This is a genomic window from Enterococcus sp. DIV0436a (assembly GCF_051711605.1).
Lineage (GTDB): Bacteria > Bacillota > Bacilli > Lactobacillales > Enterococcaceae > Enterococcus_B > Enterococcus_B faecium.
The window spans coordinates 403,699-461,369 of sequence record NZ_JBIONA010000001.1; the positions used below are offsets into that span (position 1 = coordinate 403,699).

Sequence of the window (57,671 nt, forward strand, 5' to 3'; positions counted from 1 at the left end):
TTTCAATGGAAAGCGCTTTGTTCCGTTTGTTGTTATCTTATGGTCAACAATCGTGGCATTGATTCTTGCTGTGGTGTGGCCAAACGTACAGGCTGGAATCAATAATTTTGGTTTATGGATCGCAGAATCACAAGAAAGCGCACCGATTCTAGCACCGTTTTTATTTGGAACATTAGAACGTTTACTATTGCCATTTGGATTGCATCATATGCTGACGATTCCTATCAACTATACACAGCTTGGCGGATCGTATGAGATTTTATCAGGCGCACAGGCGGGGACACAAGTATTTGGGCAAGATCCGTTATGGTTGGCTTGGGCCACTGATTTAGTGAATCTTAAAGGTGCAGGGGATATGTCGCAATATGAGTTTGTGTTGCATAACTGGACGCCGGCTCGTTTCAAAGTAGGACAAATGATTGGTTCTTCAGGTATCTTGATGGGAATGGCTTTTGCGATGTATCGTAATGTCGATCCTGATAAGAAAGCAAGATATAAATCAATGTATTTTTCAGCAGCGTTGGCTGTCTTTCTAACAGGTGTAACAGAACCATTGGAGTTCATGTTTATGTTTGCTGCTGTGCCATTATATGTCATTTATTCAGTGATCCAAGGGGCTGCATTTGCGATGGCAGATATCTTGCCATTGCGGGTCCATTCATTTGGGAATATCGAATTGCTGACTCGGACACCGTTAGCTATCAAAGCGGGTTTAGGTGGAGATCTTATCAACTTCGTGTTGTGTGTGATCGCTTTTGGTGTTGTTACGTATTTCTTAGCAAATTTCTTGATCAAAAAATTCAACTTTGCTACACCGGGACGTAACGGAAATTACGACAATGACAGTGAAGAAACCGTTGTATCTAACAGCGGAACAGGAACAGCAGATCAGCAAGTGATCCAGATCATTCATTTGCTGGGAGGAAAAGAAAATATCAAAGATGTCGATGCTTGTATGACTCGGTTACGCGTAAGTGTAAATGATCGAGAAAAATTAGGAACTGAAGAAGCCTGGAAACGAGCAGGGGCGATGGGATTGATCGTCAAAGACAATGGAGTCCAAGCAGTTTATGGACCAAAAGCAGATGTCTTGAAATCAGATATCGAAGATCTGCTGCAATCAGGAGCAGAGATTCCAGAGCCAGAAATGGTTTCTACAGGAAATAGACAAGCAGATAGTAAGCAATACTTAGGTATAGAACAAGAACTAGTTTCCGCAGCTTCTGGAGAAGTGATTCCTTTATCTGAAGTAAAAGATCCGGTATTCTCACAAAAAATGATGGGTGACGGCTTTGCTGTTATTCCAACATCAAGAGAAGTTGTTGCGCCGATCGCTGGAAAAGTGACAAGTATTTTCCCAAGCAAACATGCAATTGGGCTGGAGACGAAAGATGGTATCGAAGTTTTGATCCATATGGGTATCGATACAGTCCAAATGAATCAGCCAGCTTTTGAGATTGCTGTCAAAGAAGGCCAAGAAATAGGAACAGGAACGAAATTAGCTGAGATGGATCTTGATGTGATCCAAAACGAAGAAAAAGATCCAACGATCATGATCGTATTTACAAACGATAAAGTAGAAGAAGTAGTGATCAAGCAATTAGGTACAGTGACAGCTGGTAAAGTGATCGGCTCCATTAAAATGTAAGGAGAGGTTGTGAAATCATTGTCCTGACCTGAGTATTAGAGAAACAAAACGAAAAAACAGCTCCTCGTATTTTGCCGTTTTTTGAACTAATACCGAAGGTCAGCTGATTGAACACCATTTATCGAGAGGTTGTGAAAAAGCTGTCCTGCATCAAGTAATAAGAGCGCTAGTCAGAAAATAGCTTTTCATATTTTCTAGGCTAGTGAGCTTATTACCGAGAAGCAGCAGTTTGAATACTGTTTAGTGGAGAGGTCGTGAAAAAGCTGCCCTGCACCAAGTGATAAAAACAGCCAAACAAAAAATAGCTCCTGGTCCATTGAGCTTATTACTGAGGAGTTAGCAGGAGAACACTATTTGCTGGAGAGGTTGTGACAAAAATTTTGTCACAACCCTTTTGTTTCGAAATGAAGACAAGGAGAAAACCAATGAAATTCATGACACTCAACACGCATAGCTGGCTTGAGCCAGAACCAGAGAAAAAATTGCAAGAATTAGCAGATAAGATCCTGTTAGAAGATTATGAAGTGATTGCTTTACAAGAAATCAACCAATTACTGGAATCTGAAGAAGTAGAACCTGCGAAGCTAATGAAGTTCTGTCCGGTAAAGAATCAAGTACCTATCCGTAAAGATAATTTTGCCTACCGTTTAGTTCAGCTTTTAAAGGAACACGGAAAAGAGTATTTTTGGAGTTGGGAAATGAGCCACATCGGTTATGATAAATATGAAGAAGGAAATGCACTGCTTGCGAAAAAAACATTGGAAAGTCAGGTCCTTACCGTCTCCCAATCTCAAAAGAAAGAAGATTATCAGACACGCAAGATCTTGATTGGGAAAACAAAGATAGATGATCAGGACATTTTTGTCTCGAGCTGCCACTTTTCTTGGTGGACAGATAAAAAAAGTGGCTTTTATTTTGAGTGGAAAAACTTGGAAAACTACTTTTTGGAAACTCGCGTACCACTTTTTTTCCTAGGTGATTTCAATAATCCAGTAGACTCTCAAGGTTATTATACTGTAAGAGAAAGTTGCCTTCTTCTTCAAGATTCGTATGTTGTCGCGAATGAAAAAGGAAAAGCAGCTACTGTGGAAAAGAAAATCGATGGTTGGGAACAAAATACAGAAAAATTGCGTATAGATTTTATTTTCGTCCCTGAAGGAATGCAGGTTAAAAAATATCAACGGATCTTTGATGGGATCGATAGTCCAATCATCAGTGATCACTACGGGGTGGAAATCGAATTAGATGTGAACGAATAAAAAATATAACATATAACATATAACATAAAAAAACTGATTAAAAAAAAAACTCTCCAAACGATTATACCGTTTGGAGAGTTTTTTTGATCGGATGCATTTATCCCTTTTGCCTAAGCACGTAAATGCTTGTATCTATGATAAATAAATAAACATAGCAAGGTAAACCAGCCAATCAAAGTAAGAGAAAGAATGAAATAGAAATAGATTGGCGTTTGATAATGAAGCGTGAGCTCGTTGATTCCTTTTTGCTGCTTCACGATTGGGGTCCCGATATCTGTTACTTCATAATCAGTCAATGTTTTTCCATTTTGCTGTAGCACAGTCCGATCGTAGACGATAACAGGGATATGAACAGTTTTGTCCCCAGTGTTTTTCCACTTGATTGTCAAAAGACCGCCTGGATGTGTTTTTATAAAAGTTGTTTCGTTTTCTAGTATTTCTTCGTTATACCGGTCGTATTTATTGTCTTTTGTCTCCTTATAGATTGGCAGATAGTCAGGTGTGGTTTTTTGGAAAACGAACAAGCTGGTAGACATATCTTTGCTGAAGAATGTTTTCCTTGCTTCTTCCGGCGTATCGAATAGATAAGTATGTCGACTGACAAATGTTTCATTTTCCCACTTTTCCAGATGCTGGTATAAGTTCTGGATCGTCTGTGCTGAAAAAATAAGAATGCCAAATATACTTAAAAGACGGAACCACTTTTGTTCAGACCACTGGTTCAGTGAAAGGGCAAGGTAAAGTAGAAGCAATAGCGTAAATGGCACGAAAAATCGAAATGGAAACTGGATCAAACTAATAAAAGGCACATTTTTTTCGATCAATGTCGTCCATGGAATCAAGCTAGTAGAAAGAAAAAAGAAAACAAGACTTGTGTACAACACGATTTTTTGGAATAAGGTGTTCTTTTGTTGAAAGAAAATAAAAAGCAAAAAACCTGATAATATCAATATAGGAAAGGCCTTAGGGTAATGGAGCCAATAACTGCCATCCAGATCTATCGCCTTTTGACTCATTTCTCTGTTAACAAAGGGAGGAAGAATCTTATTCCCACTGTAAACAATAGCTAATCCTGCCCAAATATTTGCTGTCAGAACAAAATAAAGCAAGACCGACTTAATCAGTTGAAGCAGTGCTTTTCCTTTTTCAGTCTGGTTAAAAAAGTAATAAAGATAAAAAGGGATATACATCAAAGCTAACATGATCGAAGACAGTAAATGGATCTGTGTCATAAGTCCCACTGAGACAGCGACTTTGATAACAGGGAACTTTTTATGAAGGACGAAATCAGCAATAGGGATCATACATAAAGGATAAAAACAAGTCCCCCAGCTAGTGAATCCTTGGTTGATAGACCAGTATTGAATAGAATACGTACTCATGAATAAAACGGCTACTGGTACACTTACCCAATTTCGAACATTGACATATCTCAGTAAAATCAGCATAGAAAATCCTGAAATAAGATAAAGAATGAAATTTGAAAGAATCTGATAATGAAACCAGCTACCTGCAAGCAACACGATCAATCCTTGTAAATAAGCGAAAAATGGGCCGTAAACGGCATTCACGATCCTGCCACTTTGCTGGAATCCATAAAGGGAAGGAAAATAATGGAAATCCCCATATTTAATTTGTTGCGCGGCATCATAGAACCGATTGTAATGGAATGGGGCATCAGCACCCAAAATTAGTTTATGTGTGAATAAATGAGGCATGAGAAATGCCAAAGCAATGAAAAAAATTGCTAAAAATGGGCCATATTTTTTCAATTGTCGAACTCCTTTGCAAACTTTAGATAAATTCATCATATATCCTATGCGAGAGGTAGGCAAGAAATTAGAAAATTCATGAAAATATTTATGAATTTTACAAGAAAAACATAAGTGAAAGTTCTAAGGAGAGAGGATGCGACATAAGTTTTGTTGCATCTCCTTGTTTTGAAACAGAATTTTTCTTAATACTCGAAACAAAGTAGCTTTTTCATGACCTCTCGGTAAACGGTGTTCAATCAGCTGCTTCTCGGTAATAAGCTCACTAGCCTAGAAAATATGAAAAGCTATTTTCTGACTAGCGCTCTTATTACTCAAAACATAACACAGTTTTCACAACCTCTTCCTTAAACGGTGTTCAAAAGCTTGCATCTGCGGTAATAAGCCCAACCCAACAAAAAATATGAGTAGCTATTTTTGGGGGCTGTACTTATTACTTGATGCAGGACAGCTTTTTCACAACCTCATCGGCTTTCATTTTCTATTTTTTTCCTGAACCCATATAATAAAAGAAAGAACAAAAAAACTTGCAAGGGAGGACACATGTGAAGCAGAGTAAGCAAAAACAGTCTCGTCGACTTTTGTTTCGTTTGTTTTTATTAATATGTATCGTCGTAGGGTTACTGATCGCTTTATATCCATTTTATGTGGATTCTTTAAATAGTTTTATTGATCAAAAACGTATCGAACAAGTACAAAAACGGACCGCAGCTGAAATTGAAGTGCAGCGAAAGAAAATGGAGGAGAAAAACCAACGATTAACTGACCAAGGATTCAATCCTGGTACTGATCCTTTCAATGAAAAGAACAGAAATGAAAGTACAACATCCAGCCAATTAGAGGAATGGCTGATCGGAAGTATCAATATACCTAAGATCCAATTAAATATTTCACTTTATGATCGGCTCAATGGTAGGATCCTTGAAAATGGAGCAGGCGTCTTGCAAGGAACCTCTTTCCCGCTTGGTGGAAATTCGACGCATTCAGTGATCTCTGCTCACAGCGGTTTACCTAATCGACGGTTATTTACCGAATTAGATCGTTTAGAAAACGGAGACACGTTTATTTTGACTGTTTTGGGGGAGAAATTGGCTTATCAAGTTAAAAATATACAAGTGGTACTGCCAGATGACACGTCTGTTCTAACGATTGCAGAAGGAGAAGACTTAGTTACCTTGCTTACATGTACGCCGTATATGATCAACACGCATCGTTTGCTAGTGACAGGACATCGGATTCCTTATAACGAATCGGTAAAAAAAGAAGAAGGAAAAGGAAATCAGGAAAGAACCATGCGGCAATGGTTTATTCTTGCAGGAACGATAATAGCTGTAGTCATACTGTTAGTGTTTATCGGACGACTAATCTATCAGTATAGATTAAGTAAAAAAGTGCTTGATTTTTCATTTATTATTAGTGATTCGTCAGGGAAACCGGTAAATGGTAGTTCATTCATTTTGAAACATAAGAAAAAAACACTTACTAGAAATGGTGTGCCGTTTTCAGTACAAAGCGACCATCATGGGAAAGTCAAGCTGGATCAATTGCCTGGTGGGACTTATCGAATCGTTTCAGCTGATGATCCTAAAGTTGCTGTTTCTTTTGGTATTAGAAAAGTAAAACAAGAGAAGATATACTTTTTTGAGGGGCGAAAACTTGTAAAAGAGCTTCAAAAAAATGGTTTTTATTTTAAAATCAATGAATAAGTAAGGAGAGAAAAAATGATCCGCACAACAACAAAATTGTCTACCAAAGAACTGGAATCTGTTCTATCGATTTGGCTGCATGCTAACTTGGATTCTCATGAATTCATTCCATCAACTTATTGGGAGAATCAAGTAGAATCTGTTAGGAAAGCTTTACCAGATGCAGTGATTTACTTAGCAGAAATAGATCAAGAAATTATTGGTTTTGCTGGGGTGATTGATCAGTTTATCGCAGGAATCTTTGTGAAAAGGGAATACCGGCAACAAAGAATCGGTACGCAACTAATGAAAAAAATAAAAGAAACCAATAAAACATTGACTTTGACAGTCTATCAAAAAAATCAATCAGCTATTCATTTCTATCTTTCACAAGGTTTTACAATTCAAACACAGCAAAAAGATGAAGCAGTAAATGAGGAGGAACTTGTGATGAAATGGAATCAAAACGCTGATTTTTGATGAACAGAATAACGAAATAATGCTCCCAGCCTAATTTTTTGCTGGGAGCATTATTTCATTTTGAAGTCACTAATTTAACTGTGTGAATATGCAGTTGATACGACCTTTGATAAACAGTGTTCAAAAGCTTGCATCTGCGGTAATAAGCCCAACCAAACAAAAAATATGAGGAGCTATTTTTATTTGGCTGTTCTTATTACTTGATGCAGAACAGCTTTTTCACAACCTCTGATTCACGGTGTTCCAAAAGTAGCTTCTTCGGAAATAAGCCGAAATTTTACAAAAATTTGAGAAGCAATTTCCGTAAATTCCTTCTTATTTCTTGAAGCTGACCACTTCTGTCACAACCTCTTTCTTAAACAGTGTTCAATCAGCTGACCCCTCGGTATTAGCTCAAAAAACGGCAAAACATGAGGAACTATTTTTCCGTTTCTTTCTCTAATACTCAGGTCAGAACGCTGATTTCACAACCTCTTGATAAACGGTGTTCAAACGGCTGCTTCTCGGTAATAAGCCCACTAGCCTAGAAAATATGAAAAGCTATTTTCTAACTAGCGTTCTTATTACTCAAAGCATAACGCAGTTTTCACAACCTCTTGATAAACGGTGTTCAATCAGCTGACCCTCGGTATTAGCTCAAAAAACGGCAAAACATGAGGAACTATTTTTCCGTTTGTTTCTCTAATACTCAGGTCAGAACGCTGATTTCACAACCTCTCTTTCACAACCTTATTTTACTCGTTTATAATTTTCATCGAAATATTTTCCGCTACGGATATCATCTGGCATTCCATCGTATGGTTCTTCGCTAATAACATCTTCATTGTCTATACCTGCATCACCCATATAAGTGATAGTAGCAAATTCAGGAACAAGTAATTTTGGATAAGTTTCATATTTTTCACGTGCTGCTTCCATTTCTGCGATATGTTCGTTTTGGAAAGTAACAGTGATTTCTGGATGTTCTTCAACCCATTTAGGGAAAAAGATCATTCCGTGAAGTTTCTTTTCATTTGGCATAAAGTCCAATGCCACGTCTGTCCCTGTTGGTTCTGTCCAAGTGATTTTGAATACGCCGTCCGTCAATTTAACGATATCAGCTTCTTGGTCTTTTACCCAACGGCCTTTGACCATTCCGCCATGGATACGGTAATCAACAGTATGGTCATTTTTGGCATACCATTCATATTCCCAACCATTGTCATACGTATAGATAAAGTGAGTTCCAATAAAATCTTCCAATTCTTTAAATTCTTTCATGTTTAAGCATCTCCTTATAAATTAAAACATGTAATAAACTACATGTTTTCGATTACTCATTTATGATAGAATGGATTTAAAGATTTGTCAAGGAGGGAAAACTGATGGCAAGAAAAAATACACTTCGATATATTTTGTTAGGGTTATTAAGTAAGAAGAAGATGACAGGATATGAATTGAATCAATCGTTCAAAAATGAAATAGGAGAATTTTGGCAAGCAAAACATAGTCAGATTTATCCTGAACTTGCAAAAATGGAAGAGCAAGGAATCATTCAGCATCAAGTAGAGATCACAGGTGAAAAATTGGAAAAGAAAGTTTATGAATTAACAGAAGAAGGGAAGGAACAATTGGCAGAGTGGATTCATACACCCACCAATGAACTACCGGTTAATCGAGACGAATTTGTTCTGAAATTGTATTTCGTCAAAGACGTGAATGATCCGGCATTAGTAGAAATTATTCAGCAGCAGCGTGACCTTCATGAAGAAAAACGACTTCATCTATTAGAGCGAAAAAAAACGATCTTTCCTACTGAAAAAGAAAAACATGAAAATTACGGACACTACCTGATTTTAGCGCATGCGATCAATCGGGAAACAGAATATGCAAATTGGCTAACAGATGTATTAGAAGAAAGTAACCGAAAAAAATAAAAAAATATCCGAACAGTGATGGAGAATTCCTTTCTATATGAAAGAAACGCAGATCACCGTTCGGATATTCTTATGTTCAAACAGGCCTTTTTTCAAGTATTTATGTAGCATCTACTTATTAAAAAGCTTGGTACTTAGGAGATTAGTGGCGTTTAGAGTTCTTTTAACAGCTGTTCGTAGTCAGCTTTTTCATCGACAGGAAGGAGCTTGTAAGTTAATTCGTCTGTCTCGTTGTCATGAATGATGTACATCTTAGCATTCTCTTCTTTGAAGTTACCGATTTGTAAAATCGTATAGCGTTCGTCGATCAATTCGATATCTTTGATTGCTTTTGAAAAAACTTTACGGACATGGTGCATTTTCTTTTGGCGGATTTCTGCCTTTTCTGCAGCTTTTGACAAAGTAAATCCGTCATCTAAATATTTTTTGATCAGTTCTACTTTTATGACTGTAGGTAAACGATATTTTCTAGGACAATTCACATCAGCTTCGATCGAACGAATGAATCCCTTTTGTTCCCAATACCTTAATTGACGTGGAGACACACCTACGATATCACTTAATTCACTGATGCCAACAACCAATTGATCATTTTCCAACAAACGTTTAAGGGAAGCCCCAACCATTTTTGTCACTCCTTTTGTCCTCTTGCTTCCCTTAATTATATCCGTATTAACTTATGTGTCAAGTAGGTTGACAAATAGCGAATTTAGGACTAAAGTATTCTAGTAGTTTCAGAAAAAATTCAGAAAGAAGGAGAAATATGAGTAACAACCAACCCGTAGATATTTACGGAAAACCATATAATCGGACACTTTTAGTTGTTGTCTTATTAATTGGTACATTTTGTACCGTTTTGAATCAGACCTTATTGACGACAGCTTTTCCTACATTGATGAAAGCTTTCGATATTTCAGCGTCTGATGTGCAATGGTTAACGACTGGTTTCTTGCTAGTCAACGGGATCATGATCCCAATAACAGCATGGCTGATCAATAAATTCAGTTCAAGAAATTTATATCTTTCTGCCATGACGATCTTTTTGATCGGAACAATTACTTGCTTTACAGCACCTAATTTTAGTACATTACTAATCGGTCGCTTGATCCAAGCTTGCGGTGTGGGAGTATCGATGCCATTATTGCAAAATATCATGCTATCTATTTTCCCGCCAGAAAAAAGAGGATCAGCAATGGGGATGTCAGGGATCGTTATTGGACTTGCTCCTGCTTTAGGCCCTACATTATCTGGTTATATCATTGATAACTACCATTGGCGTGACTTGTTTGGTATGGTACTGCCAATCGTTGTTCTTGTCTTGGTTTTAGCATTCTTCCTAATGAAAAGTGTTATTCCATTGTCAAATCCTAGCATTGATATTTTATCCGCTATTTTATCAACGATTGGATTCGGTAGTTTACTTTACGGATTTTCTAGTGTAGGAGATGACGGCTGGGGAAGCTTGAAAGTAATTGGTTTCTTAGTTGTTGGTGTGATTTTCATCGCCTTGTTCTCATGGCGTCAATTACATTTGGAACATCCATTCTTGGAACTTCGTGTATTCAAATCATCTACATTCACGATTGCAGCTGTTTTAGCTGGTGTAACAAATATGGCGATGGTAGGGGCAGAAATGGTCGTACCATTGTATATTCAAAATATTCGTGGAGAATCAGCATTCCATTCTGGCTTGATGTTGTTGCCAGGTGCATTGATTATGGGGGCTATGATGCCTGTTACGGGTGCGATTTTCGATAAATATGGCGCGAAACGTTTAGCCATCACAGGGATGTTCATTTTGACAGCCGCAACTGCACCATTTGCTTTCTTGACAAAAACGACTCCAGTTTTATATATCGTGATCCTTTATGCGATCCGTATGTTTGGGATCTCCATGGTCATGATGCCGGTAACGACTTCTGGTATGAATGCATTGCCAAATAACTTGATCAGTCACGGGACAGCGGTAAATAATACATTCCGTCAAATCGCAAGCTCGATTGGTACAGCTATTTTGATCAGTGTGTTGACGAATGTGACAAAAGCAAATATCCCAAGCAAATCTGTATTGGATAATACGCCATTAGCTTATAAAGATCAGGCAATCAATGCCACACTGTCAGGTTACCATGCCGCGTTTATCGTAGCGATCATCTTTGGGATCCTTGGCTTTATTATTGCCTTTTTATTGAAGAAAAAAGAACCTGTTCTAACGAAAGCGGGGGATAATGCATGATTATTGGAGTTTTGATTGTCAGCTTGCTTGCTTTTGCTTTAACGAACGTGTTCGCTAAAAAAACATGGCAAACCTTTTTATCTTTGATTTTCGGACTAATCTTCGTCGCTTCACTAAGTTTGATCGTCGCTAATTTGTCCAATCACTTTGGAATGGAAAAAGTAACGGAAACAAAAACAGAAAAAATTGTTTCCAGTGCTGATTCCCAAGGAGCAGATATGCTTTTGTATAAAGCTTTAGGGAATGGAAAAGAAAAAGTGTATCTTTACCGAACAAATGAAAAACAAGAAAAACCAAAAGCAACTGGTACGGATAACGAAACAAATAAAGTAGAAAAGACAGACGGCGATGCTGAAAAAGTGACGAAAACTACTTATTGGGAATACAAAAACGACATGTATAAATTCTGGTTCAATATTGCTGATAACAATCACGAGTATGACAGCCGAGTGAATACATTCAAAATCCCAGAGACATGGGTAGAATTAAGTACGGACCAAGCAGCCAAGTTAGCTGAATTAGTGAAGAAACAGCAAAGTACGATGGAAAGTGAAGCAAAAGCTTATGTTCAAGACGGTATGGTAAAAGCAATGACTGAAAATCCGCAAATGAGCAAAGCAGAGCAAGAACAACGTACGAAAGCCTTAGCTGCTGAATTCCAACAACAAGCATTCGCAAAATTAGTGAAAGAAGCAAAAGGCGAATAATATTTTGAACACCGTGTAGGAGGTTGTGAAAAAGCTGCTCTGCATCAAGCAGTAAGAACAATCAGATAAAAATAGCACTCCATATTTTTCATCTGATTGGGCTTAGTGCCGTAGATGCAAGCTTTTGAACACCGTTTAAGGAAGAGGTTGTGAGCCTGCCGTTTAACTCTGAGTCACAAGGAGCAATTTCAAAAAACAGCTTCTCATGTTTGTTGAATATTGTGACTTGTGACCGAGGAGTTGGCAGGAGAACACCGTTTATTCGAAAAAAGGAACTGCGACAAGATTTTTGTCACAGTTCCTTCTTTTTTTGCTATGTTATACTAGATGTAAAAAATAGGAGAAATAAAATGAGGGAAATTTATTCTTTTGAATCAAAAATCTATGCTTCCGAAGTCGGCAAGGGCGGGGCATATATTATTTTTCCGTATGATATAAGAAAAGAATTCGGCGCTGGAAGAGTTAAAGTCCAAGCAACTTTTGACAATGTGCCGTATGAAGGCAGTATCGTGAATATGGGTGTGAAAAATCCAGATGGTTCAGTCTGCTACATCCTTGGACTACGAAAAGATATTCGTAAAAACATCGGAAAAGAAATCGGTGATATTGTAGCAGTTACAGTGAAGCAAAAATAAAAGAGGTTGTGACAAAAGACGTGTCACAACCTCTTGATAAACGGTGCTCAAAAGCCAGTTTCTCGGTAGTAAGTCAAATTTATGTAAAAATGTGGAAACCCATGTTTACAAAATTTTTCTTACTACTCGAAACGAAGCGTCTTTATCACAACCTCTTGATAAACGGCGTTCAATCAGCTGTCCCTCGGTATTAGCTCAAAAACGGCAAAATATGAGAAGCTATTTTTCCATTTTTTCTCTCATACTCAGGTCATAACGCTGATTTCACAACCTCTTCTTTCATAATGGTTTTTCACCATCTTTATAATAAACTGGTTCTTTGATATGGAAATCTATTTTTTCCAACCAATCTAAAATCTTGTAACCTAACTCTTCTGACATCGGAAAAGAGGCGTTGATTTGTGCATTGGAGATATGGTCAACATGGATACCGGAAGTGATCGTACAACTTCCCGGAACGGCAGTTTTGATGATCACAGCTATTTTTTCGGCTAAGACATCGTCTTTATGGAACCGACCATCGTGGCTAGGGAAACGTACAGTTTGGATCTCTGTATCTTGAGAAAATGTAGTGACTGTTCCGATATGTGGTGTATCTCCGCCTGTTAAAGTAATCAATAAGTCTTTACCAATTACTTTAACAGCAGCTTGGATCGTGAAACCTAGTTTTGTTACTTCAACTATCGTTTCTTTTTCCATATTAATCACCTTGCCAACGTTTTGAATGCTCATTTACAATCCCAAATTGATCCAAAAGTTTCATTGTATGGTGATCAACAAGATCTTGGATCGTTTGAGGCTGATTATAAAAAGCAGGGATCGGTGGTATGATTTGCACACCTAGTCGTGCTAATTTAGTCAAGTTTTCCAAGTGAATGGCATTTAATGGCGTTTCACGAGGAACAATGACTAACTTTCGTTGCTCCTTCATTGTTACATCAGCAGCACGTGCAATCAGGTTGTCGCCTAAACCAACAGAGATACCTGCGACTGTTTTCATACTTGCCGGTACGATGATCATTCCATCGGTCAAAAATGATCCGCTGGCGACAGCAGCACCTAAATCTTTGTTTGAATAATGGTAATCAAACAGGCTTTCGAATTCAGTTAGTGATAAGTCGGATTCCAGCTTTAAGTTCTGTTTTGCCCATGGACTGATGATTCCGTGTGTTTCTATCATCGGATATTCTTTTAGTTTCTTCACTAGGTTGATGGCATAAATGGTGCCTGAAGCGCCACTTACACCAATCACGATTTTTTTCTTCCGTTGTGCCAATTGTTCCATTTTCCGCACTCCTTTTTATGATGTCAAAACAGTTGCAGATCATTCATTATTTCAAATATTTTTCCCAATCTTCTACTTCTTGGAATTTTGCACGTACAAAATGTTCTTTCATATCGAAAGGAACTGTACCGTCAAAGATAGTTTTTGCACTCATCCCACGGAAACGAATAGAGCCAGGATTATATTCTGGTAATTCTGATGGGTCCAATGGATGGTTCCTCATTCCTGGGATCACGATGATATCTTTATCTCCTTGGAAACGAGTGTTGAAAGTCCAAACTACATCGTTCATGTCGAAAATATCAACATCTTCATCGACTAAAATGACTGTCTTCAATTCTTTGAAGGCTGATAAAGCAAGAATAGCTGCTTGACGCTGAATACCTTCATCCGCTTCGTTTTCTTTACGGATTTGCATGATGGTCATCAATTTACCACCACCTGCAGGAGGATTGTAGACATTTACTACTTTTCCTGGAATAGCTTTATCGACCAAGGCAAGAATACTTGCTTCTGTAGGAATACCGGCCATAGATACGTGTTCTTCACTGGGACCAATCGTTGTTTGCATGATTGGATTGTCTTTTCGGTGAGTAACTGCTTTGACTTTCACTACTTGTACAGCTGGATTAGCATCCCCAGTATAGCCAGGAAATTCTGGCATTGCTTTTCCTGAGTTCGTGTTGATATCTTCTTGCATTGTTTCATTTGGCATGATTTCTGCTTCAATAATGAATTCAGCACGAGCAATACCCACTTCATCGACTGCTACACCATCAACGATTTGAATAGGTTCGTTACGCAAAGCTCCTGCACACCATAGTTCGTTGTAGCCAAGTGGAGTGGTAGGTGGTTCGAAAGTCGTACCAATGGCAATTGCTGGATCTAAACCAATATTGATAGTGATAGGCATTGGTTTATTCAATGCTTCAAATTGTTTTTGGAAGTGACCAATGTGGCGCCCACCAGGCATGATGTACATACCGATCGTATCTTTGTCTTCTAGAACCATACGATGGATCGTTACATCGCTCATTGTTTTTTCTGGATCTGATCCTAAAACTACACCCATCGTGATGTATGGACCTGCATCTTCAGGAGTATTTGTAGGTGCAGGCAAAATGTTGCGAATATCGAAGTCTGCATCGGTAGCTAGATGAACGACTTCTTGTGCTGGAGCATCTGCTTTGTCTACTTTCACAGGTTTGATTGGATTTTCTACAGCGTCTTTCAAGAAACGACCAAGTGTTCGATAATCATGGTGCAAAATTTCACCTACACGTTTACGACTAGCCATTGTTCCGATGTTCACACGTGTGCCGGGGAAACCTTTGATATTGTTGAAAGTCATAGCTGGTCCTTCTTGAGTCGGACGTTTTACTGTACCGCCAGCACCGATATAACGGTAAACACCAGATAATTCTGCTTCAGGATCGATTTCAATATCTGTTTCGTGATATTGACCTGGAAGTGTTTTTAGTTCTTCGATGACTTTTCTTAAATCATACGGTTGATCTGTCATGAGAGATTCCTCCTTAGTTGTCTTTACCTATCTATAGTAAAAGGTGAAAAAGAGGAAAACAATTCAACTTGTTCGGTAAAGTATTCTACAATGGAATGGATGCGTTTTTTTGATAATAGAATAAACTATGATATACTTATCACTAAAAGAAAGCGCATACTTAGTGTTGGAGGAAGGAAAGTGAAAAAAATGGAGGAGTCATTTCCTAAAGCAGTAAAAGTAGAAAATATAGCGAATATTTTGAAAGTTACATTTGAAAACGGAGAAGTAAAATACGTGAAATCTCATTGGACAGAAGAGATAACCGATGCCTTGCAATTTGGAAAAAAAGGAAGAGGAAAAAGAAAAAATCTTCTCGCACTTTCTCGTAATATGTGGATTGGGACTGAAGTAACGATTGAAGCAGATGGAACAGTATTCATAAATGGAAAAGACAGGTATACGCCAGAAGAGTTGTGGTACAAAGGAAAGAAAAGTATACCAGAATTATAAAAAATAATTAAAAAAAACAGCGCGAAACAAGGAACATATTACTTCCTCGTTTCTTGCTGTTTTCTACTATTTCAGCGCTCTTATGACTCAAATCTAAATGTGGTTGTCACAACCTTATTCTGCACGCAAAGCGATAGCGGCGTCTTTTTTCGCTGCCATTCGTGCAGGAAGATGACCGCCAAGCATCGTCAATATAGTAGAGACGATCACTAGAATAATCGCATGGACAGGATTTAGTTGAGCAACATTTTTTAGATCCGTCATGTTGTATAAGATGCTATTGATAGGGAACGTAGCTAGCCATGCAATAAACACACCTAATATCCCAGAAGAAATACCTAAAATACACGTTTCTGCGTCAAATACGCGAGTGATGTCTTTTTTACGTGCACCTAAAGCTTTTAGTACACCGATTTCTTTTGTCCGTTCAATCACAGATGTATAAGTAATGATACTGATCATGATCATACTTGTTACTAAAGAGATCCCTGCAAAAGCAATAAGGACATAAGTGATAGCATCCATCAATCCGCCAGTCAGTTCAGTCATCGTTCCAGCTAAATCAGTATAAATGATTTTATCTTCATCTGATTTGCCTTTATTGTAATCATCTAGATAATCCAAGATCTTTTCTTTGTCTTCAAAATTGTTCGGATAAATCATGATACTTGAAGGCAAGCTGTCTCCACCTAAATAACTAAGCAATGTTTGTTTGGCATTTTCGTCAACTTTTTCAGTAGTTAAGACATTTACATCACTGTCTCTTTGAGCTTTGACGATTTCTGATTCTTTGTTTTCGTTGACGATTTGAGTCGTTAATTGATCGCTATAAGCGATTCCTGGAGATAAGAGATTCATTGTAGAAGAAGATTTCACGCGTAGGATCCCCGAGATCTTCAATTCATCAGAAGCATTCTGATACATCGCATCATAATCTGTATTAGGGATAAAATTCCCAGTTGGAAGTTTTGTATAGTAAGTATTGTTGTTTACTAATTTGAATGTTGTACCAACGATATCATCAAAATCAAGTTTTTCGTCTTCTTTCACATCAAATCCAAGATTCTTCAATGCGTTGATATTAGTATTATTATTGCCGTCTACGATCAGCACGACATCTGTTGCTGAGGCTGGATAACTTCCGGCAAGTAAAGAATAATTGTCTTTTAAAAAGTTTTCTTTGCTAGTGTCAAGCTGTGTAGGGAAACTTGACACTCCCACACCTGTCATTGCTGACATCGTACTAGATAAAGAAAGAGATTCCGTATCAGGATTTTGATTCGAGAAGCTGACAGGCTGTACTTTGCCATTTACATCACGTAAAAGATTGATTCCTGTAGTACGGGTAAATCCGATATTATTACTTAAGTTAGGATCGATGTCTGTTACGTAATCGACGTATGTTTGATCAATCTTATTCGTGTGCTGTGCTTTATCTTCTTCGCTGACTTTTGCAGTAATCGTTTTGCTGTCTGGATAATCCGCTTTGCTTGCACCCAATCCGGCATCGTCACGAGTCTGGTTAGTCGTTACCTTAGAAATAGTAATCGGAAATTTCGCCATCGTTTCAGCTTGCGTGTTATCGATTTGTTTTTGGAATCCAGAAGAAAGGGACAGAACGATCGCGATTCCGATGATCCCAATACTGGAAGCAAAGGAGGTCAAGAAAGTACGTCCTTTTTTTGTTCGGATATTGTTGAAAGAAAGCTTCAACGCTGTCCAAAAACTCATCTTTGTTCTGCGTAAGTTAAATTGATCATCTTTTGGTCGTTCGATGTGAGGATGGGAATCTGTTAAGATCTTACCATCAGAAAATTCAATGATCCGATCTGCGTATTGATGGGCCAGTTCAGGATTATGTGTGACCATGATCACTAATTTTTCTTTCGATAACTCTTGGATCAATTCCATGATCTGGATACTTGTTTCTGTATCTAACGCTCCGGTTGGTTCATCGCACAAAAGGATATCTGGGTCATTGGCTAGTGCTCGAGCGATGGCCACTCGCTGCATTTGTCCACCAGATAGCTGATTTGGCTTTTTGTGCATATGATCTGTCAAGCCGACCCGATGCAAGGCATCTTCTGCCCGTTTTCGTTTTTCGTCTTTAGAAACACCACTTAATGTCATCCCAAGTTCAACATTTTCAATAATGCCTAAATGACCAATCAAGTTGTAACTTTGGAAAATGAACCCGATAGAATTGTTTCGGTAGGCATCCCAGTCGCTGTCCTTGAAGTCTTTAGTAGACTTTCCGTTGATCACCATATCACCGGAATCATAATTATCTAGTCCACCAATCACATTCAGCATAGTCGTTTTACCAGAACCACTAGGACCTAAAATCGCTACGAATTCTTTTTGTCTGAAAGCGACAGACACACCATCCAATGCTTTAGTGGTGGTTTCGCCGACTTTATAATATTTTTTTATATCTTTTAATTGAAGCATAATCACCCTTCTCCCGTATTGAAATATTCGGTATACTAATAAGTATATCAGAACAATGATCGTAGTATACGAAATAAATGTTAACTGAAGATGAACTGCAAGAAAAAATCTAGAAATTTTTCAAAAAACAGAGGGAGAACAATGAATCGTATTTTAATAGTAGAAGATGATCCGCAATTACAGTTGCTTTATCGTTCTGTGTTGGAACGAGCGGGCTTTTCAGTTATCACTGCACTGAATGGAGAGGATGCGCTGAAAAAACTAGAAGCGACACGTATAGAATTAATCATTGCAGATATCATGATGCCGAAAATGGATGGCTATGACTTGGTAGGATCATTACGTAACGCCAGATTCGACATGCCAGTTCTGATGATTACAGCAAAGGCTGATTTCGAGGACAAGAAACGTGGATTCAAATTAGGTGCAGATGATTATATGACAAAACCCATCGATGTGAATGAAATGATCCTGCGTGTGGAAGCATTGCTTCGACGTTCAAAAATCAATTACAGCAGTATCTTGACGATTGGGCAAACAAAATTAGAGCTGGATACTTATACAGTGTTACAAGATCAGCATTCGTTGATTCTGCCTCAAAAAGAATTTCTGCTTCTGTATAAATTACTGTCTTATCCCAACAAGATCTTCACTCGCCAGCAGTTGATGGATGATATTTGGGGATTAGATACGAATACAGAAGAACGAACGATCGATGTACATATCAAACGTTTAAGGACCCGTTTTGAAAAGACGGAAGATTTTCAAATCATGACAGTACGGGGACTAGGCTATAAGGCGGTTATTTAAAGATGAAAAAAAAGCTATTTTCACAATTATGGATCTATTTTGCTAGTATTGTCTTCATTTCGATCTTAGTGACACTGCTGTGTTTTCTCGGTTTTATTTTCTTATTGTCTCGACATTCTATCTCACCTGCTGAATCGGCTGGAAAACCAACGCTATACCCGTTATTCGTCTTTGCAGGGTTCAGTATGGTCGTGGGTACAGGAATATCGATTTTTGTTGGGCGGCGTATTCTGCATCCAATCAGTGCGCTAGGGACAAATATGAGTCTGGTAGCAACGGGAGATTTTTCGATTCGAATGGATGAACAGCAGAAAGTAGCAGAAGTACAGCAACTGTATAAAGATTTCAACGTTATGGTCCAAGAACTCAATAGTATCGAGACACTGAGGAATGACTTTGTGTCCAGTGTATCCCATGAATTCAAAACACCACTAGCAACAATCCAAGGATACGTACAATTGTTACAAGCCCCAAATCTCTCTGACGAAGAACGCCAAATATTTTTATATCGGATTATCGAAAGTATCACGCAGCTTTCACAATTAACAGAGAACATCTTAAAATTGAACAAACTGGAAAACCAGCGTATCCAACTGGAAAAAAAAGAGTACCGATTAGATGAACAAATTCGAGAAGTAATCGTTTTTTTGCAGCCTAAATGGGAGAAAGAACAGCTAGAATTGGATATCGAACTTGCTGCAGTAAATTACACAGGCAATGAAGAGTTTTTGTACCAAGTGTGGTTGAATATCATGGATAACGCCATAAAGTACAATCAAGTCAATGGACAGATTCATATCAAACTATTTGAGACAGCCACAGAGATCGTACTGGAAGTGACCGATTCAGGTGTAGGAATGAATGAAGAGACCCGAGATCGAATGTTTGAAAAATTTTATCAAGGAGATACAAGCCGTCAGATTTCTGGGAATGGACTAGGGCTTTCACTGGTCAAAAAAATTCTAGAACTACATGATGGACGTATCGATTATAGCAGTATCGAAGGAGTAGGGACGACAGCAATAATACGTTTAAGCAAATAATAGGAAAAAAGAACAAAATACCTAAAAATTCTAGTGAAGGTTTTTAGGGATTTTTAGACGTTTTTTTGTGATTAGCGAATTGCTCTTAATGTTCTTCCGGCATAAAATCGCTGATCTTCTATTGAAATACGAGAAGCGTTAGATGTGTCATTGAATCAATGGCACGATGTAAGAAAGAGAGCGAAAGTCATGCGTCGCTCTCTTTTTTGGGGTGGATAGATGGACAGAAAATGTAGGGCTTAGTTTTCTTCTTGATTTAAATACTCCCAAAATGTGTCTGAAGCCAAAGAATGTTCACCGATTTTACGCGTAAATGCGAGATAACTTTCTTTTGTTGGAGAGATGGGGAGGATCACAGTATTTTCTTTTAACAGATTTTTGACTGTTTTTTCCATAACAATAGCAATCCCCATGTCATTTGCAATCATATTGATGATCAAGTCGATCCTTGATCCTTTATAAGAGATTCTCGGTTCAAATCCAGCTTCGCGACACAAGTCCAGCACAGGTTGATACAAGTTCGTAGTAGGGCCAAGAACCAAAAAATTCTCCTTTTTCAGTTCGCTTAGATCCAATTTCTTTTTACTAGCTAAAGGATGATTTTTAGGTAGAACTGCTACAAAATCGTCTGTTTCAGTAGGCAACCACTCAATCGAACTTGGTGGGGCCTGAAAGCTTCTGGCAAAGTGGATCGTATCACTATGTTCATTTGTATCGTCATAAGTCAGTTCGATACTTTCCACTTCTTTCAACTGGACCGTAAATTCAGGATGGCGTTTCAAAAATTCGGTAATTTTGGAAAAGCCTTGGTAATTGATCATGGTTGGTATCGTTAAGATATTTAATGAAAGATTGTTTTCTTGCGTATAGGTTTCAAGCACTTCTTGCATGGCATGGTATTGTTCTACGACATTTTTTACATAAGGGAGCAACAAGCTTCCAGCTTCGGTCAACTCGATTTTTCTATGGGCACGTTCGAATAATTTGACGTCTAGTTCTGTTTCTAACGAAAGAATCTGTTTAGAAATGTTTCCTTGGGTGGTGAATTGTCGTTCAGCAGTTTTGGTGAAATTCATTGTTTCGGCTAAATCAAGAAAAACTTCAAATTTATGGATATCCATCATATTCCTCCTACTTATTCCAATAAAGAATACTTTAACACAAAAAATGAATTGGTGTAACCTACTCTGTCTGGTACAATCTTTCTTGCAGCGAAAGCAATAATTACAGAAATTTTTCTGATTTTTTTCGCTTCGTAGAAAAAGAGAGGAGTTTTTTGATGCCAACTGGAGTTTTGATTAATGTAGGTTCCGTTTTGCTTGGCGGACTAATTGGCGGATTAGTAGGAAATAAATTAAGTGAACATTTTAAAGCACAGCTGACGATGGTTTTTGGTGTGTGTTCGATGGGGATGGGAATCTATTCCATTGCGTCGATGAAAAATATGCCGGCTGTTATTTTTGCTTTAGTGATAGGAACAGCGATTGGTCTGATTGTTCATTTAGGTAATGGGATAAATAAGGGGGCTGCGCTGATGCAAGTACCTATTTCTAAAATCTTCCCTAGTGAAAAGCTTGGTATGACCCACGATGAATTTATCAGTACATTAGTGACGGTCATTGTTCTATTTTGTGCAAGTGGTACGGGGATCTATGGAAGTTTAGATTCTGGGATGACAGGAGACAGTACGATTTTGATTTCTAAATCTGTCCTTGATTTTTTCACAGCAGCTATTTTTGCGTGTAATTTAGGGTATGTCGTTTCTGTGATAGCAATTCCCCAATTCATTATTTTTTATATTTTATTATTTGTCAAATTAAGCGAGACAAAACTTTCCATTTACGTAACTCAAAAAAACTTCTAATGGTGTTTGGTAATTTAGTGATTTTCTAGGGATATGGTTTCTTTTGGACGCAACGGATGAGATGAATCCTTGATTGACTTGGTTGAATTCCATTTCTTTTGGTAGTCCATCTTTTCGGAGGAGTCCGTTTGAATGTTCATTTAATCCCCGTTGGGAAGGCGTTCCTGGGTCTGCGAAATAAATATCAATATCATTCGTATTACTAATACTTTTCCAATTAGAGAATTCTTTTCCACAATCAAAGGTAATTGATTTGAAAAGATTTTTGGGTACGGATTGAAGCCATTCATTAATCGAATTTTCAATATCAACTGCCTTACGGCCTTCTGGTTTCAAGGCGATAATGGCTTTTGAAAGTCGCTCAACGAGTGTGATGACGGCACTTTTATGGTGGATGCCGACAATCGTATCACCCTCTAAATGTCCAAATTCTTCTTCGAAAACGACATAATCTTTTTTACGTTCAGAAATATTTCTTTTGAATGCCTGTTTTCCACGTTTTTCCTTATAACCATTTGGTTTTCGTTTTCCTTGCATCGGTAAATGTAAAACATTGAATTCTCCCGTCTTAAACCGGCGATAGAGGGTACTTACTGAACAAGAGAAGGTTCGCTCTGCACGGCCAATAATGACGTCTGGGGTCCAACCTTCAGTTGATCTTTTTTCAATGTATTCTTTTTCCTCAGCAGGAAAAATGATTTCGGTTCTCCCACAACGTCGCTTATTTTCTTTGTATTGTTCAAAGTATTCAAGTGCTGTTCCACCACATTTGAGAAAGTTATAGACATTGTAAATTGTTTGGCGTCCACGTTTAAGCTGCTTCGCAACGATAGCAACCGGAGTTTCTTGATGAAAATATGCTTCTATCATTACAAGCTCGTTTGGTGTAAGATGGGTATAAGTCATTTGTGTTCACTCTCCTTGTATGCTTTAGCGGGTATTACAATTTGAGTGTAACATAAATGGCTTTTTTATTTGTCTCGCTTAATTATACAAACGGCGTTTTGTTCTTATTGGCAAAATTTATTTATCCATTGACTACACCAGACATGATCTTAGATTTTAAAGCTTGCGGCGGATTCTTGATGGTCGCTACCGGTTTTAGAATGATCAACGTGAAAATGTTCCCAGTAGCTGACATGATACCTGCAATGATCGTTATCATGCCACTGAGCTGGATGTGGACAAATTGGATTATGCCACTGTTATAATAAAAATCAAAGAGAAGCCATTTTTTTGCTGACTAAAAAGGATCAAATCTTTTAGTCAGTTTTTTTGTATTTGACAAACTGATTTTGAAACTATATTATATGTTGTATAATATAGATTGAAATAAAATATTACACTTGAGAATAGAAGGTGACGTAATGCACATCCAGATTCCAACTGTTCTTCTTGATGGTACTGTGCTAGCAGCATTAAGCAAGGAAGATATGTATGGGTATGCCTTAACAAAAATCGTACAAGAAAGTCTCTCTGTCAGTGAATCTACACTATATCCGGTTTTGAGAAGATTGAAAAAAGAAGGATATCTTGAGACCTATGATGAACCTTTTGAAGGCAGAAACCGTCGATATTACTCGTTGACACCAATGGGAAGTCGTCATTTAGAAGAAATTATTGATGAATGGATTGTTTTTCGAGATTCTTTAGACCGGTTATTGGAGGAGAGCACAAATGAATGAATATTTGAATGAAGTTGTGGATCATCTTCAAGAAATTCCTGAAGACGATCGTTTTGATTTGATCCAGTATTATGAGGAATATTTTTTAGATTCTGGAAAAACATTAGATCAGATCATTGATGAATATGGTACACCAAAGCAGTTTGCCTTAAAATTAAAAATCAGTTACTTTTCAGAAGAAGAACAAGCAGAAAACGAGTTAGTGAAAAATCCAAAAAGACAAATTCGCCTGATTTGGTTAATCATTATCGGTTTATTTGCTTCTCCTGTCCTCATTCCACTAGCACTGGGGTTTATATTGGTTATTGGGGGACTATTGGTTGCTTTACTAGCGCTCATTTTTAGTATCTATGTTTTATGTATCAGTATCTTAGGTGTTGGCCTATTCATGATCATATCAGGAATAAGTGTGTTTGGACAATCGATTCTGAGTGGATTATTCTTTATCGGTGTCGGTCTGTTCGCCACAGGAAGCGCAGTATTTATTTCGCCACTGTTGCTGAAAGGAACAAAAGGGCTTTTTTATGTCATGATGAACTTTGTTAAATGGATGGGACGACGTTTTATTACAAAAAGAGAACTGCATTCAGCGGGCGTTTGAAGGAGGACACATAAATTGAGATTGAAACATTTTTTGATTACCGGTATTGGTCTGATGCTTACTGGTGGCCTCCTAGCAGGTGCAACTTATACATTAGGCGCTCAAAAAAGTCTGACTTGGGATAATGGTCCTCGGTTGATCGATATGGTTACTGAGACAAAAAAAATCAAGGATGCAAACAAAATCGTCATCCATGCAGAAAATCAAACAGTTTCGGTCATACGCGGATTGGATTTTGAGATAAAAACGACTTATGATAAGACAGAAAAGCCAGAAATAAAGGAGAAAAATGGCGTGTTGACTGTGAATGCAGTCAAAAAATCAACAGGTGCAATCATTAGTTTAGAAGACACAAGTGCACAAATCACTATTGTTGTCCCTGCAGATCATGAATTATCTGAATTGACAATCGAAGGGAATAATAGTGCAATTGATATCAACGAAGTATCAATCAAAAAAGTGAATACTAAGACACATGATGGCTGGGTATCGTTCAATGAATTTACAGGAGGAACAATAACTGCGAAAGATGAATTAGGCTCACTTCGACTAGATGAGGCCAATGTGGATAACTTGATCGTCACAGGTGAAAACAGCAACTTCCATCTAGAAGACAGTTTGATCAGCAAAGAAGGAAAAGTCATCCTAAACGGTGGTAATTTATCTTTGCATGAGATGGAAAACAGTGGCTATACTATCCAAACGTCTGGTGAATCTTATATTGAAAAAGACTACCAGCCAATAACAAATACTTTGTTAGAACAAGGACAGAAAAAGCTAAAGATCACTGCTAAAGACACATCGATCAATATTACGACGGATCAAGAGGACAATGAAACAGATTGATCCTGTACTCAACTGGATATTTTAAGAAAAAACAGCAAAGATCCTTCCAATCTTTGCTGTTTTTCATCGCTTAACGCACATAACTATAGTAAAATAAGAAAGAAAATATCTAAAAAGAAAACAGGGTGAAAGAGTATATGAAGGTAGAAGAAGGTCAAAGAGAAAAGTTAAAGACAGAAATGGAAAGATTACATACTTATATCACTCAACTAAGCCAAACCTTCTATGATCCAGACAAAGAAAAAGTGATGGTTAATTACCCGAACAATTCAGAAGGTCGTCAATTAGAGCAAGTATACCATGAAGTTTTCAAACATTTATTGACGGTGAAGAAAGAGCTGGATTATTATTCTTTACCGATTATCGATACAGGAATATTGAAGTATGATGGGAAGAAGGAACGATTTATCTTTAAATCTGTTCGGGAAGATTTGCCTCTTTCAGCAGGGATGGATCTAGAGATCTTGGTAGAAGACTATTTTACAGAAGAAAAGCACTGGGTTCGAACAAAATTGGATTATTTACCGCAGGCAGCCGGAGGGACACAGGCAAGCGGTTGGTACATCACTGAAGACAAAGAGTTAGAACTAGAAGGTGTAATGGCGCGTATTCGAAAAAAAAATTAAAAAAGTAACATTAGATATTTATTGAAGGATAAAGGAGCGCAGGAAGTAGCATGAGAGAAAAAAGAGCATTTTATATCAATGGCTATGCAGGGATTGTCGGATTGGTCGTATTAGCTTTAGTTGGATTGTTTTTCTTCTATTTAGGCATGTGGCAAGCGAAAGTTTGGGCACTTTTTTTAAGTATTTTTCTTTGGTTGATCACGTTATTGTTGTTAAGTTCGGCAACTGTAGTCAGTCCTAATCAAGCAAAAGTAATTTTGTTTTTTGGACAATATTTAGGTACGATTCGAGAAAATGGCTTTTTCCTTACGATACCTTTGGCACAAAAAATGACTGTTTCGTTGAAAGTTCGGAATTTCAATAGTTCTGTTTTAAAAGTCAATGATTTGGATGGAAACCCCATCGAAATCTCAGCAGTAGTAGTCTTTAAAGTCGTTGATACAGCAAAGGCATTATTCGATGTAGCGTATTATCAAGATTTTGTAGAAATCCAAAGTGAGACAGCCATTCGGCATATCGCTAGCCAATACCCGTATGATACATTCAATGAGAATGATTTGACGCTTCGAGGAAACACGACGGCAGTGTCTGACGAGTTGCAAAAAGAGCTGCAAGAGCGTTTAGCAGTAGCAGGTGTCGAAGTAATCGAAACACGCTTGAACCATTTAGCCTATGCAACAGAAATCGCTAGTGCCATGCTCCAACGTCAACAAGCAAAAGCCATTTTGTCTGCTCGACAAACCATTGTTGAAGGAGCTGTCACAATCACTCAAATGGCCTTAGAGCAAATCGAAGATGGACAAGAAATCAATTTCACCGATGATCGGAAAGTCCAATTGATCAATAATTTACTTGTCTCAATCATTACAGACAAAGGAACGCAACCTGTTATCAATACAGGCGACATGAAAGACCGTAAGTGACATACTTTTTGTAAGATAGGAAGAAGGAGTTTAGGACGGATTATTGTCTTGAACTCTTTTTTTAGTTGTTTTAAAGAAAATGACAAAATTGAAAGAAGAATGATAGTTGATTCGAAGGCAGAATTGTTCGCTTTTTTCTATAATCAGTATATAAAGTAAGAGAGAAGGGGAAAAAGTGAAAAAACTTCTGATCGGTCTACTTGTTTTCATCGTTGTGGTACTTGCAGGGGTGAAAATCGCAGATTACGTAGTTATGGGTGGAGAAGAATACTATGTACAAATTACGACAGATGGTACAAAAACAGTTTCAAAGTTAGACTCTGGACAAGAAACAGTCAACTATAGATATATCCTGCCTGGCTATACGAAAGAGGGTAAGGAAAAAGAACTGGACTTCAAGGGACAATTGACTCGACCGCTTCGTAAAGGAGCATATTTAAAAATCACCTGGAACAAAAATAAAGGTGTCACTTCGTATGAAGAAGTCGAAAAAAAAGACGTGCCGAAAACAGCACTGGAAAAACTAATTAAAGGGTAGGGAAAGAAATGAACAAAATAGTCGAAGTACAGAATGTAACAAAAGTATACGGAAAAAACAATGAGAAAAAGACGCAAGCATTAAGCGGCATCAGCTTCGATGTAGAAAAAGGCGAATTTATTGGGATCATGGGCGCTTCTGGTTCTGGTAAATCGACACTTTTGAATATTTTATCCACATTAGATAAACCAACAGATGGGCATATCCGAATCAATCAAAAAGATGTGACCACATTAAAAGGAAATCAACTAGCAGATTTTCGTGCGAATGAGATTGGCTTTATTTTCCAAGATTTCAATTTATTAGAAAGCTTGACAGCACAAGAAAATATCGCTGTTCCTCTTTCTTTACAAGGCGTCAGACCAAAAGAAATCAAGCAACGTGTCCAAAAAATTGCAGAACGTTTATCCATCTCTCATATTTTGGAAAGCTATCCTTCTGAGATTTCCGGTGGACAAAAACAACGGGTCGCCGCCGCACGTGCATTGATCACACAACCAACGATTCTATTAGGGGATGAGCCTACAGGTGCGCTGGATTCCAAAAGTGCCCGGGATCTTTTAGATACGATGGATGAATTGAATACAAAAGATCATGTATCGATTCTTCTTGTGACGCATGATCCGTTTTCTGCAAGTTATTGCCAACGTATTTTATTCATCAAGGATGGCGGTATCCATCAAGAAGTGAAACGTGGAGATCAAAGCCGTGATTCCTTCTATCGAGAAATACTATCTATTCTTGGAAACTTGGAACAGTAGGGGGAGATTGACTATGCTTTGGAAATTATCACTTACTGGGATCAAGAGCCGTTTAAGAGACTACTTGGTGTTATTCTCAGGATTAGTTATGGCATCTGCTATTTTTTACATGTTTGAATCAATGGCAAGCAACGAAGCTTTTTTGAAAAGTAATACGATCGTTGCGGCTACAGTTATCATTTTCCGATTCGGTTCTGTTTTACTAGGGATCATCACATTCGTTTATATTTTATATGCAAATTCCTTTTTGATGACGATGCGGCAAAAAGACTATGCAATGTTTATGATGCTAGGAGCAAAAGGCAGAAAAATCGCACAGATGATTTTTTCTGAAACATTCTTAGTAGGGATCGCAGCTACTTTAGTGGGTTCAGCTGTCGGTGTAGGATTGACAAGTATCGTCCACCGATTATTAGTGGATCAGTTAGATCTCAATATTTCGCATTTTACACCTTTTAGTATTCACGGGTTGTTGATCACTGTTTTGTTTTTTGCTGTTTTGTTTTTATTAGCTGCTGTTGTCAATGCTTTTTCGATTGTCAAAAAACCGATATTAGCATTGATTCGTGCGGATCAGACACCAACAAGAATCAAGCAGCATAAATTCTTGTTTTTCCTTGAAGTAGTACTGGGAATTGCTTTTCTAGGCTGCGGTTACTATATGATGAAACACGTGGGGACCTATCAAGTCTTTGGTATAGGAGTAGCCTTAGTTACGATCGTATTAGGAACTTATTTCATTTTCCATTCTGTGATCATTTTCTTTTTATCATTACTAAAGAAATCAGAACAGATTTCATTGAAAAAATTGAACAATTTCACATTGTCACAGTTAAACTTTCGTATTCGTGAATATACACAAATGCTCTCAATGGTCGCTATGCTGTTTGCCTTGGCACTGGGCGCTTTGACGGTAGGATTAGGTTTTAAAAATGAAATTGCAGACTTGACAGAAAACAATTCTGGATATGATCTAGTGATGAATAATCCTCGGGCAGAAGATCAGCAAAAAATCAAAGAACTTTCACCAACACTTTCTGCTTCTTATACTCAAAAAGAAGATGCGGGAACGATTTACTATAATGCAAGTGAATTTGCGGCTCAACCATTGATCATGATAAAACATGAAGATGGAACACCGCCGAAGATCACGAAAGAAAAAGTTCCTGCTGAAAAAATGAATGAACTGACTGTACAAGAGGAACTTCGAAGCTATGAATTGCCGGAACAGCAAGAAAAAGAAATCAAGGTAGTCAGTCAATCAGAATTTGATCAACTGAACTTGCCACAATCCACTTTACAGCTAGTTCAGGTAAAAGACTTCCAAGCAAACCTGAAACCAATCGAAACACTTGTTGCTCAAAATAAAATGAACAATCCATCTTTGCAAAAAGTAGAGTACAGCAACCAGAAATATGAAATGTATGAAGTGTATAATGGTCTATTCTCTGGTTTTGAATTTATGGGATTCTTCCTAGGTTTAGCTTTCTTGACCATGCTTGCTAGCTGTTTGATGTTCAAGATCTTGTCAGGAAGCAAGAGTGACATTGCTCGTTATGAAATGCTTGAAAAGATAGGAACACGACGCGGGTTGCTTAAACAATCGATCCGTAGAGAAGTAGGCGTGTTATTCTTAGCACCAGGAATCTTAGGTGTAGTCCATGTCTTATTCGGATTACAAATGTTTGGTCTATTCATGCAAAATCCATACAAAGATATTTGGGTTCCGTTTACGATCTTCTTCGTATTGTATTTCATCTACTATGTACTGACGACATGGTTATATACTGGAATCGTATTGAAAAAGAGATTGTGAAAAAGCTGTCCTGCATCAAGTAATAAGAACAGCCAAGCAAAAATAGCTCCTCATATTTTTCGTTTGGTTGGGCTTATTACCGCGGATGCAAGCTTTTGAACACCGTTTGTTCGGAAAAAGAGGTTGTGACAATATTTTTGTCACAACCTTTTTTTCACGGTCTTTTATTAGAATATAGTAAATTTTTTCTCGTTACTCACGGAATAAGCTGTTAAGAAAACGGTTTCCATGTATACTGGAATCAGTGCAAATGAAAGAAAAGAGGGTGCAAGGAACATGGAAATCAATGAACAAAATTTTGGCGAAAACTATCACTTGATTACGATCACGAATCAAAATGGGACATCTTTGTCTGTCAGTGATCTTGGGGCACGGGTTGTTCATTTTCAAACAATAATCGATAATGAAAAACGAGAGTTGATCTTAGGTTTTGATGAAGCAAAAGAATATCTAGAAAAAGACCCTTATATCGGTGCTTCAATCGGACGTATGGCTGGACGGATTACGAATGGCACATTCAAATTAGATGATGAAACGTTCGAAGTAAAAACAGACCCGGACACTGGTCATTGTTTACATGGTGGTGCACCTAGCTTTGAAGCCAAGCAGTGGCATTATACAGTCATCAATGGTGAAAACGAAGCATCGGTCATTTTCTATCAGACTAGCCCAGACATGGAAAACGGATTTCCTGGAACTTTAGATGTAGAAGTACGGTATACGCTGACGAACGATGATACATGGCGAGTGACGGTCCAAGGGATCAGTGACCGCAAAACAGTATTCAATCCTACAAATCATGTCTATTTCAATTTAACCGGTGATCCAGCACAGTCAATCGACGAACATATACTTTGGTTGAATAGCCGATTATTTGCTACGCTCAATAAAGATACAACGCCTACAGGAGAAGTAGTTTCAGTAAGTGGCACAGCATTTGACTTCCAACGTCCTAAAAAATTAGGTGAGGTCTTTGCCAGTGATTTTCGCCAATCAATGATAGTGGGCGGTATCGATCATCCATTTTTGTTGAAAAAACAATCTGGTTTACTAAATGCTGCGGAATTGACAAGCCCAGATGAAAAAGTATCGATCCAAGTAAAAACAGATGCTTCAGGAATCGTGATTTTTACAGCAAATTTTGGAGAAGATGGACCGGAAATGCGCGGGAATAAATTAGTAAATCATGGCGGTATCACATTTGAGACTCAAGAACTGCCAGGAGCGGAGCGACTTGAAAGTTTTGGAGATGTCACTCTGGAACCTAACCAAGTACGCGAGTTTGTAACGGAATACAAAATAAATATAAAGAAATAGAATAAATTAAAAAGGGAGTGTGACAGTGTCACATCCCCTTTTTAATTTATTCTATTTCTTTAAAGGCAGATCAAGCCAGAATGATTTGTCTAAACTTAACAAGGTTAGTACAGGAACAGTTGCAGCTTTAACTGTACGAGTAGTTGTTTCTGGTATCTGTCTTGCCGTAAAATTGTTCCACAAATCCCAGATTGAAGCGACACGGAAGATGGAAGAAGCGTTGTTGACGCGTTTTATCGTTGAAAATTCTAATCCTGTGATTGGCACGCCATCTGTTGTCCATTTGATTGGCACATCGAATCGCTTAGACATATTGAGGATTTCAGCGTTTGCTTCTTCAGTTGTTGCTGCTTCTTTTTTCGGTTCATCATATTTTGTCAGGTCGTACGCTTCGATGATCGCGTTCAATTTTTGTGAATATTGGCGATCTGTAGCATAACGTCCTTCCAAATATTTGGTTGCTTCTTTGTAGTCTTTTGTTTCCGACTTCCAAGTTGGTTTGTAGAAATCAGGATTGCCAGTCAGTCCATTTTTGATCAAGTCGGCATAGTCTTCCAAACTTTCCTTGTAAGAAGGATATTTACGGAATTGTGCGCGGATTTGGTAGCTTTGTCCGGAACTATCTTGTTCAAGTGTATTGAAGGTCACGCTGCTTCCTTTATATGATCCTTTGATACCAAAAAGGTTATGATTTGGTTCGCTTGATAATAAGCTGTTTCCAGATCCACTTTCAAGGATAGCTTGAGCCATCATGACTGATGCGTAGATTCCTTCTTTTTGCCCGATTTCCTGTGCATCATCTGCAATCTTTTTCAAGAACTGATCAGTTGTTTGGTTTTGACTGAAATGGAACGAGCCATCTAATCCATCTAAAATAGATGAGCCGCCTGTCAGCGAACCTGAAGCAGCAGGTAAACCTGCTAAGTTTACTCGGACAGCAAAATCAGGCGTGAAATCTGAAATAGAAGTTACTCGAACTTTATCTCCTGGTTGAGGCGCATGGATAAATTGTCCGTTCCCAATATAGATACCTACGTGGTGGGTAACACCAGAAGAAGGTCCCCAGAAGACGAGATCACCAGGTTGGGCCTGACTTACTGGAATCTGTGTACCTGCATATTGCTGTTCGCCTGTCCAGCCACCGATATAATGACCGGTTGCTTTCATATATACGTAATAAGTCAAACCAGAACAGTCAAAAGTATTTGGACCTTTTGCTCCCCATACATATGGTTTTCCAAGATGCTTGAATGCTTCTCGAACGATTGCTTGTTGGACATTCGTTGTATTTGTAGGCAATACAGCATCAATTGGTGATTTTACAACAAAATCAGAAGAAGCAGAAGATGGATTCTCTATACCGCTTTGATTTGCTGTATTTGGACGAGATGAAGCATTGTTCGTTCCGCCATTTGATGAACCATTGTTTGGATGGTTTGGTTCTCTCTGAGTATTTCCATTGTTATTCGATCCAGATGGGTTTGTTTGATTCGAAGAATTCCCGCTGTTCGAATTATTGTTATTATTGTTTGAATTATTTGAACCATTATTATTGTTGTTATTACCCACATCTGGTTTGTTTGGCGTTTCCGGATCTGGTGTACTAGGGACTTCTTCACTAGGATCAGTTGGTTTCTCTGTTGAAGTATCCGGTACAGGTTCAAATTCTGCAGTAATAGATAAATTGTTCGTACCTACTGTAAAGGTCTTTGCATCATAATTTACTTCTTTGGCACCATTAACAGCGACTGAAGCAATTTGTTCACCTTCAGCTGGCGTAATAGTGTAAGTTACCTTCGTTTCCGCTAATAAACCTTCTACCGTTCCACTTTCCGTAATATCCAAAGGTTGCTGTTCAGGGGAATCCGCTGTCGAAGCAGTCAGTTGGATCTTACCAATCAAAGAAGGAGCAATTGTAAGGGAATATGTCTCGGCTGGCTTTTCATTTTCTGATGGATCAGCCGGATCAATTTCAGTTGGCTCGGTCGATCCTGTTGTTGAGTTAGTTGTTCCAGTTGGGTCTTCTGTAAAAGAATCCGTTGTTTCACTAGTAGCTGAGCTGGATGTAGTCGTATCTGTTGTGACTGTTTGATCAGCTGTTTGATTATCTACGGCAAATACGGTATTGGTCGACAAAACAGACGGAGCAATCAGCCAAGTAGCAGCTAGCAAACGTATCGTTTTTTTATTTTTCATAATAAACTAGTCCTTTTCCTTTCATTGATTTTCTGTCTTATTCAGCATTCATTAGACATTTTTTGGAACAGATAATCGTGTCGAAAAGCTTTTTCTTTTCATAAATCTGTCTGTGTATTCTAAATAAAACAATTTGTAAATAAGCAACGAGCATTCATTCGTTTTTCATTGACGTTCATTTTATTGCATAGACCACCTTTGTTTGGGGATAAACAAGTGGGGATAAAAATGGTTATGCATATGTAAATTATACCAAAGTTTGGAAAGTATCACAAAAATTTATAAAAATAATGATCCTAAAAAGAAAAAGACTGAAATATGTGATAAACATCTCATACTTCAGTCTTTTTCATTAACTATTCATAAGACATTAGGTCTTCATCAAACCCGCTAACGAGAGTAGTAATCATTGCTACGACTAGACTAACAGCCAGTCCTGCTAAGTACCAGAAAAAAGTACCGGAAATGAATGCAGGCAATGTGGTCAGACTACCAAATACAAAAGCGATCGCTTTCACTTGGGCAAATCCCATTACAGCTCCACCAGCAGCTGCACCAATGCAAGCAGCAACAAATGGTTTTTTCAATGGGATCGCAATTCCGTAAACAGTTGGTTCGGTCACTCCCGCAAGTAAAATCGAAGCAAAAGCAGAACCGGAGATCGAACGAGTTTTTGAACGTTTACTTCGTAGAAATACACCTAAAGCTGCACCAGCCATTCCAAAATTGGCTGCTCCTGTCAACGGAACGATTCGGTCGAACCCATAAGCAGAGATATTACTGATCATGACAGGGTTTACAGCCCATTGGATACCAAATATTACCAAAATATTCCAACCACCAGCGATGATTGCGCCGCTGATCGGTCCGTTAATATCCATCATCCAAGTAATTGCGGCAGCTAAACCTTCGCCAAGGTAAACACCCGCAGGCCCGAATACCATTAACGTCAAAGGAACCGTGATAACTAATGAAAGTAAAGGTACAAATACTAATTGCATATTTTCGCGAATATATTTTTTGAGGAATTTTTCAACAAAAGAATAAAAGAAAATACCTAAAATCGCCGGCATGACAGTAGACGTATACTGCATCAGTACTACAGGAATCCCCAGAAAATCAGTAGCTGCTTTGCCACTGTCTGAAAGTAAAGAGGTCAGATTCGGTTCAATCAGTGCTGCAGCAATGACAGCCGCAATATATCCATTCACTTTAAACGTTTTGGCGGCAGAAAAAGCAAGAAAGATTGGCAGAAAATAAAAGACGGCATTCGACGCAGCAGACAAAATATGATAAGTTCCGCTTGTTTCACTAAGCCAGCCAATCGTAGTCGCTAAAACAACCAGACCTTTTAATATACCAGAACCGGCAAACAGCGGAATGATCGGCGTAAAGATTTCCGATATCAAACCAAATAGTTTTTCGATCGGATTTAGCTTTTCTTTAGGAGCTGAATGATCGATTTGACGCGTTAATTCCTTGTAAGCAGGAGCCAATCCCTGATCCATGATTATTTCTGCATATCTATCGAGTAAAATGAAATACTTAATGGAAGGGATTTGCTGTTTTAATTTTTCTGCATTGGCTACTGGCTGTTTTTTCAATTTGATACGAAGCCGAGTCGCACATGGAAGGACAGAATCAATATTGTCTTTTCCTCCCAACTGTTCAATCAGCATATGAATCTGCTCGGACAGTACCATCTGTTCAGGATTCATTGTCGTTTCCATTAGAAGACCACTCCACTCACTAATATAATATTGGCGTAAGGTGTCATTTCGCCTGTACGAATAAATGCATGACAGTTATTCAACTCTTTTTTCATTTCTTCATGTGGGATAAAGCTAATCGGTGTATCTGGTAACAATAATTTGATTTTTTCCAATATTTCCGGGTTCATTGTCTTTATTTCTTCCGCCAATTCAATCGATTGTACCTCAAGTTCTTCTAAAACGTTTTCTAAAACAGATAAAAAGCTTGGAAGACCGTTTGAGACAGCCAAATCTATTTTTTCAGTACCAAAGGGGACAGGCATGCCTGCATCCCCGATACTTAATTTATCAAAGTGCCCCATTTGTGCGATTACTCGTGAAATATCTGAATTGATTACTTTTCCTTTTTTCATGTTTGTTTCTTCCTCTCATTGTTAATTTTAGACTGCTGATTGTTCTAAAGCTTCGCGGTAAGGGATAGAAGGTTGCGCACCATAAGACTGCACAGCAACAGAAGAGGCTAGATTTCCATAAAGGATCGCTTCTTTCAAGTTACTAAGGTCTGGCTGAAGTGTGCTGCTTAATGCGCCAATAAATGTATCACCTGCGGCTGTTGTGTCAACGGCATCCACTTTAAAAGCAGGGACGATACCGTGTTCTTTTTCTGTATGATAGAAAGCGCCGGCACTGCCTAGTGTAATGATTACTGTTCCAATACCTAATTCATGGAGTTTTTCGGCTGCTGCGACCAAACTGTTATGATCTGTCACTCTGATTCCTGTAATGATTTCTGTTTCTGTTTCATTTGGTATAATGATATCTGTTTTTTCAAGTAGTTCAGTAGGGATCGTTTCACGAGCTGGTGCAGGATTCAGGATCGTTGTTTTTCCTGCGTCTTTTGCAATAGAAAAAGCTAGGATCGTCGCATCTAAGCTACTTTCAAACTGAGCAATAATAAAGTCACTGTTTGTAATCAGTTGCTTGTTTTTTAGGACTTCTTGTTCATGGAAAGCATTATTTGCACCTGCATGGATCAAGATACTATTTTCTCCTGCTGCGTCTACCATAATCATTGCTTGTCCGGTTGTGGCGCCTTGGATTTCAGCTATCCCAGATGTATCGATGTTTTCTTTTGTCAGTAGATCTAATAACTGTTGTCCTTCGCTGTCAGCCCCAACGCCTCCAATAAAAGATGTCCGTGCGCCTGAACGTTTGGCTGCCACTGCTTGATTGGCACCTTTACCTCCGCCAGCGTGAAAAATCTCATGCGCATGCATTGTTTCGCCTGGCTTGGGCATGTTGGTTAAACGAAGGGTAGTGTCCATATTAATACTTCCAATTACTGTAACCGTGTTCATTTTACAAACCTCCAACTATCTCATTTATTTTGATGGGAAAAATTATTTTTTAAAACGTTTTAGTAAAACGTTTTAATAGTTCGATAAAAATATAGCACACCTTGAAAGCTATTTCAAGGGTGCAGTTGAAAATCTTTTTTCTAATCGTACAGGTAATCTTTTTTCTTCCCATTCTTTTTCTGGGAATTGGATCCGATCTAACAATAATTTGGCAGATGTTTGTCCCAATTCGAAGATCGGTTGTGCGATCGTTGTCAGTTTCGGCTTGATATACTCGCACATATCTATATTATCATAGCCAATAATGCTGTAGTCTTCAGGAATGCTTTTTCCAGATTCCTCTAATCCGCGATATAATCCAAAAGCTAATTCATCATTTAAAGCAAACACACCAGTTGCAGCAGAATCAAGAAGTTCTGCTGTGATTTGGTAGCCACCTTGTTTTGAGAACTGTGTAGGTAAGAGGATCAGTTGGTCGTGAGAGATTTGGTAAACATCAAGAGCAGATTTAAACCCCTCAATCCGAGCGTGGACATTTTCCGGCGGATTTTCAGGATAGACAAGGGCGATCGTTTGATGACCTAGACTAAGCAAGTGCATGCCCGCTAGGTAACCACCGCGAAAATCGTCTGTTCGTACGGCATCACTAAATCCTTCAGATTTTTTCTGATCCAAAACAATGAAGGGCCGGCCTTGTTTTTTCAAATTTTCGTTGATTGCATCTGTAGAGACAGCAGAAGTCGCGATAATGAATCCATCCACACCTCGACGTGTGAGCTCGGCTAGATATTCGATTTCTTTTTGATGATCAGAATCAGCATTACATAATATCGTGACGAAATTCTGCTTATACAAGATATCCTCAATTCCTCGCATCAGTGTACTGAAGAATGGATTCGTGATATCAGGAACGAGTACACCAATTGTTTTCGTTTCCTTGGTAATCATTTGTCTAGCAAAATAGTCAGGCTGATAGCCTAATTCTTCTTTGGCAGCTAAAACTTTCTGAACAGTTTTCGGACTGAATTTCTCCGTATTTCCATTTAATATCAAGGAGACAGTTGTGATTGAAACGCCGGAAAGTTTAGCGACTTCTTTGATTGTGATCTTTTTTTTCACCATGTTCATACTCCTATCTAAATCCTGTGGTTATTTTCCCATGAAATCAAAAAGAAGTAAATGAAAATCACGTGTGCCAGTACTTATTTGCTTTGTTGGATAGCTTCGATTATTTGTTTCGTTGAGCGTACTCGTGCAGTTTTCGGAAATATCTTTTTTATGAACAATTGATGGGATTCTTTGTCACGATCACTGCAAGCATCTTCAGCAAGTACGACATGATACCCATGTTGAAAGGCATCTAATGCAGTAGCATATACACCGTTTGTTGTCGCTACACCGCTTAAAATGATAGTTTCGATTCCACGCCGGCGAAGTTGAAGATCAAGAGAAGTACCAAAAAAGGCACTTGGATTGTATTTTGTGATAGTCAACATATTGTTTGTATCTTTCAAGGAATCCTTCAACAACAAGTCAGTGAATTCTGGAGGTACAGAAGCAGTCATTCCACCCATATCAGTTTGTTGACTCAAATAAGGGAAAGTGGAGATGTCTACGTTCACTAAAACTTTCAAGGCAGCGGTACGTTTCAATGTTTTTGCTAACAAATCATTGTTTGTCAGAATAGATGCTGCAGTGTGTGGAGAGAGTGTACCGTTATTTACGATCCCTTTTTGCATGTCGATCGCGACAAAAGCAGTTTTTGATAAATCAAAAATCATATTTTCCTTTAAATCATTCATGATGTTCCTTCTTTCAAATAACAATGTTTTTTATGTGAGTAAATCATAAATCGTTTATTTGTCAACTAAATAAAGGATTCCTTTCTTTAGTCTAGAGAAATTCAGTGGTAAAATAAATAAGTGTGAGAAAACGCATTCGATGCATAGATATAGCGAGAAATATCGTGAAAATGGAGGAATCAGAGTGAAGTATGTCGAAGTAAAAAATGAATACAAACGATACAAAATGGGAGAAACGACCATTACAGCAAATGACGATATTTCTTTTTCAATTGAAAAAGGCGAATTAGTGATTATACTTGGTCCAAGTGGAGCAGGAAAGTCAACGATTCTTAATATTTTAGGTGGGATGGATACACCTGATGAAGGTCAGATCATTATTGATGACACAGATATTGCGCAATTTTCAGATAAACAGCTTACTGCTTACCGACGAACAGATGTAGGGTTCGTTTTCCAATTCTACAATCTCGTTCCTAATCTAACAGCAAAAGAAAATGTGGAATTGGCAACGGAAGTTTCTCCTGATGCGCTTGATCCTGTAGAGGTATTGAGGCAAGTGGGCCTAGCTCATCGATTGAATAACTTTCCGTCCCAATTATCAGGAGGCGAACAGCAGAGGGTTTCAATTGCTCGTGCACTAGCTAAAAATCCCAAACTTCTTTTATGTGATGAACCGACAGGCGCGCTGGATTTTGAAACGGGCAAGCAAGTATTGAAATTATTGCAAAACGCTAGCAGACAACACGGCAATACCGTTTTGATCATTACACATAATTCTGCTTTAGCGCCCATCGCTGATAGAGTCATTCATATTAATGATGCTAAAGTAAGGTCTGTTGAATTAAATGATCATCCTTCATCCATTGATGAGATTGTATGGTAGGGGGATTTTATGAAAACAAGAACATATCTTAAAGCAGGTTTTCGCGAAATTCGGCAATCTAAAGGACGATTCATTGCAATCATCCTTATTGTCATGCTAGGAACACTTTTATTTGTAGGTGTCAAAACTGCTGGACCTGTCATGCAAAAAACGATGGATCACTATGTTGGTACAGCAGGACTTTCTGATTTGCAAATCGTTTCTACTGGTGGCTTGACACAAAAAGATATTGCTCAAGCAGAAAAGATCCCAGATGCAAAAGTAGAAACAGGAAAACAGATCTATTATTCCAATACTGGCAAAAACGAAGTGATTCAAATATTTTCTTATAACAAAAATAACAAGCAGAACAAGCTACAATTAACTGATGGAAAACTCCCGGAAAAACCAAACCAGCTTGTATTGGATGAAAAAGCGGAAGATGAAGGGTATAAAATCGGTGATATTTATCAGATTGATTCAGATGAATTGAAAGAAAAAGAGTATACCATCACGGGCTTTGTCCGTTCTCCATTGTTCATCAACAATTTGGAGAGAGGATACGCGAACGTCGGAAATGGTAGCGTCGATTATTTTGTCTATTTACCTGAATCCGTTTTTAAAACAGATATTTATTCTGTCTTATATCTTGATTTTACAAACGTAAAGAATTTGAATACGTACAGCAAAGCTTACAAAGATAAAATGGAGCAAAATCAAGAAAAGATAGAAAAGTATTTACAAGATCGCCCTGAAGAACGCTTAGAAGAGCTGAAAAAATCGGCCAACGAAGAATTAGAACCGGCACAGCAAAAAATAGCTGATGGCAAAGCACAAACAACGCAAGCAAGAACACGGTTAGAAGATGCTAAAAAACAGTTAGCGCAACAGTCAGCAGCTATCCAGCAGCTTCCTGAAGCGCAACGAACAATCGCTGTTCAAACATTATCTCAACAAGAAGCTCAACTTGCTGAACAAGAAAGGCAATTAGTTGAGAAAGAACGTGAACTGGCCTCTGCAGAGGAAGAATTGAATCGAAATGCAGAAAAAATTGAAAATTTAACTAAACCATCATACCTATACAATGAACGTTCAGAAAATGTCGGTTTTCAAGAATTTGGTGATCTGTCTGATCGTATCGCTGCGATTGCCAATGTTTTTCCTGTTTTCTTTTTCTTTATTGCCGCATTGATCACCTTTACGACAATGACACGTATGGTAGAAGAAAACCGCAGGGAAATCGGGACATTAAAGGCGTTAGGTTATACGAAAGTTGAAATCGCAAAAAAATATGCAATCTATGCAAGTCTAGCCTCAGGGATAGGCATTGTTTTAGGAACGATATTAGGAACGAATCTTTTGCCAAGGATCATTTTTGAGCTGTCTAACGAGCGGTATGATATTGGGAGTGCGCTTATTTTTTATGACTGGTCGCCGATTTTACAAGCAGCTGCCGCATTCTTCATTGCCGCATTTGGCGCTGCAATGATCGTTTTATTCAAAGATTTAAGAGAACGGCCTGCTGCATTGCTTCAACCGAAAGCACCGAAGCCAGGGAAACGCATTTTTCTTGAATACATCACTCCGCTGTGGTCACGCCTTAGCTTTAATCAAAAAATCAGTTACCGAAATCTCTTCCGATATAAGTCAAGAATGCTTATGGCGATTATCGGAATTGCTGGATGTGCCGGGCTGATGGTTGCAGGCGTGGGATTGAAAGATTCTCTAAGTTCTGTCTCAGCCAAACAATTTGGACCGATCATTGACTATCAAGCAATCGTTACATTGGATTCATCCACGGAAGATAGTCGTCAAAAAGCAGCGGATATGCTGCAGAAGCAAGAAAAAGTAAATGAGATCCTAGCTATTCATACTCAAACCGTAGAATTGAGAAAAAAAGGACATGCTTCGCAAAGTCTGACAGTGATCGTACCAAGTAAAACAGCTGATTTGGATCGTTTTATCCATTTAACTGATCTTGAAGAGAACCCACGCTCCTTGCCTAAAACAGGAATCGCTATTACGCAAAAAGCAGCAGAACTATTTGACTTATCTACAGGAGATCATATTTCGCTTTATGATGAAGATCAAAAAGAATGGAAAGTCGAAGTAAAAGAAATCGTGAAAAACTATCTAGGTAGCTTTATTTATATGTCCCCTGAATATTATGCTTCAGTTACTGATCAATCGATGATGGATAATGCATTTTTGCTGCGTACAGATAAGATGACAACAAAAGAAGAAGAAATGCTTTCCGAGAAACTGCTTGCCACAGACGCTGTGACAAATACGTCTTTCATGTCCAAACAAATCGAAACGCAAGAAGAATCAATGGCGAACTTAGACTCGGTTGTCTTAATCTTTGTCGTATTATCAGGACTGCTGGCTTTTATCGTCTTGTATAATCTAACTAATATCAATATTTCCGAGCGTGTACGCGAATTATCTACAATAAAAGTCCTTGGATTTTTTGATAAAGAAGTCACGATGTACATTGTTCGAGAAAATATCATCTTTACTCTTTTAGGAATCATCGGAGGATTTGGTGTAGGATATATATTGACTGACTTCATCTTGCAACAAGCGTCTATGGAGAATGTCATCTTTCCATTAGTGATCACATGGTGGGCTTATGTCTTATCAGCAGGATTAACTATCGTATTTACGGTTATTGTGATGATTGTTACCCATTTCAAATTAAAGCATATCGATATGATTGATGCGTTGAAATCGAATGAATAAAAACAGAGGTTGTGAAATCAGCGGTTTGACCTGAGTATTAGAGAAACAAACGGCAAAATAGTTTCTCATATTTTGCCGTTTTTTGAGCTAATACCGAAGGACAGCTGCTAATTGAACACCATGTGAATCAGAGGTTGTAAAAAAGCCGTCCTGCATCGAGCAAAAAGAATACTCAAATAAAATTAGCTCCTCATGTTTTACATTTGAGAAGACTGATTGCCGTAGATAAAAGCTTTTGAACACCATTTATAGAAGAAACAAGAATATTTTGCTATTTTAAACAAGAGGATAGACAAATACATGTCTGATCTCTTGTTTTTTATTGGGCAACAGACCTCTTAGAATGTATAAAGATAAATTTTACAAACGCTTTCGGTTCAGTTATAATAATAAATGATAACTTGTATATATAAGTTGCGGTAGGTAATAAATCAGTTGAATGGAGGTAAATATCCATGACATTTAAAGACAAAGTCATTTACCAAATCTATCCCAAATCTTACAAAGACAGTAATGGTGATGGAATTGGAGATTTAAAAGGAATCAAAGAAAAACTCCCGTATCTGAATGATCTAGGCATCGACATGATTTGGCTAAACCCTATTTATCCAAGCCCTCAAAAAGACAACGGTTATGATATCTCTGATTACACAGCCATCGATCCTATCTTTGGTACGATGGAGGAATTCGAACAGCTAATAGCCGAAGCAAAGAAATACCGGATAGAAATCATGCTCGATATGGTGCTGAATCACGTTTCGACAGAACATGAATGGTTCAAAAAAGCACTAGCAGGGGACCAGCATTATCAGGACTTCTTCATTTTAAGAGAAGAGCCAACGGATTGGGTATCAAAATTTGGTGGAAGTGCTTGGTCGCCATTTGGAGATACGGGGAAATATTATTTGCACTTATATGATCGGACACAAGCTGACTTGAACTGGCGGAACCAAGCAGTAAGAGAGGAACTATTCAAAGTTGTTCGTTTTTGGATGGAAAAAGGGGTAAAAGGATTCCGTTTCGATGTTATCAATGTTATCGGTAAAGACGAACAATTGAAAAATAATAAAGAAAATGATGGCAAACCTGAATATACGGACAAACCAATCACCCATACGTATCTAAAAGAATTGAACCAAGCAACGTTTGGGACGGATTCCACTATCATCACAGTCGGTGAAATGAGCTCTACGACGATCGAAAATTGTATCTTGTATACAGAACCTAGTAGAGAAGAATTATCAATGGTCTTTAATTTCCATCATTTGAAAGTCGATTATGAAAATGGGAATAAATGGTCTACTCCTCCATTTGATTTTGCAGAATTAAAGCGACTATTTCATACATGGGGAGAAAAGATGAGTGAGGGTAACGGCTGGAATGCTCTATTTTTTAATAATCATGATCAGCCACGTGCGCTCAATCGATTTGTAGCTATCGATCAGTATCGAAAACAAGGAGCAGAGATGCTAGCAACCATGATCCATTTGAACCGTGGGACGCCCTATATTTATATGGGAGAAGAAATCGGCATGATCGACCCAGACTATTCATCGATTTCCGACTATATTGACGTAGAAAGTTTGAATGCTTATAAGTTACTCCTTGAACAAGGATTCACAGAAAAAGAAGCGTTTCGTCGGATCAAAGCAAAATCTCGCGATAACTCTCGAACACCCATGCAATGGTCAGACACAGAACAAGCAGGATTTACTACAGGGAAACCTTGGTTAAAAGTTGGAGGCAAGCTAGAAGAGATTAATGTAGAAAAAGAACTATCTTCTGAAGATTCTATTTTGTCCTATTACAAGAAATTGATTCGGCTGAGAAAAACATATCCAATCGTTGCACAAGGAGATTATCATGCTTATGAAGCAAATCATCCGGAAGTTTATGGCTTTCTTCGCCAATTTGAAGGACAGCAGCTGCTTGTATTAACAAATTTCTATGATAAAGATACAAGGATCACCATCCCAGAAGGATTCACAGAAGCCAATATTCTTATCGATAATTATTCCGATACTGTTCTTCATCAAAGTCTGGAGCTAAAACCATACCAGGCAATTGCTTTGCTGAAAAATTAAAACAAAAACACAAAACGTCGTTCCTACGAGCTATTCTCGTAAGATCGACGTTTTGTGTTTTATTTAAAATAATCTTCTTCAGAAAATGAAGAGTTTTCATACTCTCCTTTATCGCCATAAAATTTATTGTAGCGTTGTTTGAATTTACGGAAAATAAAAGTAACGAGTAATTTGACTAACGTATAGATAGGAATACCAAAAATAACGCCCACAATTCCCATTAGATCACCCATGACAAGTAAAACGATTAAGATCGTAATCGGATGGATCTGTAAACGATCACCCATTACTCGAGGAATCACCAAGTCACCGTGGAGAAGTTGTACGGCAAACCAGACAATGACAAATTTGACAGCCATAAAAGTAGAGTCTTGGAATGCAATGATCAAACCTGGAAAGAAGGCGATAAACGGCCCAATATATGGAATGATACATAACAACCCAGCAGAAATAGCTAAAACACTAGCAAATTCTAATCCGATCAGTAAGAAACAAACCCAGTAGACTGCTCCAAGGATAAATGAAGCAATGATTTGCCCCTTTAGAAATGAACCCAATTGTTGATTAGCAATCTTTGTCAAATTTTTAAAATCTGTACGAAATGCTGGTGGGACAATCGCTAAAACTGACTGATAAAATTTTTGAGGATCTCTCAAAAGGAAAAAAGCGACAATTGGACCAGTAAATAAAGTAATAAAAATAGCTGTAACAGTTGAAAAAATGTTGCTGATCCGTTGTGCGCCACTTTCCCAATAATTTCCAATAAATCCAGCTATATCAGACGTCACGTCGTCAATAGAAGCGAAAAATTGATTAAATGAATCGGCAAAAGGTGTTTTCTCTAAAAATTGTCGGAGACTCTCTTGAAAATCTTGAAACAAATCTGGCAAACTACTGATCAATGTCTTTGCCTGTTCTTCAAGAAAAGGAACAAGCCATACGCTTCCAAGCCCCAATAAAAATAAAATAATCACATAAACGATAATGACTGACAAGTTCCTCGAAAGGTGCTTGCTCAAACGTTTGATGACTGGTTCCAAAAGATAATACAAGATCAGTGCAAACAATAATGGGGGCAAGATAGTAGCGATAATGATTCCGACAGGCTTGAATATAAACGAGATCTGATGGAAAAAATAAATGATCAGCGCAAGTAAGATAACTATTCCTAAAACATAGTAAGAGGTTTTTCCTCCTAAAAAGCGGATCAAACGATTCGTTGTATCTGTTTCTTTTTTCACTCTTTTTCCTCCTTTATCTATAACTTCATTATAGACAAAAGCGGGTATAAAAGGAAAATGATAGAGGTTGATTGCAAAAATATCGTCAATCATTCATATAAACTTTCTCATCAATTAAAATAAGAAAACGCTTGACAGTTCTTTTAACCATATGATAAATTAAATCCTGTTGCTAAAACGTAACTATTACGGTTTGTAAAAGGCGAATCGGAACATTCAAATGAAAGAAGATGAGAAGAGGAGTGTCATAAATGAAACGATTGATAGGTATATTGGCCATGCTGGTTTTAGCAGGTATGTTAACTGCTTGCGGCGGGGCAAGTGGGAAAGCCGAGGACAGTAAAGAAAAATTGAGCGTGATGACGACCTTTTATCCTATGTATGATTTTACAAAAGCAATCGTCGGGGATGAAGGAGAAGTAGAGTTATTGATTCCAGCAGGGACTGATTCCCACGATTATGAACCTTCTGCTAAAGACATGGCAAAGATCCAAGATACAGATATCTTTGTTTATAATGATGAAAACATGGAAACATGGGTCCCCGCAATCCAAAAAACATTACAAGAAGGCAATGTCCATACGATAAAAGCGACAGAAGGTATGCTTTTACTTCCGGGAAGTGAAGAAGGACATGATCATGACCATGAACACGGGGAAGAAGGCCATACACATGAGCTAGACCCACATGTATGGCTAGCTCCAAGTTTAGCAATCAAGCAGGTAGCAAACATACGTGATCAGCTGATTGAAGCTTACCCAGAAAAACAGGAAGTATGGACAAAAAATGCAGCAGCCTATACCGAGAAACTTCAAGCACTCCATCAGCTTTATCAAGAAACCTTTAAGCAAGCAAAACAAAGATCTTTTGTCACGCAACATGCTGCATTCAACTATCTGGCATTAGAATATGGATTGAATCAAGTATCGATTGCTGGTCTTTCTTCTAGTGAAGAACCGTCTGCGGCGAGAATTGCTGAACTGAAACACTTTGTTAAAGAACATGGAATCAACTATATTTATTTTGAAGAAAACGCCAAAGATAGTATTGCCAGAACGTTAGCAAACGAAGCAGGTGTATCTTTAGAAGTATTGAATCCTTTGGAAGGATTGACGAATGAACAAATAGAAAATGGAGAAAACTATCTTTCTATCATGGAATCAAACCTCGAAGCGTTGAAAAAAACGACAGAGACAGAAAACCCGTTAGAAGATACTTTGACCCCCAAAAAAGAAAAGAGCGTCTATAACGGTTATTTCGAAGACGAGGATGTACAAGATCGCTCTCTTTCAGATTGGGCAGGAACTTGGCAGACAGTAGATACGTATGTAGAAGATGGGACTTTTGATCCTGTTTTTGAATATAAAGAAAAATTGAATCAGGATAAGACAGCACAAGAATATAAAGAATATTATACGAAGGGCTATCAAACAGATATTGCTTCAATCAAGATCAGTGAGAAAGAGATGGCATTTACGTTTAAGGATGGAACAACGAAACGTTCAAATTATCGTTATGTAGGGAAAGAAATCTTGTCCTACGAGGCAGGCAACCGTGGCGTAAGGTATCTATTCGAAGCAGAAGATAAGGAAAGTGGCGCTTTTAGATATATTCAATTCAGTGATCACACGATTGCACCGGCTGACTCCGAACATTTTCATTTATATGCAGGAAATGAAAGTCAAGAAGCATTGCTGAAAGAAATGGAGAATTGGCCAACATTTTATCCAGATACAATGGATGGACGTGAAATTGCACAGGAAATGCTTTTGCACTGATAGGCAAAAAAGAACCGAAGGGTTTGGATCGGCTGGTCATTTAGTCGGTCCAAACTATTCGGTTCTTTTTATGAAATCAATTTCTTTAATCCACGGATAGAGGCTGGGATAGTCTCGCCGTTTGCCAACGTGACTTCTCTGGTTTTTTTATTAATCGACCGCACATTTTGTGTATTGATAACATAGGATTTATGACAACGGATAAAATTCCGATGCATTTTCTCGATTTCTTTGATCTTCTCATAGAATTGTAATTGGGCATGAGTCAAATGGACTTCCAGTTTATGTGGTGCTCCTAGCGAAGTAGAAAAATATTGGATGTCTTTGATCGGTAAAAATTTGATCTCATCATTAAACTCTATTTTGAAGATATCTTTTTGGATCTGGGACATTTGAAAATCTTCGAAAATTTTGCTCAGGATATGCTCGACATTTTCTTTTAAATCATAAAGATCCTCTTTGACGATATAATCAGTCGGTTCAATGTTGCTTTTTAAGATTTTCATCGACATTTCCGTATGGGAAGTCACATAGATTATTTTTCCTAAAGGATCTAATTCACGGATCAATTTACCGATCGCTACACCATCCATTTCACTGTCTTCTAGTTCGATATCTAAAAAGTAAATACCAAAAGAAGAAGTTCTGATCTTGGCTGCATTGAGAAGTTCTTCCGGATCAGAGGTAGAAATATGGACATAACTGTCTAAGTTTTCAATCATGATTCTATTTTTGATCACCGTTGATAAAACTTCTAATTGTTTTGGATCGTCTTCACAAATATAAATGGGAATCATATCATTACTCCTTTATTTTATTTGTATATAAATCGTTTGAGAAAAACGCTGGTTTTCAATTGATGTTTCAAGGAAAAGATAAGGATTGGTCTTTGTCAATTCATCCAAGATAAACAAGCCAAGGCCTTCGTTTTTTGGATTTGTTTTTGTTGAGAACCCTTTTTGTTTCAACTGGTTTAACGGCAATGTATTTGTTGTTGTATTGATCACACGAATCATCACGGAATGATTCTTCTTGAGTATGGTCAATTCGATTTTTTTCTTCTTTGCAGCACTAGCTCCTTCAATCGCATTGTCCAAGATAATACCAAGCATACGTACAAGGTTTACCGTATGTTTCGTATCCAGTTCGATTGGCTCAGGAAAATGAAGCTGGACGACCAACCCTTTTTCCTGTGCCATCATGAGTTTTAATGACAGTAAACTACGGATCTCAGGAACTTTCATATTATCCAACATACTTAGATTGGCCGGAAAAAGGTTCATCATCTGGCGTGTAGGTAATATCGTTTGATCATAATAAGACCGTAATCCTTCTAAGTCGCCTTCTGAAATATAGCTGTGAAGAGAAAAAAGCAGATTTTGGTAATCATGTTTGAATTCTCTCAAGTCTTGATAGTTTTTTTCTAGATCTTTGATATAATCCTGTTGCATCCTGACTTGTTGCTCTAATAACTGATCAGCTAATTTCTTATTAGAGATTTTCCAATAATAAACCAAGATGATCAGGCCAACACACAGATATAGAATGAAAAAACTCGTATTCAAAGCTAAGACATCAGGTGTTTCACCAGAAAAACGGGTATAAAAAATAATGATATAGTATGTAAATAATATCAATGTCCCGATCGTACCGATCATACGGCGGTCCACAGTGTGAAACCAAGTCTCTAACGATTTTTTAAAACAAAAAGCTAATAAAGCAGATAAAAAAGCGGATAAGGCAATGTGAAAATACTGCAATGAATCTCCTGGTTCAATAACCGAAGATTTCAAAACAAAAAAATCGCCGATGCTTGTTAAGTGATCTCCTAAAAGCGACGTCAATAACCCAAAAGGAAGCGCGTAAACCAATTGTTGACGCGAAGTCGAAAAGAAGAAAAAAGTAAGCATCAGCATTCCTATAGCAATTAGAGCAGTAAAAATCCCTAAAATCGAATAGACCCATCCAATCAAAATACAAGAAATCAGAATGACTCCCGCAAACAGATATTTGTATCGGATGTGATGGTCAATCAATAAGATACAAATTGTGTAAATCAAATATTGCAACGCTATGGACCATAAAAACATAAAGTACAGCTCCCATTGATTTTTACCAAATTATAGCACAATTAGCGTATTATTTTTTTAATTTTTCAGGGATTTTGAATTCAGAACTCATACCAAAGCAGCAGCCAGATACAAAAAAGTCAGATAAGTTAGTTAATTGTTTAATGATTGTTTTTTTCATGAAAGATTCCTCCAAAATTCATCAAGTAGTTTGTAATAGGAAGCAACGTAGCTATTTCTAAAACAATCCCAAGTAGCAAATAGGTAGAAAAGTAAGAAGCTGAGAAAAATAAAGTAATGAGAGAAAAAATTAGAAACATGCTGATCGCCTTCTTTAATAATGGGGGACGTTTCTCGGGTTCAATGGGATTGATTGCTGTACCTCTTGATCCATAGCGAAGCAGTAACAAAAAGCAGCTGATTAACAAAAAGACCATCATTGGGAAGGAGATAGTCAATTGCAGATGTTTCATCACCAAGGGAACGCCCCATAAATAAAGTAGTGTCCACAGCAGACAAACGAATTCAGAGTCGGAATGCAATCCATAAGCATATCTGCGGATGCATATATAAGAAAGAAAGGTGATTCCTGTTTCCGCCCATGAGCCTGTCACCAGAGAAAAGACTAGAACGACCGCTAGTTTTCCAAGATTATTCAATAAAACTTCTAAGGCAAATTTTACTTGGACATACACCATATCTTCTTCCGATTTGTCTCCGCTGAATAAGGCTTCTAATAATTTGTTCACAACTTTATCTTTCATCTCATACGTACCTCCACCACAAATTTTATGCTAAAAAAAATAAAAAACGTCTTTTGTTTCATAAAAAGTGGTTTTGACATCAAAACCGTCATGATTTCCTAAAAAAATCTTCGTTTTCCAAGAACCTTACCAAAAAAAGTGACAGTTTTGATACGAAAAGTACTTTTTATGACAAGTTTGTGCTTTTTCGAGTGATTTATGTTAAAAAAATTACTGACCTTATAAAAGGTGATGGAGGGATTCTTATGGAAAATGAACAATTGTTTGAAGTCGGCGAAACATATGCATTTAAATCTGATTTATTTGAATCACCAATAAAAGGAAAAATAGAAAAAATCTATGAAAATAGTGTGATGATACGTGTCATGAAATGCGCAGTAGAAGACAATGATACCGCTCATAATCTGCACTGGCAGTTAGTTGTACGCAAATCAAGTACAATAGAAGAATAAAAACAGATAAAATGTTGAGAGCATAAAGAGGTTGTGAGTCTCCGTTTAGCTCTGAGTTACAAGGAATAATGTTAAAAAACAGCTTTTCATGTTTTATGAATATTGCCACTTGTGACCGAGGTGTTGGCAGGAGAATACTGTTTATTTGAAAAAAGGGCTGCGACAAGACTTTTGTCACAGCCTTTATTTTCATGAATAGGAGTTACTTTTGGCTACTTTTAGAGAAGTAGCTTTTAAGGAGCAGATAAAGTCAAGGCTTTTATTTCTATAAATGAAGTAGTAAAATGAAGAACAGATTTTATTACAGGAAGGATGCCGATAATTGTGATCATTGTTGCAGGAACGATCGGTGCAGGGAAAAGCACACTGACTGAAATGCTTGCCCAAGATTTAGAAACAAAACCTTTTTATGAGAACGTGGAAGATAATGAAGTATTGCCGCTATTTTATTCTAATCCAGAAAAGTATACTTTTTTATTACAGATTTTCTTTTTGAACAAACGCTTTTTGGCAATCAAAGATGCTTTCAGCCATGATGACAATGTACTAGACCGCTCCATCTACGAAGATAGTATGCTGTTTCATTTGAATGCAGATTTAGGGCGTGTTTCTGAAGTAGAAGTAAAGCAGTATGAAGGTCTTTTAGAAACGATGCTGAAGGAGTTAGAAGAAATTTCGCCACAAAAGAAACCAGATCTACTGGTTTATATTCGTGTATCCTTTGAAACTATGTTAGCGAGAATCAAAAAAAGAGGCCGGGAATATGAACAGCTAGAACAAGATCCTGAACTCTATTCCTACTATAAAGAACTCAATCGACGATACGAAGAGTGGTATGAACAGTTTGATATATGTCCCAAAATAGTGATTGATGGGGACAAATATGATTTCGTAGCCGATCCGGCATGTGGAGAACAAATCGTACAAGAAATCAAGATGCGGGCAAAGAAAATGACAGAAGAGGCAGATGCCCAGTCGATCCGCTACACTACAAATAACCCGAAAGCAAAGGGTATCTTTACAACTAAATAATATAAAAACTAAGCAAATTGCTCACTCGCAGATATTTCTCTGTGAGCAGCATCTTGCTTAGTTTTTTTGATTCATTGAGATCAAATAGTGAACCGATTCGTATGATAAAATTGCCATAAATGAAATGTCTGAGTGAGGGCCATGATCAAAAATAAAATGGAAACGATCAAAATCGAATGGGCGCCAAACAGATGATGACAGAAAACAAGGACAATAGCTCCTGCGATAAAGGCAAGAACGACACTTAGATAGTGGAAAAATCGATCAAAATCTGCTTTTTCTTTAGAAATACAATAATCATATAAGTTCGTTGCTACCCCTTTTAAATTTCCAGTTGTAAATAAATTAGTGTAGGCACGCCCGTTGATTTTATCAAAAGCTACCCACTGGATCGATGCAGTAAAAGCAATCAAAATCGTTACTAATGCGGGATGCTCATGGACGGGTGTCAAACTAACAAAGAAAAAAATCACTGCTTCATAATATAGAACAAACAAGCGCCAGAAATGTTTTTCTTTTTTTCTAAAATAATCAATTAGATACTTTGTTAGAAGAATCCCTAAGAAAAAGAAAAGGGTAGACAATACTTTTTTACCAACACTTAGCCATTCTCCGTCAAATGCTTGGATGATCGATAGAATGATATTGCCAGTTTGAGCAGAGGCAAAAGCACCATATTGGATATAAGTATAACTGTCCATGGCTCCTCCGATAAATGTCAGCAAAAGTCCTATTGTACGCCCCTCGTGAAAGGAAGTCTGCATTTTTTTCATCACCTTTTATGAATATTTTTGTCTTCCTTATCTTAGCATAAACGATTGAAAAAAAGGAAAAATTTTCAGAAAACCAAAATCATATCGCTTCCCATTTTCATTTTTAGAAAGGTCTGTTAGTATAAAGAAAAAATAGACAACGAAACTTTAAATAACCAACTTGAAATAAACAAATTCAAAGAAGAAAGATGGGAAGGAAATCAATCAGTTGAATGAAAAAGAAATTCTCCGATTACAAAAAGAATTGAAACGCTGGGAGAACAAGTATAAAAAGCTTCAACAAGTCTTTCGGCTACAAGAAGAAATCATTGCTACCTATGAAGCGGCTTATGGCGAAGCACCCGGACTTATTGAGGAAGAAGTACAAGTAAAAGAAAGTGAAGGAAACAGCTCTTTCTTTAAAATGATGGAGAAACGTTCCTATAATCGCTTCAATCAAGAACAAAAAGCAGCTATCACATATGATATGAAGAAACATCTTCGAATCATAGCAGGAGCTGGGAGCGGCAAAACGCAAACAATCTGTGCAAAAGCTGTTTATCTGATGACGCAAAAACAAGTAGACGAAGAACGCATACTAATGATCACTTTTACAAGGAACGCTGCAAATGAACTAAAAAAACGAGTAGATAATTTCAGCCAGAGAAAAACCGCTGTCCATATCGGAACATTCCATAGTATCTTTTTTAGGATATACAATGAAATTTGTCGAAAATTTCCTGAAGTAGCAATGCAAGGAATACAAGGAGACTTTTCAAAGGATACTGCACAAAAAGTGAATGCTGTTTTGCAACAGCTGATACGTAAATATAATCTTTATATATTTGATCAATATGGAGAAAAAACGATTGCTTCTCGGTTAGACTATTGGCAGAATATGAACCTTTCAGTAGAAGAAATGGTTCAGTTAGTTAAAGAAAAATATGATTCCATTGATAAGAATGCACGACAGCCGATATCAGAACGACTGTATGGATTGCTCACGGAACTCCAAGAACAAAAAAGAAGCCAGCAATTGCTAGAGTTCAATGATGTACTCCAAAATCTGAAAAGCGCTTTGGAGAATGAGGAGATCCAGCATTATATCGGCCAAAAATATGATTATCTATTCATTGATGAATTTCAAGATACTAATCCACTTCAATGGGAAATCGTGAAACGGATGACAAAGGAAAACAGGATCAAGTTGATTGTTGTTGGAGATGATGATCAGAGTATCTATGGATTCAGAGGATCAGAGCCAGCATACATCAAGAACTTTGAAAAAGAATATCCTACCAAAACTCTTTTCTTATTAACTAATTATCGTTCTCGGGCAGCTATTGTCCAAGGAGCAAATAGATTGATCAGCTATAATAAAAATGATCGGATACCAAAGGCGATGATTCCAGCACAAAAAGAAGCAGGCGTTATGGAAGCCTATTTGTTTTCTGATACTAAAGCAGAAAGTCAGTGGCTAATCAAACAAATTCAGACATTTATTCAAAAAAATGGGAAATATAAGGAATCAATCATATTATACCGATCAGCTTCACAAACGCAGCAGCTTGTCCAATCTCTGCTGAAAACGAATATTCCTTTTGTACTGGAAGCAGATAGTCCATATGAAGGTATCTTTGGTATCAAGTCTTTCCAACATTTCTATCAAAAAATTGTTCATTGGCAAACAGCACTGAATCTGCAAAAGAAAAATCAGGCCTACCAGCAATTGCTCCGGCAGCTGATGGCAGACTGCTACCTGAAAAAAAGTGAATGCGATCAATACTTTTCTCCTAAATATCAAAATATAGCCGTTGCAGATTATATTTTGTCGATAAGCCCCAATTTAAAATCGAAATCTGCAGAAATCCGAGAGTTTGAGGAAGCGTTGCGTAAAACAGACCAGCATCAAGAAATCTATTCGCTTGTTCAAAGCTATCTTCATCTGCCACGTATAGCTAAGGAAATCGACCAGAGTGATCAAGAATGGATACGAGAAGAAGTAAAGCAGCATGCTACTTTCAGAAGACTCCAAGCCTTATCGCAAGAAACCCAAGCGACAGCTAAAGAATTAAAAACCCGCTTGATTGCTTACAGACAAGGAAAACTTGATGCACTATGTATCCAGAGCATTCACAAAAGTAAAGGTCTTAGTTACCGAAATGTCTTTTTGATTGGTTGTAACGAAGGAAGTTTGCCTTATAACGGAGCGACAGAAAAGAAAGTAATCGACTTTAATGAAATAAAAGCAGAACCAGTGACGACGATAGAAGAAGAACGAAGACTATTTTATGTTGCGATGACTAGAGCAAGAAATCGTCTGTATCTATGTGTACCTCAAATGAAAAATTCAAGAAAATTGAAAGTATCGAGATTTATCAAAGAAACCGGGAGTCGTGTGAAAAAAAGGAAAGTGATAGAAGAGAGGGTGTGACAGAAGTGGTCAGTTTCAAGAAAGAAGATGGAATGTACGAAAATTGCTTCTCAAATTTTTGTGAAATTTCAGCTTATTTTCGAAGAAGCTATTTCTGGAACACCGTTTATTCGGAAAAAGGAGGTGTGACAAGAATTTTGTCACACCTCCCTTATTTATTTTGAAAATGAGAATACTATTATCAAAATAGAGAATATATAGAATAATTCTCATTATTCAAACGTAAATAATCAGTTATTTTGATTTTTTTTTTATATTTTATTAGCTAATAATTGGTATTTTAAAAGAAATTACTGTAGAATTGGATTATAATTAAAAAGGAGTGAGAAAATGATAAAAGTATATACTTCGCCTAGCTGTACTTCCTGTAGAAAAGCAAGAGCATGGTTGCAAGCGAATCAACTTGAATTTGAAGAGAAGAATATTTTTGCCGAACCGTTAACAGAAAGTGAGATCAAAAAGATCTTGGCAGCGACTGAAGGAGGAGTTCAAGATATTATTTCCACTCGGTCGAAAATTTACGAAAAGCTGGGCATAGATTTTAACGAATTAACTTTAAAGCAAATGATCGTCTTATTCAAAGAATATCCTTCATTATTGAGACGACCTATTTTGATTGATGAAAAAAGAATACTAATCGGATTTAATGAAGATGAGATCCGGTCATTTGTCCCTCGTGAAATTCGATGTGTTGCCAGAAATCTGATCTATTTACAAAACAATAACATCTTAAATTCATAGGGAGGGAGCCTTCGTGGAAGTGAAAGTCTATGGATCAGCGCACTGTGTAACAAGTCTGAAGGCGAAACAATGGTTAGAACACCATCAATTGCCTTATCAATTTGTTGACTTAGAAGAACGCGATCTAAGTACAGAAGAAGCAGAAGAATTATGCAGTTTTGAAGAAGTGCAAGCAGAACAGCTATTTGCGACTTGGTCTGAGGCTTTTCACAACATTGCGATTGACCTTTCCTGTGTAGGAAAAAAACAACTGATTTTTTTATGCACACAACATACCAATCTCCTCAGACGTCCTTTGATTATTATCGATGAAGTTCTATTTATTGGATACAATGAGCAGTTGATGGAACAGCTTATCTTAAATAAATAGACTTTAACTGTTTTAATCAAGTCACTGAGCATTTCATACAGTTGTAACAGTCGAACACTTAGCATCAAGCGTGTTATGTGTTCTTTTTTTGACTTTATTTTTCTACTATAGAGACATGCTCAATTTATGTGGTCAAAATTCAAATCTAGGTGGGGATATAGAGTTAAAAATATATTGACATGTGTAAATTTACATGATATATTCATTTCTGTTGTTTTAAGTAGCAAAGCAATAAAATAGTATTTTAAAAAACATATAAAATAGTTGTTGACATGTTAGAAATGACATGATAAGATAACTGAGTCGTTAAAAAAGAACAACTTGCGAAGCTTGATTCTATCGAAAAAAACTTCAAAAAAATTCTTGACAAATAACAAATGATAAGTTATGATAAATGAGTTGCTGAAAGATTTCGAAAAACGAAATCGAAAAAACTTTTAAAAAAGAGTTGACAATCGCTTGTCTCTCTGATATGATATAAAAGTTGCTACGGCAGTCAAAAACGAATCGGGAAACACTCTCGATGAAGTAGACCTTTGAAAACTGAACAAAGTAAGACAAACCAAATGTGTAGGGCGTCTTGATTCAATTCAAGACAACAAACATTTTTAACAAGCAAGCAATATGCTAGCAAACAAATTGAGCTTAACAATCGCAAGATTGTTCGAACTTTTTATGAGAGTTTGATCCTGGCTCAGGACGAACGCTGGCGGCGTGCCTAATACATGCAAGTCGAACGCTTCTTTTTCCACCGGAGCTTGCTCCACCGGAAAAAGAGGAGTGGCGAACGGGTGAGTAACACGTGGGTAACCTGCCCATCAGAAGGGGATAACACTTGGAAACAGGTGCTAATACCGTATAACAATCAAAACCGCATGGTTTTGATTTGAAAGGCGCTTTCGGGTGTCGCTGATGGATGGACCCGCGGTGCATTAGCTAGTTGGTGAGGTAACGGCTCACCAAGGCCACGATGCATAGCCGACCTGAGAGGGTGATCGGCCACATTGGGACTGAGACACGGCCCAAACTCCTACGGGAGGCAGCAGTAGGGAATCTTCGGCAATGGACGAAAGTCTGACCGAGCAACGCCGCGTGAGTGAAGAAGGTTTTCGGATCGTAAAACTCTGTTGTTAGAGAAGAACAAGGATGAGAGTAACTGTTCATCCTTTGACGGTATCTAACCAGAAAGCCACGGCTAACTACGTGCCAGCAGCCGCGGTAATACGTAGGTGGCAAGCGTTGTCCGGATTTATTGGGCGTAAAGCGAGCGCAGGCGGTTTCTTAAGTCTGATGTGAAAGCCCCCGGCTCAACCGGGGAGGGTCATTGGAAACTGGGAGACTTGAGTGCAGAAGAGGAGAGTGGAATTCCATGTGTAGCGGTGAAATGCGTAGATATATGGAGGAACACCAGTGGCGAAGGCGGCTCTCTGGTCTGTAACTGACGCTGAGGCTCGAAAGCGTGGGGAGCAAACAGGATTAGATACCCTGGTAGTCCACGCCGTAAACGATGAGTGCTAAGTGTTGGAGGGTTTCCGCCCTTCAGTGCTGCAGCTAACGCATTAAGCACTCCGCCTGGGGAGTACGACCGCAAGGTTGAAACTCAAAGGAATTGACGGGGGCCCGCACAAGCGGTGGAGCATGTGGTTTAATTCGAAGCAACGCGAAGAACCTTACCAGGTCTTGACATCCTTTGACCACTCTAGAGATAGAGCTTCCCCTTCGGGGGCAAAGTGACAGGTGGTGCATGGTTGTCGTCAGCTCGTGTCGTGAGATGTTGGGTTAAGTCCCGCAACGAGCGCAACCCTTATTGTTAGTTGCCATCATTCAGTTGGGCACTCTAGCAAGACTGCCGGTGACAAACCGGAGGAAGGTGGGGATGACGTCAAATCATCATGCCCCTTATGACCTGGGCTACACACGTGCTACAATGGGAAGTACAACGAGTCGCGAAGTCGCGAGGCTAAGCTAATCTCTTAAAGCTTCTCTCAGTTCGGATTGCAGGCTGCAACTCGCCTGCATGAAGCCGGAATCGCTAGTAATCGCGGATCAGCACGCCGCGGTGAATACGTTCCCGGGCCTTGTACACACCGCCCGTCACACCACGAGAGTTTGTAACACCCGAAGTCGGTGAGGTAACCTTTTGGAGCCAGCCGCCTAAGGTGGGATAGATGATTGGGGTGAAGTCGTAACAAGGTAGCCGTATCGGAAGGTGCGGCTGGATCACCTCCTTTCTAAGGAATATTACGGAGACTACACAATTTGTTTTTACTTTGTTCAGTTTTGAGAGGTTTACTCTCAAACACTTTTGTTCATTGAAAACTGGATATTTGAAGTAAATGTAAGTAATACAAACCGAGAACA

50 protein-coding genes, 1 rRNA gene and 1 pseudogene (1 of these 52 running past the window's edge) are annotated in these 57,671 nt (G+C 38.0%); 32 read left to right on the forward strand and 20 right to left on the reverse strand.

The window, feature by feature from the left end:
- Window positions 1-1,648, forward strand: the 3' portion of a protein-coding gene (locus tag IGL15_RS01900) for a PTS transporter subunit IIBC (protein WP_104765259.1). The gene continues 518 nt to the left of window position 1, outside the view; 1,648 of the gene's 2,166 nt are visible here — the last part of the coding sequence; the start codon falls outside the window, past its left edge; it ends in the stop codon at window positions 1,646-1,648.
- Window positions 1,649-2,073: 425 nt separating this feature from the next.
- Window positions 2,074-2,907, forward strand: coding sequence for an endonuclease/exonuclease/phosphatase family protein (locus IGL15_RS01905; RefSeq protein WP_002319551.1), 834 nt, complete (start codon window positions 2,074-2,076; stop codon window positions 2,905-2,907).
- Window positions 2,908-3,017: 110 nt separating this feature from the next.
- Here IGL15_RS01905 and IGL15_RS01910 read toward each other — a convergent pair whose 3' ends face one another.
- Entirely contained in the window at window positions 3,018-4,718 is a 1,701-nt protein-coding gene (locus IGL15_RS01910; RefSeq protein WP_025477414.1) for a hypothetical protein, read from the reverse strand.
- A gap of 506 nt (window positions 4,719-5,224) precedes the next feature.
- Between IGL15_RS01910 and IGL15_RS01915 the strand changes: the two genes are divergently transcribed.
- Together IGL15_RS01915 and IGL15_RS01920 are read left to right on the forward strand one after the other, a co-directional pair.
- Window positions 5,225-6,385: a class C sortase gene (locus tag IGL15_RS01915; RefSeq protein WP_002307920.1), complete on the forward strand. Its 1,161-nt coding sequence runs from the start codon at window positions 5,225-5,227 to the stop codon at window positions 6,383-6,385.
- A 15-nt stretch (window positions 6,386-6,400) separates the two neighbouring features.
- Window positions 6,401-6,844, forward strand: coding sequence for a GNAT family N-acetyltransferase (locus IGL15_RS01920; RefSeq protein ID WP_104765660.1), 444 nt, complete (start codon window positions 6,401-6,403; stop codon window positions 6,842-6,844).
- A 729-nt stretch (window positions 6,845-7,573) separates the two neighbouring features.
- On the opposite strand, the gene IGL15_RS01925 is transcribed toward IGL15_RS01920, so the two are convergent.
- On the reverse strand, window positions 7,574-8,104 hold the full coding sequence (locus tag IGL15_RS01925) for a phenolic acid decarboxylase (protein WP_002286355.1): 531 nt from the start codon (window positions 8,102-8,104) through the stop codon (window positions 7,574-7,576).
- Between the two features lie 104 nt (window positions 8,105-8,208).
- On the opposite strand from IGL15_RS01925, the gene IGL15_RS01930 reads away from it, so the two are divergent.
- Complete coding sequence (locus IGL15_RS01930) at window positions 8,209-8,760, forward strand: PadR family transcriptional regulator (protein WP_002286354.1); 552 nt, start codon at window positions 8,209-8,211, stop codon at window positions 8,758-8,760.
- A 152-nt stretch (window positions 8,761-8,912) separates the two neighbouring features.
- Here the strand turns inward: IGL15_RS01930 and IGL15_RS01935 are convergent, their stop codons facing one another.
- Window positions 8,913-9,386, reverse strand: coding sequence for a MerR family transcriptional regulator (locus IGL15_RS01935; RefSeq protein WP_104765501.1), 474 nt, complete (start codon window positions 9,384-9,386; stop codon window positions 8,913-8,915).
- 137 nt (window positions 9,387-9,523) lie between these two features.
- On the opposite strand from IGL15_RS01935, the gene IGL15_RS01940 reads away from it, so the two are divergent.
- The 3 genes from IGL15_RS01940 to IGL15_RS01950 all read left to right on the forward strand — a co-directional run bounded on the left by IGL15_RS01940 (window position 9,524) and on the right by IGL15_RS01950 (window position 12,338).
- The gene (locus tag IGL15_RS01940; protein WP_002293204.1) at window positions 9,524-10,996 is read left to right on the forward strand and encodes an MDR family MFS transporter; all 1,473 of its coding nucleotides are present in this window, start codon (window positions 9,524-9,526) and stop codon (window positions 10,994-10,996) included.
- A complete protein-coding gene (locus IGL15_RS01945) occupies window positions 10,993-11,703 on the forward strand; it encodes a DUF4811 domain-containing protein (RefSeq protein ID WP_104765502.1) in 711 nt (236 codons plus the stop codon). The genes IGL15_RS01940 and IGL15_RS01945 overlap by 4 nt, the downstream gene beginning before the upstream one ends.
- A gap of 350 nt (window positions 11,704-12,053) precedes the next feature.
- The gene (locus IGL15_RS01950; protein ID WP_002286335.1) at window positions 12,054-12,338 is read left to right on the forward strand and encodes a DUF1905 domain-containing protein; all 285 of its coding nucleotides are present in this window, start codon (window positions 12,054-12,056) and stop codon (window positions 12,336-12,338) included.
- A 279-nt stretch (window positions 12,339-12,617) separates the two neighbouring features.
- Here the strand turns inward: IGL15_RS01950 and IGL15_RS01955 are convergent, their stop codons facing one another.
- From IGL15_RS01955 to IGL15_RS01965, 3 genes are read right to left on the reverse strand one after another with little or no spacing between them, the layout of a single operon-like run.
- On the reverse strand, window positions 12,618-13,037 hold the full coding sequence (locus IGL15_RS01955; protein ID WP_104765503.1) for an amino acid decarboxylase: 420 nt from the start codon (window positions 13,035-13,037) through the stop codon (window positions 12,618-12,620).
- A gap of 1 nt (window position 13,038) precedes the next feature.
- Entirely contained in the window at window positions 13,039-13,623 is a 585-nt protein-coding gene (locus tag IGL15_RS01960) for a UbiX family flavin prenyltransferase (RefSeq protein WP_002327474.1), read from the reverse strand.
- A 46-nt stretch (window positions 13,624-13,669) separates the two neighbouring features.
- Entirely contained in the window at window positions 13,670-15,145 is a 1,476-nt protein-coding gene (locus IGL15_RS01965) for a UbiD family decarboxylase (protein WP_002338558.1), read from the reverse strand.
- Window positions 15,146-15,325: 180 nt separating this feature from the next.
- Between IGL15_RS01965 and IGL15_RS01970 the strand changes: the two genes are divergently transcribed.
- On the forward strand, window positions 15,326-15,637 hold the full coding sequence (locus tag IGL15_RS01970; protein ID WP_002296825.1) for a hypothetical protein: 312 nt from the start codon (window positions 15,326-15,328) through the stop codon (window positions 15,635-15,637).
- A gap of 114 nt (window positions 15,638-15,751) precedes the next feature.
- Here IGL15_RS01970 and IGL15_RS01975 read toward each other — a convergent pair whose 3' ends face one another.
- A complete protein-coding gene (locus IGL15_RS01975; RefSeq protein ID WP_002297413.1) occupies window positions 15,752-18,088 on the reverse strand; it encodes an ABC transporter ATP-binding protein/permease in 2,337 nt (778 codons plus the stop codon).
- A 141-nt stretch (window positions 18,089-18,229) separates the two neighbouring features.
- Here IGL15_RS01975 and IGL15_RS01980 point away from each other — a divergent pair, with 141 nt between their 5' ends.
- Window positions 18,230-18,898 (forward strand): response regulator transcription factor, encoded by a 669-nt coding sequence (locus IGL15_RS01980; RefSeq protein WP_104765505.1) that lies wholly within the window; start codon window positions 18,230-18,232, stop codon window positions 18,896-18,898.
- A 2-nt stretch (window positions 18,899-18,900) separates the two neighbouring features.
- On the forward strand, window positions 18,901-19,941 hold the full coding sequence (locus IGL15_RS01985) for a HAMP domain-containing sensor histidine kinase (RefSeq protein WP_002307927.1): 1,041 nt from the start codon (window positions 18,901-18,903) through the stop codon (window positions 19,939-19,941).
- 239 nt (window positions 19,942-20,180) lie between these two features.
- On the opposite strand, the gene IGL15_RS01990 is transcribed toward IGL15_RS01985, so the two are convergent.
- Window positions 20,181-21,062 (reverse strand): LysR family transcriptional regulator, encoded by an 882-nt coding sequence (locus tag IGL15_RS01990; RefSeq protein WP_104765506.1) that lies wholly within the window; start codon window positions 21,060-21,062, stop codon window positions 20,181-20,183.
- A gap of 158 nt (window positions 21,063-21,220) precedes the next feature.
- Between IGL15_RS01990 and IGL15_RS01995 the strand changes: the two are divergent.
- Window positions 21,221-21,754 (forward strand): annotated as a pseudogene (locus IGL15_RS01995) (DUF554 family protein); the annotation flags it as partial.
- 3 nt (window positions 21,755-21,757) lie between these two features.
- Here IGL15_RS01995 and IGL15_RS02000 read toward each other — a convergent pair.
- Window positions 21,758-22,711 carry an IS30 family transposase gene (locus IGL15_RS02000; RefSeq protein ID WP_000222572.1) on the reverse strand — a complete coding sequence of 318 codons (954 nt, stop codon included), beginning with the start codon at window positions 22,709-22,711 and terminating at the stop codon, window positions 21,758-21,760.
- A gap of 56 nt (window positions 22,712-22,767) precedes the next feature.
- On the opposite strand from IGL15_RS02000, the gene IGL15_RS02005 reads away from it, so the two are divergent.
- From IGL15_RS02005 to IGL15_RS02050, 10 genes are all read left to right on the forward strand, one after another.
- Complete coding sequence (locus IGL15_RS02005; RefSeq protein WP_263863590.1) at window positions 22,768-23,016, forward strand: DUF554 domain-containing protein; 249 nt, start codon at window positions 22,768-22,770, stop codon at window positions 23,014-23,016.
- Between the two features lie 156 nt (window positions 23,017-23,172).
- Window positions 23,173-23,490, forward strand: coding sequence for a PadR family transcriptional regulator (locus tag IGL15_RS02010; RefSeq protein ID WP_002286315.1), 318 nt, complete (start codon window positions 23,173-23,175; stop codon window positions 23,488-23,490).
- Window positions 23,483-24,091, forward strand: a complete 609-nt coding sequence (locus tag IGL15_RS02015) for a DUF1700 domain-containing protein (protein WP_002297408.1) — start codon at window positions 23,483-23,485, stop codon at window positions 24,089-24,091. Before IGL15_RS02010 ends, IGL15_RS02015 begins: the two co-directional genes overlap by 8 nt.
- A gap of 54 nt (window positions 24,092-24,145) precedes the next feature.
- Window positions 24,146-24,937 (forward strand): DUF4097 family beta strand repeat-containing protein, encoded by a 792-nt coding sequence (locus tag IGL15_RS02020; protein ID WP_002322196.1) that lies wholly within the window; start codon window positions 24,146-24,148, stop codon window positions 24,935-24,937.
- Window positions 24,938-25,074: 137 nt separating this feature from the next.
- Window positions 25,075-25,563: a DUF5348 domain-containing protein gene (locus IGL15_RS02025; protein WP_002297406.1), complete on the forward strand. Its 489-nt coding sequence runs from the start codon at window positions 25,075-25,077 to the stop codon at window positions 25,561-25,563.
- Window positions 25,564-25,613: 50 nt separating this feature from the next.
- Complete coding sequence (locus IGL15_RS02030) at window positions 25,614-26,486, forward strand: SPFH domain-containing protein (RefSeq protein ID WP_002286307.1); 873 nt, start codon at window positions 25,614-25,616, stop codon at window positions 26,484-26,486.
- A 175-nt stretch (window positions 26,487-26,661) separates the two neighbouring features.
- Complete coding sequence (locus IGL15_RS02035; protein ID WP_002298706.1) at window positions 26,662-27,024, forward strand: YxeA family protein; 363 nt, start codon at window positions 26,662-26,664, stop codon at window positions 27,022-27,024.
- Window positions 27,025-27,032: 8 nt separating this feature from the next.
- The gene (locus IGL15_RS02040) at window positions 27,033-27,785 is read left to right on the forward strand and encodes an ABC transporter ATP-binding protein (RefSeq protein WP_002286304.1); all 753 of its coding nucleotides are present in this window, start codon (window positions 27,033-27,035) and stop codon (window positions 27,783-27,785) included.
- 13 nt (window positions 27,786-27,798) lie between these two features.
- Complete coding sequence (locus IGL15_RS02045; RefSeq protein ID WP_002298705.1) at window positions 27,799-29,601, forward strand: FtsX-like permease family protein; 1,803 nt, start codon at window positions 27,799-27,801, stop codon at window positions 29,599-29,601.
- Window positions 29,602-29,877: 276 nt separating this feature from the next.
- The gene (locus IGL15_RS02050) at window positions 29,878-30,918 is read left to right on the forward strand and encodes an aldose epimerase family protein (RefSeq protein WP_002286298.1); all 1,041 of its coding nucleotides are present in this window, start codon (window positions 29,878-29,880) and stop codon (window positions 30,916-30,918) included.
- Between the two features lie 51 nt (window positions 30,919-30,969).
- Here IGL15_RS02050 and IGL15_RS02055 read toward each other — a convergent pair whose 3' ends face one another.
- From IGL15_RS02055 to IGL15_RS02080, 6 genes are all read right to left on the reverse strand, one after another.
- Window positions 30,970-33,114, reverse strand: coding sequence for a glucosaminidase domain-containing protein (locus IGL15_RS02055; protein ID WP_002325891.1), 2,145 nt, complete (start codon window positions 33,112-33,114; stop codon window positions 30,970-30,972).
- A 356-nt stretch (window positions 33,115-33,470) separates the two neighbouring features.
- Window positions 33,471-34,844, reverse strand: coding sequence for a PTS transporter subunit EIIC (locus IGL15_RS02060; protein WP_002286296.1), 1,374 nt, complete (start codon window positions 34,842-34,844; stop codon window positions 33,471-33,473).
- Entirely contained in the window at window positions 34,844-35,239 is a 396-nt protein-coding gene (gene rbsD / locus IGL15_RS02065; protein ID WP_002286295.1) for a D-ribose pyranase, read from the reverse strand. The genes IGL15_RS02060 and rbsD overlap by 1 nt, the downstream gene beginning before the upstream one ends.
- A 27-nt stretch (window positions 35,240-35,266) precedes the next feature.
- Complete coding sequence (rbsK, locus tag IGL15_RS02070; RefSeq protein WP_002286294.1) at window positions 35,267-36,184, reverse strand: ribokinase; 918 nt, start codon at window positions 36,182-36,184, stop codon at window positions 35,267-35,269.
- Window positions 36,185-36,292: 108 nt separating this feature from the next.
- The gene (rbsR, locus tag IGL15_RS02075; RefSeq protein WP_002298484.1) at window positions 36,293-37,306 is read right to left on the reverse strand and encodes a ribose utilization transcriptional repressor RbsR; all 1,014 of its coding nucleotides are present in this window, start codon (window positions 37,304-37,306) and stop codon (window positions 36,293-36,295) included.
- Between the two features lie 80 nt (window positions 37,307-37,386).
- Complete coding sequence (locus tag IGL15_RS02080) at window positions 37,387-37,986, reverse strand: cysteine hydrolase (RefSeq protein ID WP_010727298.1); 600 nt, start codon at window positions 37,984-37,986, stop codon at window positions 37,387-37,389.
- 184 nt (window positions 37,987-38,170) lie between these two features.
- Between IGL15_RS02080 and IGL15_RS02085 the strand changes: the two genes are divergently transcribed.
- From IGL15_RS02085 to treC, 3 genes are all read left to right on the forward strand, one after another.
- Entirely contained in the window at window positions 38,171-38,872 is a 702-nt protein-coding gene (locus IGL15_RS02085) for an ABC transporter ATP-binding protein (RefSeq protein ID WP_002296067.1), read from the forward strand.
- Window positions 38,873-38,881: 9 nt separating this feature from the next.
- A complete protein-coding gene (locus tag IGL15_RS02090) occupies window positions 38,882-41,593 on the forward strand; it encodes an FtsX-like permease family protein (RefSeq protein ID WP_104765541.1) in 2,712 nt (903 codons plus the stop codon).
- 455 nt (window positions 41,594-42,048) lie between these two features.
- Window positions 42,049-43,677 (forward strand): alpha,alpha-phosphotrehalase, encoded by a 1,629-nt coding sequence (treC, locus tag IGL15_RS02095; RefSeq protein ID WP_002349850.1) that lies wholly within the window; start codon window positions 42,049-42,051, stop codon window positions 43,675-43,677.
- A gap of 59 nt (window positions 43,678-43,736) precedes the next feature.
- Here the strand turns inward: treC and IGL15_RS02100 are convergent, their stop codons facing one another.
- Window positions 43,737-45,011: an AI-2E family transporter gene (locus IGL15_RS02100; protein ID WP_002298490.1), complete on the reverse strand. Its 1,275-nt coding sequence runs from the start codon at window positions 45,009-45,011 to the stop codon at window positions 43,737-43,739.
- 158 nt (window positions 45,012-45,169) lie between these two features.
- On the opposite strand from IGL15_RS02100, the gene IGL15_RS02105 reads away from it, so the two are divergent.
- Window positions 45,170-46,696, forward strand: coding sequence for a zinc ABC transporter substrate-binding protein AdcA (locus tag IGL15_RS02105; RefSeq protein WP_002327458.1), 1,527 nt, complete (start codon window positions 45,170-45,172; stop codon window positions 46,694-46,696).
- Window positions 46,697-46,764: 68 nt separating this feature from the next.
- On the opposite strand, the gene IGL15_RS02110 is transcribed toward IGL15_RS02105, so the two are convergent.
- From IGL15_RS02110 to IGL15_RS02120, 3 genes are all read right to left on the reverse strand, one after another.
- The gene (locus IGL15_RS02110; RefSeq protein WP_002286278.1) at window positions 46,765-47,493 is read right to left on the reverse strand and encodes a LytR/AlgR family response regulator transcription factor; all 729 of its coding nucleotides are present in this window, start codon (window positions 47,491-47,493) and stop codon (window positions 46,765-46,767) included.
- A 12-nt stretch (window positions 47,494-47,505) separates the two neighbouring features.
- A complete protein-coding gene (locus tag IGL15_RS02115; RefSeq protein WP_002325307.1) occupies window positions 47,506-48,786 on the reverse strand; it encodes a sensor histidine kinase in 1,281 nt (426 codons plus the stop codon).
- Window positions 48,787-48,926: 140 nt separating this feature from the next.
- A complete protein-coding gene (locus IGL15_RS02120; RefSeq protein WP_002296063.1) occupies window positions 48,927-49,529 on the reverse strand; it encodes an accessory gene regulator B family protein in 603 nt (200 codons plus the stop codon).
- Between the two features lie 245 nt (window positions 49,530-49,774).
- Between IGL15_RS02120 and IGL15_RS02125 the strand changes: the two genes are divergently transcribed.
- Complete coding sequence (locus tag IGL15_RS02125; protein ID WP_002286271.1) at window positions 49,775-49,981, forward strand: hypothetical protein; 207 nt, start codon at window positions 49,775-49,777, stop codon at window positions 49,979-49,981.
- Between the two features lie 312 nt (window positions 49,982-50,293).
- Complete coding sequence (locus IGL15_RS02130; protein ID WP_002321450.1) at window positions 50,294-51,013, forward strand: deoxynucleoside kinase; 720 nt, start codon at window positions 50,294-50,296, stop codon at window positions 51,011-51,013.
- 80 nt (window positions 51,014-51,093) lie between these two features.
- Here the strand turns inward: IGL15_RS02130 and IGL15_RS02135 are convergent, their stop codons facing one another.
- On the reverse strand, window positions 51,094-51,777 hold the full coding sequence (locus IGL15_RS02135; RefSeq protein WP_002286265.1) for a YoaK family protein: 684 nt from the start codon (window positions 51,775-51,777) through the stop codon (window positions 51,094-51,096).
- A 217-nt stretch (window positions 51,778-51,994) separates the two neighbouring features.
- On the opposite strand from IGL15_RS02135, the gene IGL15_RS02140 reads away from it, so the two are divergent.
- The 4 genes from IGL15_RS02140 (at window position 51,995) to IGL15_RS02155 (ending at window position 57,541) form a co-directional block, all read left to right on the forward strand.
- Complete coding sequence (locus IGL15_RS02140) at window positions 51,995-54,199, forward strand: ATP-dependent helicase (RefSeq protein WP_104765542.1); 2,205 nt, start codon at window positions 51,995-51,997, stop codon at window positions 54,197-54,199.
- Window positions 54,200-54,529: 330 nt separating this feature from the next.
- Complete coding sequence (locus IGL15_RS02145) at window positions 54,530-54,940, forward strand: Spx/MgsR family RNA polymerase-binding regulatory protein (protein ID WP_002286258.1); 411 nt, start codon at window positions 54,530-54,532, stop codon at window positions 54,938-54,940.
- A 13-nt stretch (window positions 54,941-54,953) separates the two neighbouring features.
- Entirely contained in the window at window positions 54,954-55,310 is a 357-nt protein-coding gene (locus IGL15_RS02150) for a Spx/MgsR family RNA polymerase-binding regulatory protein (protein ID WP_002286247.1), read from the forward strand.
- A gap of 671 nt (window positions 55,311-55,981) precedes the next feature.
- Window positions 55,982-57,541 (forward strand): 16S ribosomal RNA (locus IGL15_RS02155).
- The last annotated feature ends 130 nt before the right edge of the window (window positions 57,542-57,671 follow it).

Coding starts and splice junctions, on each gene's coding strand:
- IGL15_RS01905 (WP_002319551.1), top strand. CDS start 2,074: ATGAAATTCATGACACTCAACACGCATAGCTGGCTTGAGCCAGAACCA.
- IGL15_RS01910 (WP_025477414.1), bottom strand. CDS start 4,718: ATGATGAATTTATCTAAAGTTTGCAAAGGAGTTCGACAATTGAAAAAA.
- IGL15_RS01920 (WP_104765660.1), top strand. CDS start 6,401: ATGATCCGCACAACAACAAAATTGTCTACCAAAGAACTGGAATCTGTT.
- IGL15_RS01925 (WP_002286355.1), bottom strand. CDS start 8,104: ATGAAAGAATTTAAAGAATTGGAAGATTTTATTGGAACTCACTTTATC.
- IGL15_RS01930 (WP_002286354.1), top strand. CDS start 8,209: ATGGCAAGAAAAAATACACTTCGATATATTTTGTTAGGGTTATTAAGT.
- IGL15_RS01935 (WP_104765501.1), bottom strand. CDS start 9,386: ATGGTTGGGGCTTCCCTTAAACGTTTGTTGGAAAATGATCAATTGGTT.
- IGL15_RS01940 (WP_002293204.1), top strand. CDS start 9,524: ATGAGTAACAACCAACCCGTAGATATTTACGGAAAACCATATAATCGG.
- IGL15_RS01945 (WP_104765502.1), top strand. CDS start 10,993: ATGATTATTGGAGTTTTGATTGTCAGCTTGCTTGCTTTTGCTTTAACG.
- IGL15_RS01950 (WP_002286335.1), top strand. CDS start 12,054: ATGAGGGAAATTTATTCTTTTGAATCAAAAATCTATGCTTCCGAAGTC.
- IGL15_RS01955 (WP_104765503.1), bottom strand. CDS start 13,037: ATGGAAAAAGAAACGATAGTTGAAGTAACAAAACTAGGTTTCACGATC.
- IGL15_RS01960 (WP_002327474.1), bottom strand. CDS start 13,623: ATGGAACAATTGGCACAACGGAAGAAAAAAATCGTGATTGGTGTAAGT.
- IGL15_RS01965 (WP_002338558.1), bottom strand. CDS start 15,145: ATGACAGATCAACCGTATGATTTAAGAAAAGTCATCGAAGAACTAAAA.
- IGL15_RS01975 (WP_002297413.1), bottom strand. CDS start 18,088: ATGCTTCAATTAAAAGATATAAAAAAATATTATAAAGTCGGCGAAACC.
- IGL15_RS01980 (WP_104765505.1), top strand. CDS start 18,230: ATGAATCGTATTTTAATAGTAGAAGATGATCCGCAATTACAGTTGCTT.
- IGL15_RS01985 (WP_002307927.1), top strand. CDS start 18,901: ATGAAAAAAAAGCTATTTTCACAATTATGGATCTATTTTGCTAGTATT.
- IGL15_RS01990 (WP_104765506.1), bottom strand. CDS start 21,062: ATGGATATCCATAAATTTGAAGTTTTTCTTGATTTAGCCGAAACAATG.
- IGL15_RS02000 (WP_000222572.1), bottom strand. CDS start 22,711: ATGACTTATACCCATCTTACACCAAACGAGCTTGTAATGATAGAAGCA.
- IGL15_RS02005 (WP_263863590.1), top strand. CDS start 22,768: ATGGCTTTTTTATTTGTCTCGCTTAATTATACAAACGGCGTTTTGTTC.
- IGL15_RS02010 (WP_002286315.1), top strand. CDS start 23,173: ATGCACATCCAGATTCCAACTGTTCTTCTTGATGGTACTGTGCTAGCA.
- IGL15_RS02015 (WP_002297408.1), top strand. CDS start 23,483: ATGAATGAATATTTGAATGAAGTTGTGGATCATCTTCAAGAAATTCCT.
- IGL15_RS02020 (WP_002322196.1), top strand. CDS start 24,146: ATGCTTACTGGTGGCCTCCTAGCAGGTGCAACTTATACATTAGGCGCT.
- IGL15_RS02025 (WP_002297406.1), top strand. CDS start 25,075: ATGAAGGTAGAAGAAGGTCAAAGAGAAAAGTTAAAGACAGAAATGGAA.
- IGL15_RS02030 (WP_002286307.1), top strand. CDS start 25,614: ATGAGAGAAAAAAGAGCATTTTATATCAATGGCTATGCAGGGATTGTC.
- IGL15_RS02040 (WP_002286304.1), top strand. CDS start 27,033: ATGAACAAAATAGTCGAAGTACAGAATGTAACAAAAGTATACGGAAAA.
- IGL15_RS02045 (WP_002298705.1), top strand. CDS start 27,799: ATGCTTTGGAAATTATCACTTACTGGGATCAAGAGCCGTTTAAGAGAC.
- IGL15_RS02050 (WP_002286298.1), top strand. CDS start 29,878: ATGGAAATCAATGAACAAAATTTTGGCGAAAACTATCACTTGATTACG.
- IGL15_RS02055 (WP_002325891.1), bottom strand. CDS start 33,114: ATGAAAAATAAAAAAACGATACGTTTGCTAGCTGCTACTTGGCTGATT.
- IGL15_RS02060 (WP_002286296.1), bottom strand. CDS start 34,844: ATGGAAACGACAATGAATCCTGAACAGATGGTACTGTCCGAGCAGATT.
- rbsD (WP_002286295.1), bottom strand. CDS start 35,239: ATGAAAAAAGGAAAAGTAATCAATTCAGATATTTCACGAGTAATCGCA.
- rbsK (WP_002286294.1), bottom strand. CDS start 36,184: ATGAACACGGTTACAGTAATTGGAAGTATTAATATGGACACTACCCTT.
- rbsR (WP_002298484.1), bottom strand. CDS start 37,306: ATGGTGAAAAAAAAGATCACAATCAAAGAAGTCGCTAAACTTTCCGGC.
- IGL15_RS02080 (WP_010727298.1), bottom strand. CDS start 37,986: ATGAATGATTTAAAGGAAAATATGATTTTTGATTTATCAAAAACTGCT.
- IGL15_RS02090 (WP_104765541.1), top strand. CDS start 38,882: ATGAAAACAAGAACATATCTTAAAGCAGGTTTTCGCGAAATTCGGCAA.
- treC (WP_002349850.1), top strand. CDS start 42,049: ATGACATTTAAAGACAAAGTCATTTACCAAATCTATCCCAAATCTTAC.
- IGL15_RS02100 (WP_002298490.1), bottom strand. CDS start 45,011: ATGATTGACGATATTTTTGCAATCAACCTCTATCATTTTCCTTTTATA.
- IGL15_RS02105 (WP_002327458.1), top strand. CDS start 45,170: ATGAAACGATTGATAGGTATATTGGCCATGCTGGTTTTAGCAGGTATG.
- IGL15_RS02110 (WP_002286278.1), bottom strand. CDS start 47,493: ATGATTCCCATTTATATTTGTGAAGACGATCCAAAACAATTAGAAGTT.
- IGL15_RS02115 (WP_002325307.1), bottom strand. CDS start 48,786: ATGTTTTTATGGTCCATAGCGTTGCAATATTTGATTTACACAATTTGT.
- IGL15_RS02120 (WP_002296063.1), bottom strand. CDS start 49,529: ATGAAAGATAAAGTTGTGAACAAATTATTAGAAGCCTTATTCAGCGGA.
- IGL15_RS02125 (WP_002286271.1), top strand. CDS start 49,775: ATGGAAAATGAACAATTGTTTGAAGTCGGCGAAACATATGCATTTAAA.
- IGL15_RS02130 (WP_002321450.1), top strand. CDS start 50,294: ATGCCGATAATTGTGATCATTGTTGCAGGAACGATCGGTGCAGGGAAA.
- IGL15_RS02135 (WP_002286265.1), bottom strand. CDS start 51,777: ATGCAGACTTCCTTTCACGAGGGGCGTACAATAGGACTTTTGCTGACA.
- IGL15_RS02145 (WP_002286258.1), top strand. CDS start 54,530: ATGATAAAAGTATATACTTCGCCTAGCTGTACTTCCTGTAGAAAAGCA.